At 60.1% G+C, this 54,948-nt stretch carries 60 protein-coding genes and 1 tRNA gene (2 of these 61 running past the window's edge); 51 read left to right on the top strand and 10 right to left on the bottom strand.

Annotated features, from left to right (window positions below):
- The 25 genes from P0N66_RS05015 to P0N66_RS04895 all read left to right on the top strand — a co-directional run.
- A protein-coding gene (locus P0N66_RS05015) for a sensor histidine kinase (RefSeq protein ID WP_275802901.1) crosses the window boundary here: on the top strand, positions 1–482 show its final stretch. It extends 1,285 nt beyond the left edge of the window; 482 of the gene's 1,767 nt are visible here — the last part of the coding sequence; its start codon lies beyond the left edge, outside the window; the stop codon is at positions 480–482.
- On the top strand, positions 463–840 hold the full coding sequence (locus tag P0N66_RS05010) for a response regulator (protein ID WP_275802900.1): 378 nt from the start codon (positions 463–465) through the stop codon (positions 838–840). Before P0N66_RS05015 ends, P0N66_RS05010 begins: the two co-directional genes overlap by 20 nt.
- Before the next feature lie 82 nt (positions 841–922).
- A complete protein-coding gene (locus P0N66_RS05005; protein WP_275802899.1) occupies positions 923–1,642 on the top strand; it encodes a histidine kinase dimerization/phospho-acceptor domain-containing protein in 720 nt (239 codons plus the stop codon).
- Positions 1,643–1,716: 74 nt separating this feature from the next.
- Complete coding sequence (locus tag P0N66_RS05000; protein WP_275802898.1) at positions 1,717–2,145, top strand: response regulator; 429 nt, start codon at positions 1,717–1,719, stop codon at positions 2,143–2,145.
- Positions 2,146–2,308: 163 nt separating this feature from the next.
- Complete coding sequence (locus P0N66_RS04995) at positions 2,309–3,616, top strand: sulfite exporter TauE/SafE family protein (protein WP_275802897.1); 1,308 nt, start codon at positions 2,309–2,311, stop codon at positions 3,614–3,616.
- 13 nt (positions 3,617–3,629) lie between these two features.
- Positions 3,630–4,316, top strand: coding sequence for a hypothetical protein (locus tag P0N66_RS04990; protein ID WP_275802896.1), 687 nt, complete (start codon positions 3,630–3,632; stop codon positions 4,314–4,316).
- A gap of 256 nt (positions 4,317–4,572) precedes the next feature.
- Positions 4,573–7,308, top strand: coding sequence for a PEP/pyruvate-binding domain-containing protein (locus P0N66_RS04985; RefSeq protein WP_275802895.1), 2,736 nt, complete (start codon positions 4,573–4,575; stop codon positions 7,306–7,308).
- Positions 7,301–7,684 (top strand): response regulator, encoded by a 384-nt coding sequence (locus P0N66_RS04980; RefSeq protein ID WP_275802894.1) that lies wholly within the window; start codon positions 7,301–7,303, stop codon positions 7,682–7,684. The genes P0N66_RS04985 and P0N66_RS04980 overlap by 8 nt, the downstream gene beginning before the upstream one ends.
- Before the next feature lie 476 nt (positions 7,685–8,160).
- Positions 8,161–8,706, top strand: coding sequence for a CBS domain-containing protein (locus P0N66_RS04975; protein ID WP_275802893.1), 546 nt, complete (start codon positions 8,161–8,163; stop codon positions 8,704–8,706).
- Between the two features lie 220 nt (positions 8,707–8,926).
- Entirely contained in the window at positions 8,927–10,456 is a 1,530-nt protein-coding gene (locus tag P0N66_RS04970; protein ID WP_275802892.1) for an SLC13 family permease, read from the top strand.
- A 120-nt stretch (positions 10,457–10,576) separates the two neighbouring features.
- Positions 10,577–10,960: an SgcJ/EcaC family oxidoreductase gene (locus tag P0N66_RS04965; protein WP_275802891.1), complete on the top strand. Its 384-nt coding sequence runs from the start codon at positions 10,577–10,579 to the stop codon at positions 10,958–10,960.
- Positions 10,961–10,968: 8 nt separating this feature from the next.
- Entirely contained in the window at positions 10,969–11,478 is a 510-nt protein-coding gene (locus tag P0N66_RS04960; protein WP_275802890.1) for a Na+/H+ antiporter subunit E, read from the top strand.
- 1 nt (position 11,479) lies between these two features.
- Positions 11,480–11,836, top strand: coding sequence for an MrpF/PhaF family protein (locus tag P0N66_RS04955; protein WP_275802889.1), 357 nt, complete (start codon positions 11,480–11,482; stop codon positions 11,834–11,836).
- A complete protein-coding gene (mnhG, locus tag P0N66_RS04950) occupies positions 11,829–12,206 on the top strand; it encodes a monovalent cation/H(+) antiporter subunit G (protein WP_275802888.1) in 378 nt (125 codons plus the stop codon). The genes P0N66_RS04955 and mnhG overlap by 8 nt, the downstream gene beginning before the upstream one ends.
- 64 nt (positions 12,207–12,270) lie before the next feature.
- Positions 12,271–12,534, top strand: coding sequence for a Na(+)/H(+) antiporter subunit B (locus P0N66_RS04945; protein ID WP_275802887.1), 264 nt, complete (start codon positions 12,271–12,273; stop codon positions 12,532–12,534).
- Positions 12,531–13,280 carry a hydrogen gas-evolving membrane-bound hydrogenase subunit E gene (gene mbhE / locus P0N66_RS04940; protein WP_275802886.1) on the top strand — a complete coding sequence of 250 codons (750 nt, stop codon included), beginning with the start codon at positions 12,531–12,533 and terminating at the stop codon, positions 13,278–13,280. The genes P0N66_RS04945 and mbhE overlap by 4 nt, the downstream gene beginning before the upstream one ends.
- Positions 13,281–13,284: 4 nt before the next feature.
- Positions 13,285–13,674 carry a cation:proton antiporter subunit C gene (locus P0N66_RS04935; protein WP_275802885.1) on the top strand — a complete coding sequence of 130 codons (390 nt, stop codon included), beginning with the start codon at positions 13,285–13,287 and terminating at the stop codon, positions 13,672–13,674.
- Positions 13,671–15,221: a complex I subunit 5 family protein gene (locus P0N66_RS04930; protein ID WP_275802884.1), complete on the top strand. Its 1,551-nt coding sequence runs from the start codon at positions 13,671–13,673 to the stop codon at positions 15,219–15,221. The genes P0N66_RS04935 and P0N66_RS04930 overlap by 4 nt, the downstream gene beginning before the upstream one ends.
- A 38-nt stretch (positions 15,222–15,259) precedes the next feature.
- Positions 15,260–16,744, top strand: a complete 1,485-nt coding sequence (locus P0N66_RS04925) for a monovalent cation/H+ antiporter subunit D family protein (RefSeq protein WP_275802883.1) — start codon at positions 15,260–15,262, stop codon at positions 16,742–16,744.
- Entirely contained in the window at positions 16,741–16,995 is a 255-nt protein-coding gene (locus P0N66_RS04920) for a hypothetical protein (protein WP_275802882.1), read from the top strand. Before P0N66_RS04925 ends, P0N66_RS04920 begins: the two co-directional genes overlap by 4 nt.
- Before the next feature lie 60 nt (positions 16,996–17,055).
- Positions 17,056–18,846 carry a Na(+)/H(+) antiporter subunit D gene (locus tag P0N66_RS04915; protein WP_275802881.1) on the top strand — a complete coding sequence of 597 codons (1,791 nt, stop codon included), beginning with the start codon at positions 17,056–17,058 and terminating at the stop codon, positions 18,844–18,846.
- 97 nt (positions 18,847–18,943) lie between these two features.
- Positions 18,944–19,957 carry an ABC transporter substrate-binding protein gene (locus P0N66_RS04910; RefSeq protein ID WP_275802880.1) on the top strand — a complete coding sequence of 338 codons (1,014 nt, stop codon included), beginning with the start codon at positions 18,944–18,946 and terminating at the stop codon, positions 19,955–19,957.
- Positions 19,957–20,823: an ABC transporter permease gene (locus tag P0N66_RS04905; RefSeq protein WP_275802879.1), complete on the top strand. Its 867-nt coding sequence runs from the start codon at positions 19,957–19,959 to the stop codon at positions 20,821–20,823. The genes P0N66_RS04910 and P0N66_RS04905 overlap by 1 nt, the downstream gene beginning before the upstream one ends.
- Positions 20,820–21,605 carry an ABC transporter ATP-binding protein gene (locus tag P0N66_RS04900; protein ID WP_275802878.1) on the top strand — a complete coding sequence of 262 codons (786 nt, stop codon included), beginning with the start codon at positions 20,820–20,822 and terminating at the stop codon, positions 21,603–21,605. The genes P0N66_RS04905 and P0N66_RS04900 overlap by 4 nt, the downstream gene beginning before the upstream one ends.
- A complete protein-coding gene (locus P0N66_RS04895; protein ID WP_275802877.1) occupies positions 21,602–23,239 on the top strand; it encodes an ABC-F family ATP-binding cassette domain-containing protein in 1,638 nt (545 codons plus the stop codon). The genes P0N66_RS04900 and P0N66_RS04895 overlap by 4 nt, the downstream gene beginning before the upstream one ends.
- Before the next feature lie 101 nt (positions 23,240–23,340).
- Here the strand turns inward: P0N66_RS04895 and htpG are convergent, their stop codons facing one another.
- A complete protein-coding gene (htpG, locus tag P0N66_RS04890; protein WP_275802876.1) occupies positions 23,341–25,251 on the bottom strand; it encodes a molecular chaperone HtpG in 1,911 nt (636 codons plus the stop codon).
- A gap of 182 nt (positions 25,252–25,433) precedes the next feature.
- Here htpG and P0N66_RS04885 point away from each other — a divergent pair, with 182 nt between their 5' ends.
- The gene (locus P0N66_RS04885) at positions 25,434–25,625 is read left to right on the top strand and encodes a ferredoxin (RefSeq protein ID WP_275802875.1); all 192 of its coding nucleotides are present in this window, start codon (positions 25,434–25,436) and stop codon (positions 25,623–25,625) included.
- 22 nt (positions 25,626–25,647) lie between these two features.
- On the opposite strand, the gene P0N66_RS04880 is transcribed toward P0N66_RS04885, so the two are convergent.
- On the bottom strand, positions 25,648–26,385 hold the full coding sequence (locus P0N66_RS04880) for an alpha/beta hydrolase (protein ID WP_275802874.1): 738 nt from the start codon (positions 26,383–26,385) through the stop codon (positions 25,648–25,650).
- 102 nt (positions 26,386–26,487) lie between these two features.
- Complete coding sequence (locus P0N66_RS04875; protein WP_275802873.1) at positions 26,488–26,898, bottom strand: hypothetical protein; 411 nt, start codon at positions 26,896–26,898, stop codon at positions 26,488–26,490.
- 257 nt (positions 26,899–27,155) lie between these two features.
- Here P0N66_RS04875 and P0N66_RS04870 point away from each other — a divergent pair, with 257 nt between their 5' ends.
- Complete coding sequence (locus P0N66_RS04870) at positions 27,156–28,187, top strand: lipid A deacylase LpxR family protein (RefSeq protein ID WP_275802872.1); 1,032 nt, start codon at positions 27,156–27,158, stop codon at positions 28,185–28,187.
- A gap of 8 nt (positions 28,188–28,195) precedes the next feature.
- On the opposite strand, the gene P0N66_RS04865 is transcribed toward P0N66_RS04870, so the two are convergent.
- A complete protein-coding gene (locus P0N66_RS04865; protein ID WP_275802871.1) occupies positions 28,196–30,133 on the bottom strand; it encodes a chemotaxis protein CheW in 1,938 nt (645 codons plus the stop codon).
- A 316-nt stretch (positions 30,134–30,449) separates the two neighbouring features.
- Here P0N66_RS04865 and P0N66_RS04860 point away from each other — a divergent pair, with 316 nt between their 5' ends.
- The 8 genes from P0N66_RS04860 (at position 30,450) to rimO (ending at position 36,748) form a co-directional block, all read left to right on the top strand.
- Positions 30,450–30,734 (top strand): hypothetical protein, encoded by a 285-nt coding sequence (locus P0N66_RS04860; protein ID WP_275802870.1) that lies wholly within the window; start codon positions 30,450–30,452, stop codon positions 30,732–30,734.
- Positions 30,735–31,017: 283 nt separating this feature from the next.
- Complete coding sequence (hemL, locus tag P0N66_RS04855; RefSeq protein WP_275802869.1) at positions 31,018–32,313, top strand: glutamate-1-semialdehyde 2,1-aminomutase; 1,296 nt, start codon at positions 31,018–31,020, stop codon at positions 32,311–32,313.
- A 164-nt stretch (positions 32,314–32,477) separates the two neighbouring features.
- Positions 32,478–32,702 carry an AtpZ/AtpI family protein gene (locus tag P0N66_RS04850; protein ID WP_275802868.1) on the top strand — a complete coding sequence of 75 codons (225 nt, stop codon included), beginning with the start codon at positions 32,478–32,480 and terminating at the stop codon, positions 32,700–32,702.
- Positions 32,703–32,725: 23 nt separating this feature from the next.
- Complete coding sequence (locus P0N66_RS04845) at positions 32,726–33,118, top strand: ATP synthase subunit I (protein WP_275802867.1); 393 nt, start codon at positions 32,726–32,728, stop codon at positions 33,116–33,118.
- A gap of 9 nt (positions 33,119–33,127) precedes the next feature.
- Positions 33,128–33,865 carry a F0F1 ATP synthase subunit A gene (gene atpB, locus P0N66_RS04840; protein WP_275802866.1) on the top strand — a complete coding sequence of 246 codons (738 nt, stop codon included), beginning with the start codon at positions 33,128–33,130 and terminating at the stop codon, positions 33,863–33,865.
- A gap of 231 nt (positions 33,866–34,096) precedes the next feature.
- Entirely contained in the window at positions 34,097–34,447 is a 351-nt protein-coding gene (gene atpE, locus P0N66_RS04835; protein WP_275802865.1) for an ATP synthase F0 subunit C, read from the top strand.
- 178 nt (positions 34,448–34,625) lie between these two features.
- Complete coding sequence (locus tag P0N66_RS04830) at positions 34,626–35,372, top strand: nucleoside phosphorylase (RefSeq protein ID WP_275802864.1); 747 nt, start codon at positions 34,626–34,628, stop codon at positions 35,370–35,372.
- 11 nt (positions 35,373–35,383) lie between these two features.
- A complete protein-coding gene (gene rimO / locus P0N66_RS04825; RefSeq protein ID WP_275802863.1) occupies positions 35,384–36,748 on the top strand; it encodes a 30S ribosomal protein S12 methylthiotransferase RimO in 1,365 nt (454 codons plus the stop codon).
- 131 nt (positions 36,749–36,879) lie between these two features.
- On the opposite strand, the gene P0N66_RS04820 is transcribed toward rimO, so the two are convergent.
- The 5 genes from P0N66_RS04820 to P0N66_RS04800 form a co-directional block, all read right to left on the bottom strand.
- The gene (locus tag P0N66_RS04820) at positions 36,880–37,155 is read right to left on the bottom strand and encodes an HU family DNA-binding protein (RefSeq protein WP_275802862.1); all 276 of its coding nucleotides are present in this window, start codon (positions 37,153–37,155) and stop codon (positions 36,880–36,882) included.
- A 241-nt stretch (positions 37,156–37,396) separates the two neighbouring features.
- Complete coding sequence (locus P0N66_RS04815; RefSeq protein ID WP_275802861.1) at positions 37,397–38,119, bottom strand: pseudouridine synthase; 723 nt, start codon at positions 38,117–38,119, stop codon at positions 37,397–37,399.
- Positions 38,120–38,124: 5 nt separating this feature from the next.
- Positions 38,125–38,559, bottom strand: a complete 435-nt coding sequence (locus P0N66_RS04810) for a hypothetical protein (RefSeq protein WP_275802860.1) — start codon at positions 38,557–38,559, stop codon at positions 38,125–38,127.
- A 95-nt stretch (positions 38,560–38,654) separates the two neighbouring features.
- Positions 38,655–40,430 carry a UbiD family decarboxylase gene (locus tag P0N66_RS04805; RefSeq protein ID WP_275802859.1) on the bottom strand — a complete coding sequence of 592 codons (1,776 nt, stop codon included), beginning with the start codon at positions 40,428–40,430 and terminating at the stop codon, positions 38,655–38,657.
- 119 nt (positions 40,431–40,549) lie between these two features.
- Positions 40,550–40,804 carry a hypothetical protein gene (locus tag P0N66_RS04800; protein ID WP_275802858.1) on the bottom strand — a complete coding sequence of 85 codons (255 nt, stop codon included), beginning with the start codon at positions 40,802–40,804 and terminating at the stop codon, positions 40,550–40,552.
- Between the two features lie 57 nt (positions 40,805–40,861).
- Between P0N66_RS04800 and P0N66_RS04795 the strand changes: the two genes are divergently transcribed.
- The 10 genes from P0N66_RS04795 (at position 40,862) to mnmE (ending at position 49,543) form a co-directional block, all read left to right on the top strand.
- Positions 40,862–41,605 (top strand): flagellar brake protein, encoded by a 744-nt coding sequence (locus P0N66_RS04795; protein ID WP_275802857.1) that lies wholly within the window; start codon positions 40,862–40,864, stop codon positions 41,603–41,605.
- Between the two features lie 27 nt (positions 41,606–41,632).
- Complete coding sequence (locus P0N66_RS04790) at positions 41,633–42,316, top strand: precorrin-2 dehydrogenase/sirohydrochlorin ferrochelatase family protein (protein ID WP_275802856.1); 684 nt, start codon at positions 41,633–41,635, stop codon at positions 42,314–42,316.
- 24 nt (positions 42,317–42,340) lie between these two features.
- Positions 42,341–43,156, top strand: coding sequence for a c-type cytochrome biogenesis protein CcsB (ccsB, locus tag P0N66_RS04785; RefSeq protein WP_275802855.1), 816 nt, complete (start codon positions 42,341–42,343; stop codon positions 43,154–43,156).
- Positions 43,146–44,441, top strand: a complete 1,296-nt coding sequence (gene hemA, locus P0N66_RS04780) for a glutamyl-tRNA reductase (protein WP_275802854.1) — start codon at positions 43,146–43,148, stop codon at positions 44,439–44,441. The genes ccsB and hemA overlap by 11 nt, the downstream gene beginning before the upstream one ends.
- A gap of 166 nt (positions 44,442–44,607) precedes the next feature.
- Positions 44,608–44,745 carry a 50S ribosomal protein L34 gene (gene rpmH, locus P0N66_RS04775; RefSeq protein WP_013164727.1) on the top strand — a complete coding sequence of 46 codons (138 nt, stop codon included), beginning with the start codon at positions 44,608–44,610 and terminating at the stop codon, positions 44,743–44,745.
- Between the two features lie 15 nt (positions 44,746–44,760).
- Positions 44,761–45,147 (top strand): ribonuclease P protein component, encoded by a 387-nt coding sequence (gene rnpA, locus P0N66_RS04770; protein WP_275802853.1) that lies wholly within the window; start codon positions 44,761–44,763, stop codon positions 45,145–45,147.
- A gap of 89 nt (positions 45,148–45,236) precedes the next feature.
- Positions 45,237–45,449: a membrane protein insertion efficiency factor YidD gene (gene yidD / locus P0N66_RS04765; RefSeq protein ID WP_338140543.1), complete on the top strand. Its 213-nt coding sequence runs from the start codon at positions 45,237–45,239 to the stop codon at positions 45,447–45,449.
- Between the two features lie 17 nt (positions 45,450–45,466).
- Complete coding sequence (gene yidC, locus P0N66_RS04760; RefSeq protein ID WP_275802851.1) at positions 45,467–47,149, top strand: membrane protein insertase YidC; 1,683 nt, start codon at positions 45,467–45,469, stop codon at positions 47,147–47,149.
- Positions 47,150–47,162: 13 nt separating this feature from the next.
- Positions 47,163–48,071, top strand: a complete 909-nt coding sequence (locus tag P0N66_RS04755; RefSeq protein WP_275802850.1) for a Jag family protein — start codon at positions 47,163–47,165, stop codon at positions 48,069–48,071.
- A gap of 38 nt (positions 48,072–48,109) precedes the next feature.
- Positions 48,110–49,543, top strand: coding sequence for a tRNA uridine-5-carboxymethylaminomethyl(34) synthesis GTPase MnmE (gene mnmE / locus P0N66_RS04750; protein ID WP_275802849.1), 1,434 nt, complete (start codon positions 48,110–48,112; stop codon positions 49,541–49,543).
- 5 nt (positions 49,544–49,548) lie between these two features.
- On the opposite strand, the gene rd is transcribed toward mnmE, so the two are convergent.
- The gene (gene rd, locus P0N66_RS04745; protein WP_275802848.1) at positions 49,549–49,710 is read right to left on the bottom strand and encodes a rubredoxin; all 162 of its coding nucleotides are present in this window, start codon (positions 49,708–49,710) and stop codon (positions 49,549–49,551) included.
- Between the two features lie 137 nt (positions 49,711–49,847).
- Between rd and hpt the strand changes: the two genes are divergently transcribed.
- The 6 genes from hpt to P0N66_RS04715 form a co-directional block, all read left to right on the top strand.
- Positions 49,848–50,363, top strand: a complete 516-nt coding sequence (hpt, locus tag P0N66_RS04740) for a hypoxanthine phosphoribosyltransferase (RefSeq protein WP_275802847.1) — start codon at positions 49,848–49,850, stop codon at positions 50,361–50,363.
- On the top strand, positions 50,360–51,748 hold the full coding sequence (gene bioA / locus P0N66_RS04735; protein ID WP_275802846.1) for an adenosylmethionine--8-amino-7-oxononanoate transaminase: 1,389 nt from the start codon (positions 50,360–50,362) through the stop codon (positions 51,746–51,748). The genes hpt and bioA overlap by 4 nt, the downstream gene beginning before the upstream one ends.
- A gap of 37 nt (positions 51,749–51,785) precedes the next feature.
- Positions 51,786–51,862, top strand: a tRNA-Arg gene (locus P0N66_RS04730).
- A 36-nt stretch (positions 51,863–51,898) separates the two neighbouring features.
- The gene (locus P0N66_RS04725; protein WP_275802845.1) at positions 51,899–53,038 is read left to right on the top strand and encodes an SPFH domain-containing protein; all 1,140 of its coding nucleotides are present in this window, start codon (positions 51,899–51,901) and stop codon (positions 53,036–53,038) included.
- 40 nt (positions 53,039–53,078) lie between these two features.
- On the top strand, positions 53,079–54,293 hold the full coding sequence (locus P0N66_RS04720; protein ID WP_275802844.1) for a hypothetical protein: 1,215 nt from the start codon (positions 53,079–53,081) through the stop codon (positions 54,291–54,293).
- A gap of 250 nt (positions 54,294–54,543) precedes the next feature.
- Positions 54,544–54,948, top strand: partial view of a diguanylate cyclase gene (locus P0N66_RS04715; protein WP_275802843.1) — the 5' portion only. The gene runs 2,124 nt beyond the window's last position; the window shows 405 of its 2,529 coding nt (coding positions 1–405); it begins with the start codon at positions 54,544–54,546; its stop codon lies beyond the right edge, outside the window.

Below are 54,948 nucleotides of genomic sequence, written 5' to 3'. Positions count from 1 at the left end.
CTGAGGTGGTGCGGGAGGTCCTGGAGTTTCACGGTAAAGAGGCGGCCCACCGCAATATCATCGTCGGGGTGGAAATTGACTCGGAACTGCCCGCCCTGAGCAGCGACCGCAACAAGCTGCAGCAGGTTTTTCTCAACCTGGTGGGCAATGCCTTTGCCGCCATGGAGGATGGGGGACATCTCTATATCACCGGCAGCCGCCCGGATCCCGAGCATCTGCTGATCACCGTCACCGATGACGGTTGCGGAATCGCCGAAGCGGATTTGAAGAAGGTTTTTGAACCATTTTTCTCCACCAAGAGCAAGGAGGAAGGCACCGGCCTGGGGCTGTTCGTCACATACGGCCTGGTGCGCGAGCTGCAGGGCCGGATCCGGGTGGAAAGCATGGCCGGCGCCGGCACCAGATTTTTCATCACCCTGCCTTTGCGGAGCAAAGAAAATGCCGAAACCGGCGAGGAACACCATGCGGATTTTACTGGTTGACGACGAGGAGGAACTGGTCTCGGCTCTGGCCGAAAGGTTGCAGCTGCGCGGGATAACCGCCGACTGGGCGACCTCCGGCCGGCAGGCCCTGGAACTGGCCCACCGGCAAACCTATGATGTGGCGGTGATCGACCTCAAAATGCCGGGCATCAGCGGTGTCGAATTGAAAAAGCAATTGGTGGCGGGCTTTCCCGGTTTGCGATTCATTTTCATGAGTGGACATGGTTCACTCAGCACTTTCGAAAGCGGTATCGGGGAAGCTGGACACGCGGACTATTTTCTGCTTAAACCGGTGGATATCAATCAATTGCTTGGCCGGATCAGTGAGTTGCTGGCAACCTCTCACCAGGGTCACTAATCTGCTGGTTTAACGAGCTGCAACGGTTACAGTTGTTGAACTGATTGCCGGAGAGCGGCTGGTGGCGCAACGGAGGAGAAAGATGGCGGCTGAACAGGCGGGCAGGAGCATGGCTGGTGTGCGTTTTTGCGGCGAGGTAAGCGCGGCCGTCAGCCATGAAATTAAAAACGTGCTGGCCATTATCAAGGAAACCGCCGGTCTGTTAGGCGACCACGCCGCCCGGGCGCTGGCCGAGGAGCAACAGTTGCCGCCCGAGCAGGTCCGGGAGGCGACCGGGGCCATCGACCGGCAGGTGCGGCGGGCCGATGGGATTGTTCGCCGTCTTAACCGCTTTGCCCATAGTGTGGACCGGGAGTCGGAGGGTGTGGAGTTGGGCGAGTCATGCCGACTGCTGGCTGAACTGGCCACTCGGCTGCTGGCCGGCCGGTCCGCCACCTTACAGGTTGTTGTGCCGGAGCAGGAGGTGACGGTGCAGGCCAGCCGTTTTCGCTTGCTGCATTTTTTATGGCGGGGGCTGGAATCGGTACTGGCGGCGACTGGCCCCGGCGCCCGTCTGCAACTGGTGGTGTCGGCTCGGTGCGAGACCGCTGGAACCGCCGATGCCCCCGGAACCCCCGGGATTCACGGAGCCGCTAAAACCGTCCCCGGCGGTCACCTGGAGTTGAGTTGGCAGGCGGGCGAGGTGGTCGGTTCGGGTGCCCCGGAATTTCCCGGCCCGGCGGAACTTGAGCTGCTGGCGCAACTTGCGGCGGAGTTTGAGTTGAACCCGGAAGAACAGCGTTTCGTGCTGCTGCTGCCGTGATTGCGCGGTGGCCGCAGCGGTGTATACCCAATCATGCCATAAGGATAACGAGCCCTTACTAAGGAGGACAGGTCATGGCAGAAAAAATTTTATTAATTGATGATGAGGCGGAGTTTGTGGAAACCCTGGCAGCCCGGATGCGCTCCCGGCAGATGGAGGTGAGTACCGCCACTTCCGCCGCTGAGGCCCTGCAGCGCGAGGATGTGGATTCTTACGACGCCATTGTCCTGGACCTGCAGATGCCGGGCATGGACGGGCTGGCGGCGTTGGAGGAAATTAAGAAGCGCAACCCCCAGCTCCAGGTGATTTTGCTCACCGGCAAGGCCACGGTGGAGAAGGGGGTGCAGGCGATGAAGATGGGGGCCATGGATCTGCTGGAAAAACCGGCGGATATCGAAGAGTTGACCAGGAAAATCAAGGAAGCCGGCGACCGGAAGATGGTGTTGGTCACGGCGGCCAGTGAAAAGCAGGTTAAGGAAATTATCGGCAGTAAAGCCTGGTAAAAGGGATTAGCACTAAAATTGGCACAGTACAGGTGCGGTTGGCGCTTTTTTTTAGCGACCAGAAAAAACTGACTGACCAATCAGTTTGATTTTTGCTGGTTGCTCCCGGCGCCAAGCCCGCAAGTTAAACGCAGTAACCATAATTCAAGGAGGGTTGTTAACCATGAGTGCATTCAAACAAGTCGGTCAGTTCATGATGGCCGGCGCCAGGGCCCATGCCCAGTGGGAAAAGTCAATGTCCGACCGGATTCTGGGTGATCGCCGGCGGCTGTTGCTTCTGGGTTTGCTGCTGCTGCCCATCATTCTGGGTGGTGTGGCCTGGGCCGATGAACTGATGGCCTCGTTGCCGGATATTCTCGGCGGCAAAATGGCCTATTCTCCGGCCTTTTACACCCCCACCATCTTCTTCGCCTCCATCGGCGTCGGCCTGGGGGCGGGGCTGATCACCGGCTGCATCGGCGCCGGTGGCGGTTTCATCATCGCTCCGGCCCTGATGAGCGCCGGGGTCAAGGGAATCATGGCGGTGGGCACCGACCTGTTCCACATCTTCGCCAAGGCGATCATGGGCAGTGTGCTCCATCGCAAGCTGGGCAACATCTCGGTGGCCCTGGCGGTGACCTTCCTCATCGGCGCCATCGGCGGCGCCACCGTGGGTGGGCTGATCAACCGGACCCTGTATGAACTTAATCCGGTACTCAGTGATGCCTTCATCACCACGGTGTACGTCTTCATGCTGGGCTTTTTGGGCCTCTACGCGCTGACCGACTTTCTGCAGTCGCGCAAGGCTGCCACCCTGGCCACCGCCGAGGGGCAGGCGCAAAAGGATACCGAAAGCATGACCGCCCTGAGCGAAAAAATTCAGCGGGTCAATATTCCGCCCATGATCACCTTCGATCAAGGGGTGGTACCCGGGGGGCGTAAGATTTCGGCCCTGTTTCTGGTCATCAGCGGCGTCGTGGTGGGTCTGGCCGCCGCCATCATGGGGGTGGGGGGCGGTTTTCTCACCTTCCCGATCTTTGTTTACATCCTGGGGGTGTCCTCTTCCACCACCGTGGGTACCGACATCTTCCAGATCATCTTCACCGCCGGTTACGCCGGCCTGGGGCAGTACGCCATTTACGGCTTCATCTTCTACACCCTGGCCATGGGCATGCTGCTGGGTTCCCTGATCGGCATCCAGATCGGCTCGGTAGTCACCAAGGTGGTGCCGGGTACCACTATTCGTGGCTTTTACGCGGTGGCAGTGCTCTCCGGTTTTGTTAACCGGGCCTTTGCCCTGCCCAGCAAGCTGGCAGCCTTGGGGTATCTCGATATCACCGCCCGGACCGGCTATATCCTGGAGCAGATCGGGATATATCTGTTTTTTGTCGTGATTACCATCTTTTCGGTTTGGGTTATCGGCACCTTTGTGGTCAACATCAAGGCCCTGAAAACCGGACCCTTGACCAACCATTCCAATCAGCAGGTTTAAGGAGGGAAGTAAAATGATTGCCAACAAAAAGGAATTCAGCCTGGGACTGGTGCTGTTTATCGGTTTCTGGGGTGTTTTCGTCGTTCTCATGTCGCCGGTCTTTGCCGGCACCAACCTGCTGGATTACATGGATAACCTGTACAATTCGATTTCCAAGAATTCAGCTTACTACATCCCCGGCGCCCAGGAGCGGGCGGGTGCCTACCAAGGCCGGGAGATCACCTTCGCCGTGGCCGCCAAGGATCAGAATCAGGCGTTGCGGACGGCCAAAAACTTTGAAATGCTCGGTGCCCGGGTGGAGCAGGAAGGCACCACCCTGCAGGTCACCGGCGATATGGGCCGGCTGCTGGTAGGCATCCTGGAGGATGCCGACCGGATGTACCACAACGACGGGGCCGCCATTGTCGCCAAATACGGCATCCATGAGCGCCTGGTGGTGTATGATTGGTGGAATGCCCTGAAGACCGGCCAGGATGACCTTAACCGGCAACACAAGTTCGCCGAGGCCAAGGTCTTTTACGATGCCATGACCCGCGGCGTGGAACCGGCCTATAACTACTACCAGATCGAGGCCGAACCCATCCGTAATAAGGCGGGGACGGTGGTGCTCTCCCTGGCCGGGTATGTCTTTTATACCCTGTGGTTCGGGTTTGCCATCCTCTTCATGTTCGAGGGATGGGGCATCAAACTCGAGCACTAACCTGGAAAACGCGCCGCAGCACCGCATCTTGGGGCGATCGGACCGGCTTGCGTACCTGGGGTACGCGGCGCCGGTCCGCTTGCCGCAACCTGCGGCACTGCGACGCGTTTTCCGCTTGTTGTGGGGGGTTTTTGTTTGCTGGTATTTTGTTGTAGAATTTAGATAAGAGATTTTTGTGGTCGGCCGGCCGAGAATGAGCGTCAACCCGACCATGTCGTTACCCTTACTACGGTTTATTTGCGATTGAAGGAAACCCATGAGCCTTTTTTGGCGCCTTAAGGAATGGCTGGGGTTGGAAGAGAGGCGACCGGTGCTGTCCGGGGAGGAGCTGAAGGTGGCTTTCCGTCGTCAGTATCGGAACTTTCGTTCTTTGCTGACGGCCAACAATAATGCCCTGGAGCTGATGGCTGAAATCGACCAGGCTCTGGCCGGCGGCCGGCCCTTCAGTATGGCCTTTGTCCGCGGGCACTGCACCGCCCTGGGGGCCAATGTGCTCAAGATGATCCATCTGCTGGAGTCCCTGGGGGGTGAGCACTACGGGCGGCTGCGGCCGCCGTTTCAGGGGATTACCGGCGAACTGGAAGAGATCATGACCCGAGAGCCCGAACTGGCCGGGCGTGATTTTATCCTGCCGCTGGCCCAACTGGACCGGCATCGGGCCGATGAGGCCGGGGAGAAAATGGCCAACCTGGGCGAGATCCGTAACCGCATCGGCCTGCCCACCCCCGAAGGCTTTGTTATTACCGCCGCTGCCACCCGCCACTTCTTTGCCGCCAGCAACCTGCAGGTGGAAATCAACCGCCGTCTAACCTCCCTTAATTCCGATCGCCTGGCTGATGTTTACGCGGCCAGCGCCGCCATCGAACGCCTGATTGTCGCGGCCCCTTTGCCCGCCGATCTGGAAGAGCAGATTCTGGAACACCATGCTCGCCTGGCCGGTGAGGAAAAACAAGAAATCCTGGTGGCCATGCGCTCTAGCGCCTTGGGTGAGGACAGCAGCCGCAGTTCCTTTGCCGGCATGTATCGCACCCGTTTGCAGGTTGATGCTGCTTCCCTGCTTACCGCCTACAAGGAGATCGTGGCCGGCAAGTATCGGCCCCAGGCCATGATTTACCGCCTGCAGCGCGGCTTCAGGCACCAGGATGTGATCATGTGTGTCGGCTGCCTGGCCATGGTGGACGGAGTGGTCAGCGGGGTGATGTATAGCCGGCCGCCGGCGGATTTGCGCGGCGACTGGGTGGAGATCACCGCCGCGCCGGGGCTGGCCGACCAGGTGGTCAGCGGTCGGGCGGCCTCCCGGCATTTCCGGGTGGCGCGGGGGGCGTCCCTGGAGGCGGCCCCGACGGACGCCGACAATGAACCCACCATCAAGGTGTTGCCCACCGCCGACAACGGATCGCTCGAAACCGACGGGAAGTTCAATTCACCCGATATAGGGGAAGCGCCGGTGGGCGAGTTGCTGACCTCGGCGCAACTGAGTGAAATGGCCGCCATTGCCCTCCGGCTGGAGGCGCACTTTGGCGCCCCCCAGGATATCGAATGGTCGCTGGGGCATGATGGCCGGGTTTACCTGCTGCAGTCTCGCCCTTTGGGGGGCGCGGGTTTGAGTGGCACCGGCGGCGAAACGGCGCCGGCGAACAGCCGGGGTGCGAAAGCCGGGGATGAATCCCGGCCGCCGGATCAGGCGGTAAATGAGGCCGCTGAGACCAACGATTGGCGGGCCGGGAGCACTACGCCGCCGACGTCCGATTTACTGCTGCGGGGTGGGAGCTGTGTAGTTTCCGGGGTGGCGGCAGGATCGGTGTTTGCGGTGCGGCGGGATGAGGATCTGTTGCAATTTCCCCGGCAAGCGGTGTTGCTGGTGGCTCATCCCCTGCCGGAATGGGCTGTGGTGCTGCCGCGAGCGGCGGCGATTATCAGTGAAACCGGAGAGAGCGCGGCCCACCTGGCCACCGTGGCGCGGGAGTTCGGGGTGCCGGCCATTTTCGGCCTGGCCGGAGCCATGGCCGAACTGGCCCCCGGCCAGGAGGTGACGGTGGATGCCACCGGATTGCGGGTCCATGCCGGCCGGCGGGAGGATTTGCTGTCCCGGGCGGTGCCGCCGCCCAAGTTGATGGTCGGCAGTCCGGTGCATCAGGTGCTGAGCCAGGTCGCCGCCCTGGTTACGCCGCTGAACCTGATTGATCCCGCCTCGCCCTTCTTTCGGCCCGAAAATTGCCGCACCCTCCATGATATCACCCGCTACTGCCACGAAAAGGCGGTGGCGGAGATGTTTGCCTTCGGCGATCGCCAGGGCTTTGCCACCGGAGCGGCCAAGCAACTGGTGGATCAGTCCCCCTTTACCTGGTGGGTGATTGACCTGGAGGACGGTTTTGCCCCGGCGCACGACCCTCAGGAATCCTTCATCCGCCTGGAGCATATCGTTTCCGCCCCCATGCTGGCCCTGTGGCGGGGCATGACCGCTTTCCCCTGGCAGGGACCGCCGCCGGTGAACCTGCGCGGCTTTGGTGCCATCCTCTTCCGTTCCACCATGAACCCGGATTTGGAACCGGCGGTGCGCTCCAACCTCAGTGCCCGGAGCTATTTTTTGATTTCCCGCAATTTCTGCAACATGAGTATCCGCCTGGGTTATCACTTCGCCCTGGTGGAAAGCCACATCTCCGATTTGCTCACCGAAAACTACGTCAGCTTCCAGTTCAAAGGCGGGGCCGCCGACGACCGTCGGCGCCTGCTGCGGCTGGAGCTGATCGGGGAGGTGCTGGGCCGTTACGATTTCCGGGTCTCCCGCAAGGAAGACGCCCTGACCGCCCGGCTGGAAAAGATGGAGGCGCCTTTTCTGCTGGAGCGCCTTAAGGTACTGGGTTATCTGCTGATCCACACCCGGCAGATCGACATGGTTATGGAGGATCCGGCCATGGTGGCCCATTACCGGCAAAAAATAAACCGTGACCTGGAGTCGCTGCTTACTCCGACGAAGGTGAAAAATGTTTGAACCGTTGCAATTGCTGGTCGTCGATGATGAACTGGATTTCCGCGAAACTTTAGCCCAGCGCCTGCGCTTCCGCGGTTTCGGCGTGCGCGCCGCCGCCGATTGCCATGAAGCGCTGGCGGCCATGGCCCGGCAGCCGGCCCAGGTGGTGATCCTGGATGTGATGCTGCCCGATGTTGACGGGCTTGACTGCTTGGCCCGAATAAAAAAACAGTGGCCGACCACCGGGGTGATCATGCTCAGCGGCCATGCCTCGATCACCGCCGGCATGCAGGGAATTGCCGCCGGGGCCAGTGAATATTGCCTGAAGCCGGTGGAACTTAGCGGACTGGTGGAAAAAATCCATATTGCCCATGCCGAAGCCGGGGTGCGAAGCTGAGTGGGCGCCCCCCATGAGTAAGTTTTCGGTTACGATTTTTTTAACAAAATTTTTAGTCACCTTTTAACCCTTCCCAAGGGTACCCTTTGTTGCAGGGCAACCACATGTTTTCTCATTCTTTAGCGGCGTCGCGCCGCTACCCTTAGGCCTCTCCTGCCGGCGTTAAAAAAACTGATCCCAGGAAAGATTATCGGAAAAAACCTCTTGACAGCCGTTTGCGGGGAGCATTAAGAACAGCCCCATACCGCCCGTCAGCTTCACCCGGTGAGCCATCGTCGTCGATGCTTATGGGTTGGTAGATTGCACTGGATGTTGTGTGTCATTTTTTTGGCGACCATCCTGAGTGTTGCCTGGAGGGGGCAACGCAGTCCATCGCAACATCACGCATCAGGCGCCTCATCACACCTTTCCGATGACGGCGTTTTTTATTGCTTATTATTCTACATTTTCATTTTCAACTGCTAAGGGGGGCTGTCATGGCCGCGGAGTCAGAGGGTAAGGAACAATTTCTGGTGAAAGGCTTGGCTATTCCGATGAAGCGCTTTCCCCATGTCCAGGAAGATCGAAGCCTGAGCCAGGCAGTGAAGGTGCTCAAGGAATTCACCTGCGGTGATTACGAGCGGATGCGCTATTCCGAGCTGCTGGTGATCAGCGCCGAGCACAAGCTGGTGGGTCGGGTCAGCATCCAGAGCATCCTGCGAGGGCTGGACTCCAACCTGGCCCAGGCGGTTCAAGTCTATCAGGGCACCCCCGGCGAATTTCCCAATTTGGCCATTCTTTGGGGAGATTCCTTTTTCAACGGTTGCAATGTTCGTTTCGGGCATAACATCAAGGAATTCATGAGCCCGCTGCCGCCGGCGGTGAAGGAAAACGAGTCGGCCTTGAAGGCGCTGTCCATCATGCTGACCCAGAATGAAACAGTGTTGCCGGTGATTTCCGAGGATGGGGTAACGGTAACCGGGGTGATTCGCCTGGAGGAAATTTTCAATGCCGTGGCCAAGCGCTGCGATATCGACGCGTAAACGCTCAGCAATACAGCATCTTGCGGCGATCGGCCCGGCTTGCGTACTAGTGTACGCGGCGCCGGTCCGCTTGCCGCAACCTGCGGCACTGCTGAACGTTTACGGCTTGATAACGCAGGTTTATAGGTTTGTTTAGTCTGATTTAAACGTTTGAGTTTTTTATATTATTAAGTTTTGGCTTGCCGGGGTGACCGTCGGCAAGGGAGAGGGTGTGAGTATCATGTCTGACACAGCGCAAAACACGCAAAACAGTGGTGCCGACGAAAAGGTTGGCCTGGCGGAGCAGCCCAGTCGCTTCAACCTGTTTCAGTTGTTCTTTATGTTCCTGGGGATCGGAATATTCCTCTTGGTTTATTTTTCTCCTCCCTGGCCCGCCGCCGTTGATCCCATGGGCAAGGAATTCGTGTTGTCGCCGCAAGGCAAAGCGGCCTTGGGACTCTTTCTGCTGGCCGGCATCTGGTGGGTTTTCGAGGTGCTGCCCATCGGGGTGACCGGGATCACCATCGGGGTGGTGCAGGCGCTGTTTTTCATTCGCCCGGCCAGTGACGCCTTCAAGGATTTCATGGATCCCTCGGTGCTCTTCATCTTCGGCTCCCTCATCATCGGCGCGGTTTTTACCAAGGTGGGGATCACCAAACGGATGGCCTACAAGATGCTGGATATTGTCGGTGAGCGCACCAGCATGATCTACCTGGGCTGTTTCGTGGTCACCGCGCTGCTTACCCATCTCATGGCCCACACCGCGGTGGCGGCCACCATGTACCCGCTGCTGCTCTCCATCTACGCCCTTTATGGTGAGGGTGATCGGCCCACCAAGTTCGGCAAGGGGCTGTTTATCGGCATGGCCTTTGTGGCCGGGGCCGGCAGTATCATCACCCTGCTGGGCGCGGCCCGGGGTATCGTGGCTTTGGGTTTTTTCTCCGAGATTGTAGGGCGCGAGATCAGCTTCTTTGAATTGACCCTTTATATGGCACCGGTGGGCTGGCTGATGGTCTTCCTGCTCTGGGGCTTTTTCATGATCTTCTTCAAGCCGGAGAAGGCGGTGATTCCGGGGCTGCGAGAAAAGGCCCGGGAGCTCAACGCCGCCATGGGGCCCCTGAGCCGGGATGAAAAACTGGCGGGGATCATTGTTCTGGGGGTTATCGCCTTCCTCTCGCTGCAATCATTTGTGCCTGCCTTGGAGCCTTTCAACAAGGCGGCGATCCTGCTGGTTTCCACCATCCTTTTCTTCGTTTTAAAGATTCTTGACCTCAACGATCTGGAAGCGGTGCCCTGGAACATCATTCTGCTCTTTGCCGGCGCCATGAGCATGGGCTTTTGTCTGTGGCAGACCGGAGCGGCGGAATGGCTGGCCATCAACTGGCTGAGCTTTTTCCAGAATGCCCCTTCCATTGTCTTTATTCTGGGTATCGCCTTCTTTGTCATGGTGATCAGCAACTTCATCATGAACGTGGCCGCCATCGCCATTTCGGTGCCGGTGGCCCTGGTGGTGGCGCCTTACCTTGGGGTGGCCCCCGAGGTCATTGTTTTTGCCGCCCTGGTAACCGCCGGCATGCCTTTCATGCTACTGGTGGGCGCGGCCCCCAACGCCATCGCCTACAACTCCAAACAGTTCACCAGCGGTGAGTTCTTTGCCTACGGCATCCCCGCTTCCATCCTGCTGATGGCGGTGGTGGGGCTGGCGGTGATTCTGATCTGGCCGCTGATGGGCATGCCCATTACCATCGCCCCGGAGGCGGTGGCTCCCTGATTTGCAGGTATCAGGCGGCAAGACGGTGGTTTCATCTTAGGATGAGTAGTAACGAATGACAAACGTAGGGGACGTTCATAATCGTATGAACGTCCCCCTAAAAAACCAAAGAGGTGCGCCATGAAACAGCAAGAGGAAATCGCCGCCCTGTTCGACGAGTGGAACCGGGCCCTTCAAAGCGGTGATCCCGACAAGGTCACCGAGCTTTATGCCCTCGACGGTATTCTGTTGCCCACCGTGTCGAATAAGGTGCGTCACAACCATGCCGAGATCCGGGATTATTTCGTCCACTTCCTGGCCAAGAACCCCAAGGGCGAGATCAACGAAAGCAATATCCGCATCTACAATGATATCGCCTTCAACTCCGGGATCTATACCTTCAACTTCACCCCTGCCGGGGAAGAGCCTTTTGCCGCCACCGCCCGCTTCACCTTCGCCTATCGCCGGCAGGGGGATCGCTGGCAGATCATTGAACATCATTCATCCCTGATGCCGGAGAAGTAGGCCGCATTATGTCTGCCATCATTACCTTCTGCGTGATGTTTGCTTTCTGGATTGTGATGTCCGGAAAGTTCGACCTTTTTCACCTGACCATGGGCTTGCTCTCCAGTGGCCTGGTCACCTGGTTGTCCCATGACCTGCTCTTTTCCGGGCATACCAAGAAGTTTGGCGGCCTGATGGTGGAAATCGGCCGTTTTCTGCGTTACGTGGTCTGGCTTTCCTGGCAGATCGTGATCGCCAATATCCATATTGCCGGGCTGGCCCTTTCGCCCCAGGCCCGGGAGATCATGGACCCGCACGTAGTCAGCTTCAAGACCGTGCTGAAAACCGACTTTGCCCGCTTTGTGCTGGCCAACTCCATCACCCTGACTCCGGGGACGGTGACCATCCGCATCCAGGATGACACTTTCTACGTCCACGCCATTACCGCCCAGTCGGCCGGTGACTTGGCCGGGGCCGGGGATGGACCCGGCGAGATGGAGCGTTGGGTGGCCTGGGTATTTGAGGGAGGCTCGCGCTGAGATGGAACAGTTTCTGATCAGCATCGGGGTGGCGCTGCTGCTGTTGATGCTCATGAGCCTCTTCCGGGTGGTGGCCGGTCCCACGGTGATCGACCGGATTCTGGGGGTCAATGTCATCGGCATCAAGACCGTGGTGCTGATCATCATTGTCGGCATCCTGGACGGCCGGGTGGAGATGTTCATCGATATTGCCCTGGCTTACGCCCTGCTTAACTTTATCACCACCATCGCCGCGGCCCGTTTTTACCAGCGCCAGAGCCAGCCCGCCGCAGCCGATGCCGAGGAGGCCAAGACCGCGCCTTCGGCCCCGCCCACGGCGGAAAATCCGCCGGCCGGCAAGGAGGGTTCCCATGCTTAATGCCGTGGTGATTTTTTTGATGGTCAGCGGTTTCATGCTCTTTTTTGCCACCACGGTCGGCCTGCTGCGATTTCCGGACTTTTACACCAGGGTCCACGCTGCGGGTAAGGGAGACACCCTTTCTACCGCCCTGCTGCTGGCCGGCCTGATTATTTATTACCTGCAGGACTTCAGTGGCGAGGCGCTGCTGACCGCAGTCAAGCTGTCGTTGATCGTATTTTTTGTTTTTTTGGCCAGCCCCACCGCCACCCACGCCATCATCGACGCGGGTTACGAGGCCAAGGTCCCTTACTGGACCAAGCGTAAGCCGTCGGCCGACGGCGAACCCTACCCCGGGCCGGAGCGGCGCCGGGAAGACCGGCAGATTTAAGTTTAAGTAAGGCGGCGCCCGGGGTTAAACCCGTGTGAGCGCCGCACTGGTAGAGGAACCTGTAATGACCTGGGATGCAAGCCTGCTCTGGCAGTTTGATCTGCTGATTTTGCTGATGATGGTGATTTGTGCCATCGCCGCCCTGTCGCTGAAGGATCTGGTCAGCTGCGCGGTGGTCACCGGCGCTTACAGCTTCTTGATCTGCCTGATGTGGACCGAGATGCTGGCGGTGGACGTGGCCTTTACCGAGGCGGCGGTGGGAGCGGGTATCAGTACGGTGCTCATCCTGGCCACCGCCCAGTATATCAAGCGGAGGAGCAAGGATTGAAGCGTCTTACCCTGGTCATCCTGGCGATCTGCGCCCTGATCATGCTGGCTGCTGCGGTGGATCTGCCCAACTGGGCCGATCCGTCCTCGCCGGCCAGCACCCATCTGTCGCCGGACTTTCTCGAACAGGGCTACGGCGAGACCGCCACCCCCAACATCGTCACCGTGGTGCTGGCCGACTACCGGAGTTACGACACCATGTTCGAGGCGGTGGTGGTCTTTGCCGCCGCCCTCATCGTGCTGGTGGTGCTGCGCCGTACCCCGCGCCAGCGGAGTAAGATGGTGCAGCATCGACCGGTCCGCGAGGGGCGGGACACGGTGCTCAGGGGGGCGGCCCAGTTGATCATCCCGGTGATGCAGATCTTCGCCCTCTACGTGGTGGGCCACGGGCACTACAGCCCCGGCGGCGGCTTCCAGGGCGGGGTTATTTTCGGGGCCAGCTTTATTCTGCTGGCGCTTTGCTACAACCTGCAATTCACCATCGACCGCTTTAAGGAGCAGGCGGTACTGTTCTGCGTGGCCGGTGGGGTTTTGCTCTACGCCGGGGTGGGGGCCATCTGCCTGGCCATGGGCTGGAATTTCCTGGGCTATGCCGGACTGGCCGGCATTCTCGGGGTCAGCGAGGTCATGGCCCGTTCCCACGGCATCCTGTTGGTGGAAGTGGGGGTTGGCATAACCGTCTTTTCGGTAATGATGTCCCTCTATTACGATCTGGCATCAGGCGGCGATCTTGATGAAGGCTTATAGGTAAATGGACGAAATATTTCATTTCATAATCGGCAAGTACAACTACTGGGCTTCCCTGGTGCTGCTCTTTATCGGCTTGTACGGGATGATTGCCAAGAACAACCTGATGAAGAAGATCATCGGCATGGTTATCTTTCAGACCGCCATCCTGCTCTTTTTTGTTTCCATCGGAGCCAAGCGGGGGGCTACGGTGCCCATCATCGAGTTCGGGCCGGACAAGCTGCCCCTGCTGGATGCCACTGCCTACGCCAACCCGTTGCCCCATGTCCTGATTCTCACCGCCATCGTGGTGGGGGTGGCGACCCTGGGTGTGGCCTTGGCCATTCTGCAGAAGATCCAGCGGGTACACGGTACCATTGAAGAGGATGAAATCCTGGAGGATCAGCGCCGATGATGATCGACCAGGCTCCGGCCCTTATCATTATAGTCCCTCTCTTTGTCTCTCTGGTGCTGACCCTGGCCGGTTCACTGGGGCCGCGGGTGGCCTATGGCCTGTTGCTCTGCGGCATGGCCGGCTCCCTGCTCTTTTCCCTGCTGGCTTTGGGGCAAGTGGTGACGGACAACCAGGCGATCCATTACCGCATGGGTGACTGGCCGCCGCCCATGGGCATCGAGCTGGTGATTGACCACCTAAGCGGGCTGGTGCTGGTGCTGGTCTCCGCCTGCGCCCTGCTCACCGCCATTTACTCGCTGCGTACCGCCGCCGAGGACAATCCCGACCGGCTGAATCATTACTATGCTCTGTTTGCCCTGCTGGTCACCGGCCTGCTGGGTATGACCGCCAGCGGCGACGTGTTCAACCTTTACGTCCTGCTGGAAATCTCCGCCCTTTCCAGCTACGGCCTGCTGGCCCGGGGGCGGGGACCGGCCTATTACGCAACTTTCAAGTATTTGATTGTCGGCACCATCGGGGCCTGTTTCTATCTCCTGGGGATCGGCTATCTCTACATCATGACCGGGTCGCTCAACATGCTGGACCTGGCCGAGATTATTAGCCGGCCGGAGTTGCAGGACTCGGTGAGCATCAAGATTGGCTTTTCCCTGATGATCCTGGGGGTCTGGATCAAGATGGCCCTGTTCCCCCTGCATGCCTGGCTGCCCAACGCTTACAGTAAGGCCGGCATTACCACCGCCTGCCTGATCGCCCCGCTGATGACCAAGGTCAGCGTCTATATCATGCTGCGGATTATGTTCACCGTTTTTTCTGTCGACTATATCTTCGACTCCATCGCCTGGAGCCAGGTGGTTATTTATCTTGCTTCGGCGGCGGCGGTAATCGGCATGATCACCGCCCTGGCCCAGCGTGATCTGCGGATGATGCTGACCTATATCGTGGTGGCCGAGATCGGCTACATGACCGGCGGGGCCTGGGTGGCCAACGCCGCCGGCTACACCGGCGCGGTTTACCATATCCTGGCCGACGGCCTGATGACCCTGTGCCTCTTTATGGCGGTGGGGGCGGTGATTTACCGCACCGGTCAAACTTCCCTGGCGGCCATGCAGGGGATATTCAAGCGGATGCCCATTACCGCCGTGGTGCTGGTGATCGGGGCGGCGTCGATTATCGGTATTCCGCCCACCTGCGGCTTTTTCTCCAAGTTCTACCTGATCCAGGGGGCGGCCCAGGCCGGCGCCTGGGTCTTTGTGGCGGCCCTGCTGATCGCCAGCCTGGTGGCGGCGGTGATGTTTTTCAAGATGCTGGAGATCGCCTTTTTCGGCGACCTGAAAGCTCTGGAGCAGGAACCCGGCGGCGGCCACGGCCACGGCAGCCATGACGGCCATGACGGCCATGGAGCCCTCCCGGCGGTGGCCCGCCAGGAGGCACCCTTGAGCATGTTGATTCCCATGGTCATTACCGCCGCCAGCCTGATCATTCTGGGGCTTTACACCAAGGAAGTGGTCAACTATTTCATCGGCTGGTCAATCCCGGCCGGTTTTTAACGGCGGTTTGCTGAACTGCGAGGTAACCACAGCTTAAGATGTTTTCACCCTCATTTTATCAAATAGCCCCGGTGATCGCCCTCTGCGCCTCGCTGGCCGCCGTGCCCCTGATCGCCATCAGCGGTAGCCGGCCCAACCTGCGTGAGTTCTGGACCTTCCTGGCCGCCGGCATTAAGTTTGCCATGGTCTTTGCCCTGGCCGGCTGGGTGCTGGCCGGCAATGTGGTGGAGGTGGAGCTGATCCGGGTGCTGCCCGAGCTTTCCATCGCCCTGCGGGTGGACAGCTTCGGCATGGTGTTTGCCTTGGTTTCCTCCTTTCTCTGGATTATTGCCGCCACCTACACCATCGGTTACATGCGGGGGCTCAACGAGCATGCCCAGACCCGCTTCATGGTCTGCTTCGCCCTGTCGCTGTGTGCCGCCATCGGGGTGGCCTTTTCCGCCAACCTGCTCACCATGTACATCTTCTACGAGATGCTTTCGCTCTCCACCTACCCGCTGGTGGCCCATCACCAGGACCGGGATGCCCTGGGCGGGGCCCGCAAGTACCTGGCCTTTCTGCTGGGCGGTTCGGTTGGCCTGGTGCTGCCGGCGATGATCGTTATTTTCGCCATTGCCGGCACCCTGGATTTTGCCGACGGCATCCATGCCGGGATCATCCCCGACGGCACCGGCACCACCCTGGTGGTGATTCTGTTCTTTGCCTGCCTCTTCGGCTTTGCCAAAAACGGGATCATGCCCATGCACGCCTGGTTGCCCGGCGCCATGGTGGCCCCCACCCCGGTTTCGGCCCTGCTGCACGCGGTGGCGGTGGTCAAGGTCGGGGTTTTCTGCACCACCCGGGTGATGCTCTATGTCTTCGGCATCGACCTGATGGACGAGTTGAGCCTGGGGGTAATCACTGCCTACATCGTCTCCTTTACCATCGTCACCGCCTCCATCATCGCCCTGACCAAGGACAACCTCAAGGCCCGGCTGGCTTACTCCACGGTGAGCCAGCTCAGCTACATCGTGCTGGGGGTGGCGCTGCTCTCGCCGATGGCGATACAGGGCGGGCTGATTCACATCGTCAACCACGCCTTTGCCAAGATCACCCTATTTTTCTGCGCCGGGGCCATCTACGTGGCCACCCACAAGAAAAATATCTCCGAGCTGGGCGGCCTGGGGCGGGTGATGCCCTTTACCTTCGGGGCCTTTGCCGTGGCTTCGCTCTCCATGATCGGGGCGCCGCCGGTGGGGGGCTTTGTCAGCAAATGGTACCTGCTGGTGGGGGCTCTCGATGCCGGCCAGATCGCCATTATCATGGTGCTGCTGGCCTCCACCATGCTCAATGTGGCCTATTTTGCGCCGGTGGTCTATCAAGCCTTTTTCGGTAAACCGCCGGCCGGTGAAGTGCTGCCGACGGGAGTCAGGGAGGCGCCGCTGATTATGGTGGCCCCCATTGTACTCGCCGCCGCTATTTCGCTCTTTATCGGGATATATCCCGAGTTGATGATGCAGTTTGTGAGAATGGTGATGCCATGATGCTGGTCCGAATGATCGATTATCTGCGGGAGCGGCCCCTGCTGGTGCGCCGTTTCTGCCTCCTGGTGGTGGCCGGGGTGCTGCTCTGGGACGCCCTGCTGCTGGATAAGAGCTACGCCCATATCGCCCTTGAGCATCTGCCCGGCTTCTGGTCGCTCTTTGGCCTGATCGGCTGTGTGCTACTGATTGTCGTGGCCAAGGGTCTGGGCGCCCTGGGGCTGCTGACCCGTGAAGATTACTACGACCGGTAAGACCTCCCGCATGAGCTGGATAGTTACTCTTAGATAATCTTTTTAGTTGAGGAGCCTGTTGTGACGGAATTTTGGTTTCATCCAGCGCTGGTGCTGATTATCGGGGCCCTGGTGCTGCCCATGGTGAAGGGGGTGGCGCGCAAGCCCTTTTTGCTGCTGGTGCCGGTACTGGCCTTTGCCGCCGTGCTGCAGATGGAGCAGGGGGTCTTCGGGGTCTTTCCCTTCCTCAACTGGGAGTTGACCTTCGGCCGGGTGGACCAGCTCAGCCTGGTCTTTGCCTACATCATGACCCTGATGTGCATCATCGGCACCCTTTACGGCCTGCATGTCGAAAACGATTACGAGCATATGTCGGCCTGGTTGTACGTGGCCGGTTCGCTGGGGGTTATTTTTGCCGGTGACCTGCTGGTGCTCTTCCTCTTCTGGGAGGTGATGGCCTTTTCCTCCACCTTCCTGGTCTGGTTCCGGGGCACCCCCGGCGCTCTGGCCGCCGGTTACCGCTACCTGCTGGTCCATACCGCCGGCGGTCTGGCCCTGCTGGCCGGTATCGTGCTGCATTACCAGGCCACCGGGGACCTGAGCTTTAATCAGTTCGACGTGGTCAACCCCACCCTGCCGGTCTGGCTGATCATGATCGGGGTGATCCTCAACGCCGCCGTGCCGCCGCTGCACGCCTGGCTGCCCGATGCCTACAGCCGGGCTACGGTCAGCGGCGCGGTGTTCATGTGCGCCTTTACCACCAAGACGGCGGTTTACGCCCTGTGCCGGGGGTTTGCCGGCATGGAGATTCTGATTGTGCTGGGGGTTATCATGACCCTCTATGGGGTTATCTACGCCCTGCTCAGCAATGACGTGCGGCGGCTGCTTTCCTACCATATCATCAGCCAGGTGGGCTTCATGGTGGCCGGGGTGGGGGTCGGTACGGCTTTGGCGCTCAACGGTGCCATCGCCCATGCCTTTGCCCATATCCTTTATAAGGCCCTGTTGTTCATGGGGGTCGGTTCGGTACTGTACATGACCGGCAAGAGCAAGGCCACCGAGCTGGGCGGGCTGTACAAAAAGATGCCCATGGCCCTGTTTTTTACGGTGATCGGCGGGCTGTCGATTTCCGGTTTTCCGCTGCTCAGTGGTTATGTCAGCAAAAGTATGGTGGTGGCCGGCTCCTTCGACGCCTCCCATTACTGGGCGGCCTACCTGATGCTGCTGGCCTCGGTGGGCACCTTTCTCTCGGTGGGCATCAAGATCCCTTACGTGGTCTGGTTCGGCGAGAACAAGTGTTCCGAGGAAACCTGGAACAAGGCTGCCGACCCGCCCCTGCACATGCAGCTGGCCATGGGCGTTGCCGCCTTCCTCTGTCTGCTGATTGGGGTTTATACCCCTTATCTGTACAACATGCTGCCCTATGAGGCGCCCTTCAACCCCTATACCGCTTACCATTTGGCGGAGGTGATCCAGATCCTGCTCTTCACCGGGGTCGGCTTCTACCTCTTTGTCAGTAAGATGGCCCCCAAGGCCAAGCTCAGCCTGGATATGGACTGGTTCTACCGGCTGGGCGGCCGGCTCTTTCTGCTGGCCATGCAGAAGGGGATGACCAAGATCAATAATTGGGGCCAGGCCACCCTGGCCGAAGAAGTGCCCCGCCGCCTCAACCGTTTCTTCATCGACGGCCCGGCCCGCCTCTGCTTGCTGGTGGTCAAACCCCTGTGGCAGTTGACCGGGGCCAAAATCGACGGCCCCGACGGCGCTGAACAGCGCTTCCTGGAAACCTTCAGCCGCTCCCTGTTTACCATCGCCTCCACCGCCATCTTCACTGTGGCGGTGCTGATGGCGCTCCTCTTTTGGGTCACCTGAAAACGGTGCATGGCAGCACCCCGCCGGCCCGGTAACTCTTTTAATTTTGGTTCGCGCCGGGTAGTATAGCCGGTCCACGGTTATCATGAGGATGCGGATGCGGCGGATCAATCGACGACAATTTACCCGGCTGGGCCTGGGGGCCATGGTGGTCGGCGGCCTGGGCCTGAGCTCGGGGCTGCTATTGACGGGCTGCGGTGAGCGGTCGGCCCGGGAGGCTGCCGGCCGGGTGCCCCTGAAGCTGGGCTACCTGCCCATCACCGACCACCTGCTGCTGATTGCCCACGCCCATTACGATTTTGTCCACCTGGCCATCGAGCCGGTGAAGTTCGGCTCCTGGCCGGAGGCCGCCGAGGCCTTGCGAGCCGGGGCCATCGATGCCGCCTTCCTGCTCACCCCCCTGGGCCTGACCCTGCGCGGCCAGGGCAGCCCGGTGCAAGCGGTGCTGCTTGGCCACCGCAACGGCAGCGTGCTCACCGTGGCCGCCGGCGACCGGGTGGCCGAGGTTGGTGACCTGGCCGGTAAGACCATCGCCATCCCCAGCCGTCTTTCCACCCACTACCTGTTGCTGCGTCGGCTGCTGGCCGAGCGCGGGCTGCCGCCAGAGAGCGTGCGTTATCTCGATATGGCGCCGCCGGAGATGGTCCAGGCCCTGGCCGGCGGCCGCATCGACGGCTTTATCGTGGCCGAACCCTTCGGCGGCCAGGCGGAGCTCCAGCAGGTGGGACGGGTGTTGATTTTGTCCAAGGATATCTGGCCGGATCACATCTGCTGCGTGCTCAATATGCGACAGGAGTTTATCGATAAAAACCCCGAAGCGGTGGCGGAACTGGCCGCCGGGCTCACCGCCACCGGCCGTTTCATCGAGGCCAACCGCCGCCGGGCGGCGGAGTTGTCGGTCCCTTACCTGGGCCAGCGGCCGGAGGTTATTGAACACGTGCTGACCCGTCCGCCGGACCGGGTTACCTACCATGATCTCATGCCCCGCCAGGCTGATTTTGCCGCCACCCAGGAGTTGATGCTGCGCTCCGGCCTGAGCCGGCGGGAAGTTGATATTGCTACCTACCTGGAACCGGCCTTTGCTCGAGCGGCGGTGGAGGCCAATCCTTGATGTCTGCCAAACCCCAAGCGCCGCCGGAAAAGCCGGCGCCGGCATCTGCCGCCGAGCGCACACCGGCCCGGTGCCTGAGCAAACCCAGCTCCCGGCGGCGCCGGGTCACCTGGGTTCCCTGCCTGCCCGGCGAGCGGCTGTTTTTTCCCCTGCTGGCCCTGGGCGCTTTTCTGCTGCTGTGGCAGGCGGCGGCGGCCTGGTACGGCAGCGACTACCTGCTGCCGGGGCCGGCGGCGGTGCTGCTGGCCCTGCTGGAGGTGGCCCGCAGCGGCATGCTGCTGGAGCATGTGGCGGTCAGTCTTTATCGCTTCGGCGTCGGTTACCTGCTGGCGGCCCTGGTGGCCCTGCCGCTGGGCCTGGTTTTCGGCTGGTATTCCCGCCTGCACCAGGCCTTCGACCCGCTGATCCAGGTGCTGCGGCCGATTTCGCCGGTGGCCTGGTTTCCCCTGGCCGTGCTGTGGTTCAAGATCGGTGATCTGCCGGCCATCTTCATTATCTTTATCGCCAGTTTTTTCCCCATGCTGCTGGCCACCATCGCCGCCGTGCGCGGCGTTGACCGGGTCTATATTCGGGTGGCCCGCAACTTCGGCAGCTCCGAGTGGGACCTGCTGCACAAGGTGGTGATCCCCGCCGCCTTTCCCTATATTACCGTGGGGCTGCACATTGCCCTGGGGGTGGGCTGGATTCATTTGGTGGCCGGTGAGATGCTGGGGGCCCAGTCGGGCCTGGGCTATTTTATCATCGACGCCCGCAACTTCCTGCGCACCGACCAGGTGATTGCCGGCATGCTGCTGGTGGGCTTGCTGGGTCTCAGCCTGGACCGGTTGATGAGCTGGACGGAAAGACGAGTAAGGAGCCGCTGGTGAAGGTGAAAATTGAAGCCAGCGGGGTGGGCAAGCGTTTCCGGCGGCGGCTGGGGGCCGAGGAGGTGGAGGCCATGGCCGGGCTGGAGCTCAACGTTTACCAGGGGGAGCTGCTCTGTCTGCTGGGGCCCAACGGCTGCGGCAAAACCACCCTGCTCAACCTGCTGGCCGGTTTCGATACCCCCACCGCCGGGAGTATCAGCCTGGATGGTTGCCCGGTGCGGATGCCCGGCCCCGAGGCGGTGATGATCCAGCAGGAGTACGGGCTCTTTCCCTGGCGCACGGTGCGCGGCAACGTGGAACTCGGCCTGGAACTGGCCCGGGTGCCGGCGGCCCGGCGGCGTCGGCTGGCCCTGGAGCTGATCGCCCTGGTGGGCCTCAACGAGGCGGTGGACCGCTACCCCCGGGAACTCTCCGGCGGTATGCAGCAGCGGGTGGCTCTGGCCCGCGCCCTGGCGGTGGAGCCCCAGGTGCTGTTCATGGACGAACCCTTCGGCGCCCTGGACGCCATGACCCGCCACAAGATGCAGGCGGAGTTGATCCGCCTGTGGCGGGAAAAGGAGATGACCATCATCTTCGTCACCCACGACTTCAACGAGGCCCTGCTGCTGGCCGACCGGGTGGCGGTGATGACCCCCCGCCCGGGCCGCATCAAGGAAATCATCACCATCAACCAGCCCCGCCCCCGCAACCTGCTCAGCCCCGAAGCCGCCCAAGCCCGCGAGGCCATCCACCGCGCTTTGGTAGAAGGCATTATGACATCAAACCCCAAGGAACCAGCATGATCAGCACTGCCAATATTACCCTTGCTTACGGCAAGCGGGTTATCTTTAAAGACGTCAATATCAAGTTCACTCCCGGCAACTGTTACGGGCTGATCGGGGCCAACGGGGCGGGCAAATCGACCTTTCTCAAAATTCTGGCCGGGGAGAAGGAGCCGGACAAGGGCGAGGTCATCGTCGGCCCCAGGGAGCGGATTGCGGTCCTACGCCAGGACCATTTCGCCTTCGATGAAGAAACGGTGTTCAACACTGTGGTCATGGGCCATGCCCGGCTCTTCGAGTTGATGAGTCGGCGGGAAACCCTTTACGCCCAGGCCGAAATGTCGGAAGCCGACGGCATCCTGGCCGGTGAGATTGAGGCCGAGTTTGCCGAAATGAACGGCTACGAGGTGGAAGCGGAGGTGGGGGTGCTGCTCAAGGGGCTGGGAATCCCCGAAGCGTTCCGGGACCGCAAGATGAAGGAACTGGAAGACGGCGACAAGGTCCGGGTCCTGCTGGCCCAGGCCCTGTTCGGCAACCCCGATGTCCTGCTGCTGGACGAGCCCACCAACCACCTGGACCTCAAGTCCGTCACCTGGCTCGAGGATTTCCTCTTCCGCTTCCAGAACACGGTGATCATCGTTTCCCATGACCGCCATTTTCTCAACCAGGTCTGTACCCACATCGCCGATATCGATTTCGGCGAAATCCGGACTTACGTGGGCAACTACGACTTCTGGTATCAGGCCAGCCAGCTCTTTCTCAAGCAGAAACAGGACGAAAACCGCAAGACCACCGCCAAGGCCAAGGAGCTGACCGAATTCATCCAGCGTTTTTCCTCCAACGCCTCCAAGGCCAAGCAGGCCACCTCCCGCAAAAAGCTGCTGGACAAGCTGACCATCGAGGACATGCCGACCTCCTCGCGCAAATACCCCTTCGTGCTCTTCAAGCCGGAGCGGCCCTGCGGCGATATCATTTTGGAGATCAAGGGGCTGGGCAAGGAGCTGGAAGGGGTGACGGTACTCAACGATTTCAGCCTGACCGTCCACAAGGGCGACAAGATCGCCTTCATCGGGGCCAACACCCTGACCAAGACCACCCTCTTTCAGATCCTGACCGGGGAATTAAGTCCGGATCGGGGCGAATTCCGCTGGGGGGTGACCATGTCCACCTCCTACTTCCCCAAGGACAACAACGCCTATTTCGCCAAGGACCTGACCCTGGTGGAGTGGCTGAGCCAGTACACCCCGCCTAATGAGGGGGAAAGTTTCGCCCGGGGTTTTCTGGGCAAGCTGCTGTTTTCCGGCGAGGAGGCCCTGAAAAAAACCAGCGTCCTCTCCGGCGGCGAGAAGGTCCGCTGCATGCTGGCCCGGATGATGCTCAGCGGGGCCAATGCCCTGATCCTGGACGAACCCACCAACCACCTGGATCTGGAATCCATCACCGCCCTCAACAACGGGCTGATCGCCTTCCCGGAAATAATCCTCTTCGCCTCCCACGACCATCATCTGGTGGCCACCACCGCCAACCGGATCATCGAAATCACCCCCAACGGCATCATCGATAAAAGAATGAACTTCGACGATTACCTGGCCGACGAAGCGATAAACGTTTTGCGGGCGGAACTGTGGCAGGGTGAGCCGGTACTGCGCCTGTAGCCGGGTCCGGGAACTTGTTGAGCGGGGTTGCTTGCAAAAAAAAGGCCCCTTGCACAGGATGGCTGGGCAAGGGGCCGCGTTTGGTTCGGTTTTTTAATACGCTATTTTACCAGGCGGGTTAAAATCTCGTAGTTGCGGTTGACCATGGTCCGGGGTTCGCTGAGCAGGCCGGCCTGGATCATGGCGTTATCGAAGATCTGCTCGGTGATTTGTTTGGCCAGGGGCTCGTCGCTTTGCCGCAGGCGGTTTAAGCCGCCAATTAAGCCGTGGCCGGGGTTGATCTCCAGGTTTTTACCGCCGAAGTCGGGCAGGTTCTGGCCCGAGGCCCGCATCACCCGCTCCATGCTGCTGGTCAGAAAGCCGTCGGGGTTGACCACCATGGCCGGGCTGTCGGTGAGCCGCTTGGACTCCTTGACCTCTTTTACCTTGTCGCCCAGCACCTCCTTGATCCAGGCCGTCAGTTCCTTGGCCTCTTCCGGGGCCAGGGTTTCCTTGCCTTCCTCCGCTTTTTCTTCCTCCTGCTGGCCGGCTTCCCCCAGGTCCAGGTCGTCGCGGTCGGCGGAGACCAGCTTGCGCTCCTCGAATTCGCCGATGTGATTCAAAGCGAAATCATCCATCGGGTCCATGGTGTAGAGCACCTCGATATCCCGGCGCTTGAAGGCCTCGAGATAGGGGCCGGTTTCCACCGCCTCGCGGCTGGGGCCGCTGATGTAATAAATATCCTTCTGCTCGGCGGCCATGCGGGAAACATAATCCGCCAGCGAGGTCAGCTTGCCCGGCTCGGTCCTGGACGACTCAAAGCGCAGCAGCCCGGCCAGTTCCTTACGGTAATTGAAATCGGAGATGGCCCCTTCTTTCAGAAACATGCCAAAGGAGTGCCAGAATTTTTCATAGGTCTCCGGCTCGTTTTTGGCCAGTTCGGCCAGGTGTTTGAGCACCCGCTTGGTGATCACCCGGTTGATCTTGGCCACCAAGGCGCTGTCCTGCAGGGCCTGGCGGGAGATATTGAGCGGCAGGTCCTCGCTGTCGATGACCCCTTTGACAAAGCGCAGCCACTCCGGCAGAATGTTCTTGCTGTGTTGCTCAATGAGCACCCGCTGGCAGTAGAGGTTGACCCCGGGGTCCAGCCGGCCGAAGCCCATCCGCTCGATATTTTCCCGGGGGAAAAAGAGCAGGGCCTTGACCGCCAGCGGCGCATCGGCGCTGAAGTGCAGCCGGGTCAGGGGTTCGTCGAAGGCGTTGGCGATATATTTGTAAAACTCCTGGTACTCCTCCTCCTTGATCTCGCTTTTGCCGCGGGTCCAGATGGCCTGGACGGTGTTCACCGCCTCCTCGGCCACCTTAATGGGGAAGGGGACGAAGCTGGAGTAACGGCGGATGATCTGCTTGATTCGCTCTTCATCGGCAAACTCCTTGGCGTCCTCCTTGAGGTCCAGGATGATCCGGGTGCCGCGCCGGATGCCGGGGCAGGGGCCGATGGTGTAGGTGCCAGTGCCGTCGGAGACCCATTCGTGGCCGGCGTCGTCGGGCCGAAAACTGCGGGACTGCACTCGGACCTTGTCGGCCACCATGAAGGCGGCGTAGAAGCCCACCCCGAACTGGCCGATGAGCTGGGTGTCCTGGCGCTGGTTTTCCGCCAGGTTGGCCAGGAAGGTGCGGGAACCGGAATGGGCGATGGTGCCCAGGTTGTGCTCCAGCTCGCCGCGGTCCATGCCGATGCCGGTATCGGTGATGGTCAGGGTATTATGGTCTTTGTCCACCTTGAGCTTGATCTCGAGCGGCAGGTGGTCGTCGAAGATCTTCTCGCCCTGGCTGGCCAGCTTCTGGTGGCGAAACTTTTCCAGGGCGTCGGCGGCGTTGCTGATCAGCTCGCGAAGAAAAATCTCCCGCTCGGTGTAGAGCGAGTGGATGACGATATCCAGCATCTTCTTGACTTCGGCCTGAAATTCCCGGGTTTCCCGGGGGGCGGAGCCGGGACTTGGGGTGGCGGGGTCGGTGCTCTCGGTACTCATGGTTTATCTCCTTGGCAATTTTGTTGCTTGGCTGCTTGGGGCGCCGTTGTTATACGAGCTTGCCCGGTGGTCGCGCGGGCTGTATGATCGGGGTGTTACGCTAATCATCATCCTCCGGTTGTCAAGATGTGACTCGGTATGGTCGGTGGTGGGGCCAGCTAAAAAACACGGGGAGAAAAGAAATGGGCAAAAAAGTGGAGTTGGATCAGGAGGAGTGTATCGGTTGTGAAAGCTGCGTGGAACTGTGCCCTGAGGTTTTCGGCTTTGACCGGGAGGCCGTCAAGGCCTACGTTTTGGAAGGTGCCGGTGGGGAAGTGGCCTGCGTTGAAGAAGCCGTGACGGCCTGTCCGGTAGCCTGCATCAGCGTTGACTAGTGGTGCGGTGCCCCGCGACCGCTTACTTCAGGTTGAACAGAGAGGTGCGGCGGCAGGGGGTGGCGGCGCCGGGGGCCGGTTCCACCACAGTGGCCCGTTTTTTTAGCGGCTTGGTGATAAAGGCGCCGGTCTGGAGAAAGGCTGCCGCCAGAGCGGCTACTTCTCGGTTGAAGAGCATCGGCAGATGGGCGGTATGCACCGTGAAGCGGGCGGTTGCCCCTTTGATGACGGTTTCTTCCAAGGCCACGGTGCCGTCGTGGGGTTTGGGCATGCCCTGGAAAAACAGGCCGATTCCCAGGCCTTGATCGCCGGCTATAACCCCCAGCGGCCGCTGGTGCTGCCAGCGGGGGACGGCGGTCAGCAGGAGGGGGGCTGCGGCGCCCAGCAGCACTTTACTCCAGGGTTGCCGGGCCAGGCGGCGGGCGATATGGCTGCCGGCAAAGGGGGTGCCCAGGGTCAGTACCCGACCTGGAGCCGGCAGGAGATGGCGGCCAAGGGTGAGCTCGATGATCCGGCCGCCCAGGCTGTGGCCCAGCAGATGTACCACAGGGTGGTGCGGGGCCAGTTGGCCGACGAAATCCGCCAGGGTGTCGGCATTGTATCCTGGCGGTCGGCGGAGGGAAGAGTAGGGGAAACGGTAGCAGACAAAGCCGCCGGCCCGCAGACGCCGGGCCAGCAGGCCCATCTCCAGGCCGGTCATCCAGATCCCGTGGACCAGTACCACGGCCGGCTGCAGGTCCTTGTCCGCATCAAGGCGCATGGTGGTTTTACCTCCCGGGAGATGCGCAAAAAAAAGACGGCGGAACCGCCTCCCTTTAAAGGAGGCGTTCCGCCGTCAGCAAACCATAACTGGCGGGGGAAATCAAGAGCGGGGACCGGCTCCCCGACCGCCGCGGCCGCCAATGCCCAGGGCTGGGCCGCCACAGGTGCCGAACCGGCCGCTACGGGCAATACCGGCCTCCCGGGCCTGGTCGTGCATCTGGCTGCGCAGGTCGAAGACTTCTTCGCTGAGGGCCTGGGCGCGGGACTCATCCCCGGCGTTGATGGCCGCCTGCAGTTGGGCCTGCTTGGTCTGCATGGTCCGGCGCAACTCCCGGGTTGCTTCGTAAAAAGCCTCCCGGGCCTGCAGGGTCTCTTCGTCAAGAGTGCCTTGGGCCGCCACCAGCCCGTAGCCTCCCGGGCCGTAACCAGCGCCCGGACGGGCGTCAGCCAGTTGGTAGCCGGTGAAGCCCAGGGCCACCACCATTGCCATGGCTAAAATGGTCTTTTTCATGATCGTTCTCCTTTTTTGTTGGTTAAGTGTTAGGGGTAAATCTTTATTTGCCGTTGCCCTTCTTTGTTTCAATAAGCGTGCCAAGTGCACAAAAGTATTTTCATCTCGCTGTTAATGCGAAACAGTTTTCTGGCATGGGGTGGCGTTGACAACTGGCGCCGGGATTTACTTTGCTTTTTTGGGTATTTTTTACTCAGAAGCAACCTGGCCAGTGGATATTTATTAACCGGATAAATGGCGCCCAACCAGGATTTTTGATGGCAAAACAACATAAACAATTACAGGCGGCTTTGCTGCTCGCCGTTGTTGCTCTTTTGCTGGCGTTTTGGGGAGGGCGACTGGCTCATGCGGAAAACTCCGGTATTTTTACCGTGGTGATGGAAAACGACGTGCTGCACAACGCCGATCGCCACTTTACCCATGGCAGTCGTTTTTCTTATTATTCCGAAAAAAGCAGAGATGACTGGGTCAGCCGAACCGCCGAGTTGATGCCGTGGTTCTCCCTTGATACCGACCAGGAATTATGGCGTTCCAGTATTGCCATCGGGCAGAATATTTATACTCCGTCTGATATTAGCGTCAGCCATCTGCAGACGGATGAGCGCCCCTATGCCGGTTATCTTTATTTGGGGTTGGGGGCGGTGCGGGTGGTTTCCGGGGAGGAACCGGGTACCGGCATGGTCGGTTCCTTTGAACTCCAGTTGGGGGTGGTCGGACCATGGGCTCGAGCCCGGGACGTGCAGACCTGGTGGCATTCCGAAGTCATCTCCGCTGACCGGCCCGAAGGGTGGGACCATCAGCTGCGCAATGAATTCACCGTTAATCTGTATTGGGACCGGCAATGGCGTTATTCACTGGCGGAGTCTGGTCGGGCGGGTGTGGATCTTGTTCCTCACGCCGGCCTGGCCTTGGGGACTGTGGCCACCCACCTGGCCGGAGGCCTGACCTGGCGCCTGGGTAAAGGTTTGGGTAATGATAACGGGCCGCCCCGAATCCGCCCCAGCCTGCCGGGGGCCGGTTATTTTGTCAAAACCTCAAAGGTGCAGGGATATTTCTTTGCCGGTGGTGAGATACGGCTGGTGGGGCGTAACATATTTCTGGATGGCAATACCTTTCGCAGCAGTCACCGGGTTTCCCGCAAAACGGTGGTCTTTGACCTGCAGTACGGCCTGGTCATCTCTTACCGTAAGGTCAAGTTCGCCCTGACCAATATCGCACGGGGGCGGGAGTTTGAGGGCCAGCCATCGCCCGATTTTTTCACCGCCTTCAGTTTTTCCTACCAGCATTAGCCACCCGGTTAAAACATCTCCTCGACGGCGCCCAGTTCCACCACTTCCTGGGTGTGCATCAGGCGGTCGATATCCAGCAGGATGGTCACCCCTTCCTTGAGCTTGGCCATGCCCAGGATCATGTTCTGATCCACTCCGGTGCCGAAGGAGGGGGCGTCTTCCACCTGGTCGTCTTTGACGTTGACCACCTCGGAGACTGAATCGACAATGATGCCGGTCAGGGTGGAGCCGCGTACCCCGGAGATCTCCACGATGATGATGCAGGTCCGTTCGTTGTAGGCAGCCGATTCCATGCCGAATTTAAGGCGCAGATCCATCACCGGGATCACCCGGTCGCGCAGGTTGATAACTCCCTTGAAAAAGGACGGCATGTGGGGCAATTCGTGAATTTCCATCAGGCCGATGATCTCTTTGACATCCAGGATGCCGATACCGTACCGTTCACTGCCCAGGCTGAAGACCAGGTATTTGCCTTCGCGGCTGGTGAGCTGCTGTTTTTCTTTAAACTCTTCCAGTTTCAGGGCCCCGCTGCGCTGGCCGCCTTCCCGGGCGGCGGAGCGGTCGGCATCACTGCCGCAAGCCTTGGCGGCAAAGCGGGTATCGATGAAGGTATTGAGGTCGATGGTCCGACCGATTTCCATTTTGTTGACCATGTAATCCTGGATGGTCTCCAGATCTTCCTTAACCGGGTAGAGATCGTCGTATACGATGCCGGCGGGGTCGGAGAGCACATTTTTGAGCAGGGCCGGTTCCAGGCCGATGCTTTTTTCCGGGTCGAGAAAGTGGACCGCGATCTGGGCCGACTGGTCGATATCCTGTTTGATGGAGCGGCCGGCCTTGACCACCAGATCGGTGAATTCCTGGACTGCTTCCGGGTATTGGTCGATTATCTCATCCCGGAAGACCACCACGCAGCAGGGGTGCTGCTCCCAGATCTCGCTGGAGAGAAACTGCTTTTCGGCAATGCCGGCGGCAATGGCCCGGCTGCCGATGGGTTCGGCCACCAGGAAGCCGCTGGCTTCGGGGTTGTCCTTCAAAAACTGGGGCATGGCCACCGGCGGGGCCACGTCAAACAGCACGTTCACCGCCTCTTTGCCGGCCACGCCGGGTTTGAGCCCCATCTGGGTGAAGTACATATGGGCCAGCATGTTGTGGATGGACATCTTGTGCGGGATGTAAAAGGTCTTGTGTTTGAAAAACTGCTGGTAAGGCTTGATGTACTTGCCCTGGCGGTTGCGCACACAGATGCTGCCGTTGCGGTGGGCAAAGAGCACCAGCTTGAGCGGCACATCGTAGCTGAACAGATCCATGGCTGCCGGGGCCAGAATAAAGGCGCCGTCCACCTCGGAGCTTTCCAGGGCCCCCTGGACCGGGTTCCAGCTGCCCATGCACTTGGTCTCCAGGGTAAAGTGGACCGGCGTTTCCCGGCCGGTGTCGATCCAGTGCTTGAGCACCCCCAGGGCCAGATGATCGGTGATCTGGATATGGGCCAGCTTGAGATGCACCTTGCCTTCGCTGGATACTTTGGGGCCTTCGTCCACCTTGGGCGCCTCCTCCTGCTCCAGGCCGAAGGCCTTCTCGATGGCGCTCTGTAACTCGGCGGGGGTGAAGGGTTTGGCCACCACCCCGTTGGCACCGCCCTCAATGGCCTTGGCCACGTATTCCTTGTCGCCATGGCCGGTGGCCATCAAAAAGGGAATATCATTGAATTTCTCCTGGCCGCGCAGCCATTGCACCAGTTCCAGGCCGTCCATGTTGGGCATGGACCAGTCGCTGATTACCAGGCCGACCTCTTCCCCGGCTTCCAGCTTGGCCACGGCGTCCTGGCCGTCCACCGCTTCCACAATATTATTGAAGCCGACCTGGCCCAGGATTTTGGCCTCCATTTTGCGCATGGTGCCGGCGTCTTCAACGAGCAGGATCTTAATGCTGGTGTCGATGGCCATGGTTGCTCCTTTCGTCAGGCTGGTGGGTGGTTGGCGTCCGTCAGTTTCGATGGCGTAAACGTTAACCTTGGTGTTTTACAGGTTTCGTGCAGCACTTTAATGATTAATAACCGGGCGCTGCAAGGTTATACTATAGACTAAGCCGCAGCAGCCGGCAAGAGCTTGTAAAGAGCCCGGGAAATAGCCAGGCTGGTCGAGAAGGCCACAATTTTCGGGTGCACAGGCGGCGGTAGTCCTGCTATAGTGCCGACAGCGTTGTCGTGCCCGTCGTTGGGTGGCGGGGGCGCCAGTTTGCATTGCAAAGGGGGGACAGGTTATGCGTCGAGAAATGCCCGAGACGACCATTCCGCAGGTGGTGGCCAGAATGCCCAGGTGGTTGATACTGCCGTTGCGGATTATCATCTTCACCGGTTTTCTGGTGGCCGCGCTTTTTATCTTCACCACGCCTTCCCTTAACCTGATACAGGTGTTGCTGATCGCCGTCCAGGTGGTTTTTTCTCTGGCTGTTCTGGCCGAATGCGGTCGCAGCGCCGATCATTACCGCACCATGGATGCCGCCGCCGAGGCGGCCAGGAAACGGGAGGAAGAGGGCATGTTTTGACAGCGGCTCCTTGCCGTGTTAGTTTTCGTCAGTTTTTGTCCGGCCCGGACACCGGCGGGACTGTTTTTCTGGTCGCCGCCGGTTGGGGCGGTGACCCTCAAACAACTGTAACAGTCCAGCAGCACCCCCGAAAGCGGCGATCAGGTCGACTTGAGTACCCGATGCACGCTACGCCGACTTGGCTCACCGCAACTTGGGGCACGGCCGTTCAGTTACGTGCCAGAATGAGTGGGATAGTTACAAGCAACTTTACAAAAGAGAAGATCGGTAAAAAGGAGAAAAAATGAAGACCCAGCGCTCTCAGGAACTGTTCGCCAAGGCTTGTCAGCATATTCCCGGCGGGGTTAACAGCCCGGTGCGGGCCTGTAAATCGGTGGGCTGTGAGCCGATTTTCATTGAGCGGGCCGCCGGTGCCAAGGTTTACGACGCCGACGGCAACGAATATGTGGATTTTGTCTGTTCCTGGGGGCCGATGATCCTGGGGCACAACCACCCGGTGGTGGTGGCGGCCATTAAGGAAACTTTGGACAGCGGCACCAGCTTCGGGGCGCCCACCTCAAAGGAGATCGAACTGGCCGAACTGGTCGCCTCGGCCCTGCCGGCGGTGGAGAAAGTGCGCTTTGTCAGTTCCGGCACCGAAGCCACCATGAGTGCCGTGCGCCTGGCCCGTGGTTACACCGGGCGCAGCAAGGTGATAAAGTTTGACGGCTGCTACCATGGCCATGCCGACAGTTTTCTGATCAAGGCCGGCAGCGGTGTGGTTACCCTGGGGATTCCCGGCAGCCCGGGAGTGCCCGAGGATATTGTCAAAAACACCATCTCCATTCCATATAACGATCCTGAGATTATGGAAAAAACCCTGCGGGATGATAAGCTGGATATCGCCTGCGTCATCGTCGAGCCGGTGGCCGGCAACATGGGTGTAGTGCCGCCGACCCCCGGTTTTCTCGAAACCCTGCGTAAGCTTACCACCGAACTGGGGATTGTCTTGATTTTCGACGAGGTAATCACCGGGTTCCGGCTTTCCCTGGGCGGAGCCCAGGAGTTTTACGGGGTCAGGCCCGACCTGACCTGCCTGGGCAAGATCATCGGTGGCGGTTTGCCGGTGGGAGCCTATGGCGGCAAAAAAGATATCATGGACCACATTGCCCCGGACGGCCCGGTATATCAGGCTGGCACCCTGTCGGGCAATCCCCTGGCCATGGCCGCCGGCGCCGCCACCCTGCGGGAGCTCGGTCGTCCCGGCTTTTATCAGCAGTTGGAGACCAAGGCCGCCGGTTTTGCCGCCGGCCTGTCCGACCTGGCCGACAAATACCTGCCGGGCCAGACCACCCTCAACCGGGTGGGTTCCATGATGACCACCTTCTTCACCCCGGGTCCGGTGACCGACCATGCTTCCGCCATCCGGGCCGACACCGAACGTTATGCCGCCCATTATCGCAACATGCGCGGTCAGGGCATCTGGCTGGCCCCGGCTCAGTTTGAGGCGGCCTTCATTTCGGCCGCCCAGAGTGAAGCCGACCTGGCCCTGGCGCTGGAAAAAACCGAGTGGTCATTCAAGCAACTGGCCGGGGCCTGATACCTTGCGGGGGGCGGCTCGGGAAAGGGCGGCGCCCCAGCTTTTTGCCTCGTTGCTAAAAAAGCCGTTGACTTTAGCTGGCGGCCTTGCTAGATACGAAGCACTTTACGTTTTTATGAGGGGTGATTCATTATCGTCCATGGTGCGTCACTAAGGTTGGGTAAATGGCTGGCGAACGACAGGAAGTATGGAAGTTGCTGACCATTTTCGGGACCATCGGGCTGACCATGGTCTTTTCGATCTTCATCGGTCTGGGGATCGGCTATTTTCTCGACCACAAGGTTTTTGAAGGGCGTACAGCCCCCTGGCTGACCCTGATCTTTCTGGCCTTCGGTATTGCGGCCGCCTTCAAAAATCTTTATGTGCTAAGCCAGAGAAAGGATTTATGACCACGGCGACGCAGGCGGAACTGATGACAGGCGGAACGGAAGGCGCCGATATTCCCATCCGGCGGGTTGAGCTGCTGAGCTACCTGGTGTTGCTGGGCATGGCTCTGACCGGATGGCTGCTGGTTTCGCCGCTGGCCGGGATTTCTGTGTTGATCGGCGGCTTTGTGGTGATTTTGAGTTTTCAATGGCTCAAAAGAGACGCCGTCCGGCTGTCCTTGAACCCTACCAAACAGGCCAAGATTCGGTTCATGCTCAAATGTTTGGGGCGGCTCGTTGTGCTGGGGCTGCTCTTTTACTATCTGGTTCGCTATCAACAGCTTCATATCCCGGGCTTTCTGGTGGGGTTGGCCACGGTCCAGGTCGGTATCGTACTGGCAACCATCAGTAAGGTGAAAAGACTTTTGAAGGAGGCGTAGCAGGCAGCCATGGAACATCCAATTCTGTTTCTCAACCTGATTCTGGAAAATATTCTGGGGCTGCCGGTGCCCCACGACATGCCCGAGCCCGGCAATTTCTGGGACATGACCCAGTTGCTGGCGCCCCATGTTACTTACACTGTGCTGGTCATGCTGTTCCTCATTGTTCTGCCTCGCCTCACCATGGGCGGCAAGCTGGAGATGATTCCCGGCCATGGTCAGAACTTCTGGGAAGTGGTGGTCGGCGGGATCGAAGATTTCATGGCCGAGCACATGGGCCGCGAAGGCGCCCGGATGATGTTCCCCATGCTGGCCACCTTCGGGCTGTTTATCCTGATCAGCAACCTCATCGGCCTGATCCCCGGCATGTTCTCGCCCACTGCCAACCTCAATATTACCCTGGCCATGACCCTGATCGTTTTTGTCACCACCCATATTCTGGGGGTTAAGTATCACGGGGCGGCCTACGTCAAACACTTTTTCGGGCCCATGCCGGCGCTGATTCCCCTGATGCTGCCCATCGAGTTGATCAGCCACTTTGCCCGTATTCTTTCACTTTCCATTCGTCTGTTCGGTAATATCATGGCCAAAGAAACCCTGCTGGCCATCCTCTTTATCCTGGCCGGCGCCTACTTCGCGCCGCTGCCAATCATGGTGTTGGGCGTGCTGGTTTCTTTTGTGCAGGCGGCGGTTTTCGTGCTGCTCAGTGTGCTGTACTTCGCCATGGCCATGGAAGAGGCCCACTAAACGCAAATGTCGATCAGCACCGCATCTTGCGGCGATCGCCCACCCGGGTGTTTACGTACCGGTGTGCGCGGCACCGGGCTGCTTGTCACAATCTGCGCCGCTGCCGAATGTTTGCGGATAACAAGCCTGAGGTTTGCATCTGATTTTGATAAGGGTATTGGATCCCGAAAACGGTTTTTTTGAAGAAGGCCAATCTTCACTACACAACATCATTTTTAAGGAGGAAAAGGTATGAAAAAGTTTGCAGTAGGTGCATTTACCGGCCTGATGGTCATGGGGATGGCTTCTGTAGCCATGGCCGCCGGCCACGAAGGTGGCGGTGTTAATCAGATGGCCATTGCCGTAGTCTGTGTGGCGGCCGCCCTTTCCGTTGGTCTGGCGGCGCTGGGTTGTGGTATTGGTATCGGTGTGGTCAGCGGTAACGCCTGTGCCGGCATTGCCCGGAACCCTGAAATTTCCGGTAAGATTACCGTGACCATGATCCTCGGTATTGCGTTCGCCGAGTCGCTGACCATTTTCGGTCTGGTTATCTCCCTGATTCTGCTTTACGCTCATCCCTACGGCGCTCTGCTGGGCATGTAAGGACGAGTTGCGGTTTCGTTCGTCTTCCTTTCCGAGAAGACGGACAACCTTGAAAGACGGCAGGACCTTCCCTTCGGGAGTGGTTCTGCCGTCTTTTTTTGTGCAAGCGTGGTTAACTGAAGCGTGTTAATTTAGGCACTTTAAACTTACCATTGATGAACACCTGAAGATGCTGGCCATGATGATGAGCGTAAAGCCGCAGTCCGGTGGAGTGGTGATTGAACCCTGCCGGGGTCCGGGGGAGCCGGAACTTGCCGGCTCCGGACTGCTGCTGATCAATCCCGCCGAGGTTCGGTTGGCCGACGCAACGGTCAGGAAAGCCGGCTGGCAGCGACATGTTTTTTTCCCTGGCACCCTTTATACGGCCCCGGCCGGGCCGGGGTGGCTGGCCGGACCAGCCGTCGGCGCCCCGGTGGCGGTGATGGCCCTGGAGAAGCTGGTCGCTCTGGGAGCCTCCACGGTTATTACTTTGGGCTGGTGCGGTGCCCTGGCTCCCGGTGTCGAAGTGGGTGATATTGTCTTGCCCACTACTGCCTTGAGCGAGGAAGGTACCTCGGCCCATTATCCTTTGACTGGTGGGCCGGCGGCAGCCGACGACGATTTGAATCGCAAGCTGGTCGGCCACTTAACCGAGGCCGACTTTACCGTGCACGCCGGGCCGGTTTGGACCACCGATGCTCCATATCGAGAAACCTGGGGAAAGGTTACTGATTATCGGGGCCGGGGAATACTGGCCGTGGAGATGGAGTTTGCCGCTCTGGCCACGGTGGCGGCCTTTCGGGGGGTGCCGCTGGCTTCGGTTCTGCTGGTTTCGGACCTGGTACGGGAAGAGCAGGCCTGGGCGCCGGCCTTCCGCCACCGCGATTTTCGCCGTCAGGCCCGGCGGCTGTTGGCTTTACTGCAGGATTTTATAACCCTTACATGAGTTCTTTAGCAATGAAAACCATTCATTTGACCAGCCTGGGATGTCCTAAAAACCTGGTGGATTCCGAGCTGATGCTGGGCCAGCTGGTGGCCGCCGGGCTACAGCCGGTAACTGAACCCGGCGAGGCTGATGTGCTGCTGGTAAACACCTGCGGCTTTATTCAATCGGCGGTGGAAGAGGGGATTGATACTATCCTGGGGCTGATTGAGCAGAAAAAATCCCCTGCCGTGCGGGTGGTGGTCTGCGGCTGCATGGTGCAGCGCTATGGCAGCAGCCTGGTGGGCGAGCTGCCCGAGGTGGACCTGTTTCTGGGGACCGAAGAGGTGGCCACCATTGCCCCCCGTCTGCAGGCCCTGGAGCATCAGCCCAGCGGCACCGGGGCGGCGGATTGGGTGCGCTACCTTCCGCAAGCTGGAACGCAGCGTTTTCTGCCCGACGCCAAACTGCCTCGCCAGTTGACCACCCCGCCCCACCGCGTTTACCTGAAAGTCACCGAAGGTTGCGGCAACCATTGTTCTTACTGCATGATCCCCGCCATTCGCGGCCCCCTGCGCAGCCGCCGGCCGGCGGATATTCTGCACGAGGCCCGGGCCCTGGCCGCTGCCGGGGTCAAGGAGCTGACCCTGGTGGCCCAGGATCTCACTGCCTACGGCCTGGATCTCGGTCCCGGCGGCCCCCGGCTGCCTTTGCTGCTCAAAGAATTGCACCGGGAGGTCCCCCAGGTGCCATGGATCCGCTTGCTTTATCTCTATCCTACCCGGGTCAGCGACGAGCTGCTGGAACTGGTGGCGGCGCACCCCCGCATTCTGCCTTATTTCGACATGCCTTTTCAGCATGTCTCCGATCCGGTGCTCAAAGCCATGAACCGCCCCTATGGCGAGCAACTGGTCCGCGAACTGGTGGCCAGGGTGCGCCGGCTGGTGCCGCGGGCGGTGATCCGCAGTACTTTCATGGTCGGTTTTCCCGGTGAACGGGAAGAGGATGTGGACCGCCTGGCGTCCTTTCTCAACGATTGCCGGCTGGAGCAGGTGGGGATGTTTATCTACTGCAACGAAGAGGGCAGTGCGGCCGCCACCCTGCCGGGGCAGGTGTCGGAGGAACTCAAAGAGCAGCGGTTTCAGCGCCTGATGGCGCTGCAATCGGATATTTCCCTGGCGGTCAATCAGGCCCGGGTGGGACAGGTGGAAGAGGTGCTGGTGGAAGGGGTGAGCGGTGAAACCGAGTTACTGCTTGAGGGCCGGGGGTGGTTTCAGGCTCCGGAAATCGATGGCTGCGTGTACATTAACGAGGGTAACTGCCGGGCCGGGGACTTGGTTCGGGTGCTGATCAGTGAGGCCCATCCATACGATCTGGTAGGCGGTATTGTCAGCGAGTAACTATCCAGCTCATTCTGGCACGTAACTGAACGGACGTGCCCCAGGTTGCGGTAAGCCAAGTCGGCGTAGCGTGCATCCGGTACTCAAGCCGACCTGATCACCGCAAGATGGAGTGCTGCCGGACAGTTACGTCAGCGATTGAGTTTTTCCCTCAACTCCTTGCCAACCTTGAAAAAGGGCATTTTTTTGGGGGGAACACTGATTTTTTCTCCGGTTTTGGGGTTGCGGCCGTGATATGAGTCGTAATCCTTGACCACAAAGCTGCCAAAACCGCGGATTTCAATGTTTTCACCGCGGGCCATGGCCGCCGTCATTGCTTCCAGGATGGTCCCGGTCACGGCACCGGCTTCGCGGACCGGAAGCTCGGTATTCTGCGCCAAAGCTGCGATCAGTTCCGACTTGTTCATGGTTTCCTTCCTCCGTAACCTTTCACCAGGCCCCAAGACCTGCTCTTTCAGCGAGCCGTAAGCGCTCAGCAGTACGGCACCTTTGGTCTTGTGGCCAGGACCCCCGACAACGGCCGCTCAACCTTCGAGGCCAAGAGATAATATCAAGTTATGTAATACATCTATCTTTTTCGATGTGCTAATGCAAAAGATATTTGTTGGCGGTCCGATTTTTTGCGATTCTCCGGCAACGGCGGTCCATTTATTTGGCCGCCGGCCGGAAGAGCATTTTGAGGTCTTCGGGGCCCAGCCGACGATACTGGCCGCTGGCCAAAGAGCCCAGCCGCAGGCCACCGTAAGCCACTCTTTTGAGGTGCAGGACCGGATGACTGATGGCGGCAAACATCTTGCGAACCTGCCGTTTACGCCCTTCGTGGATGATGACCTCCAGGGTGGTGGTCTCCTGGTTGCGGCGCAGTTCCCGAATCCTGGCCGGCCAGGTGCGATGTCCTTCCAGCACGATCCCCCGGCGCAGTTGCTGCAAAGCGTCCCGGTCGGGGTGGCCTTTGACGGTGGCGAGGTAAGTGCGGTTGATCTGGCGGCTGGGGTGGAGGATGTTGTGGGCCAGTTCGCCGTCGTTGGTCAGCAGCAGGGCCCCTTCGGTGTCCAGGTCAAGGCGCCCCACCGGAAAGAGGCGCAACCCGGGTTCATTGAGCAGCGAGGTGACGATGGGCCGGCCTTGGGGGTCGGCCATGGTGGTAACGTAACCGGCCGGTTTATTGAGCAGGACGGTGAGTTTTTGGTTTGGCGGGGTCACCGACCGGCCGTCGAAGGTTACCCGCTGGCGCTCGGGGTCGATGGTTTGCCCCATCTTTTCCACCGGTTGGCCGTCCACCTTCACCCGGCCCTGGGCGATATACTCTTCCGCCTTGCGCCGGGAGGCCACCCCCGCCCGGGCTAGAAATTTCTGTAGCCGCTCAGTCATTTAGTTTAATGATAGTCTCCTCGGCGGTACTTGGCGGTTTCCAGGAAGGAAACGGTGGCCACTTCTTCCAGAATCTTAGCCAGAGGCTCCTGTTCCGGCAGTTCGCTTTTCAGGTCCAGCATGGCGGCTACTTTGGTTTCCAGGACACTGACGTAGGGTTCCAACTCATCGGCCCGCAAGGCTGGGTTGTCCAGGGCGCGGCTGAAGGCATCCAGGGTGGCGATGGCGTTTTCGGAAAGCTCCAGGCTCTCCAGGCGCAACCGGGACGGTACCGGCCCGGTTGCTGTGGCGGTTTGGTTGATGTCGCCGGTGGGGGTTGTGCTGTCGGCCCCCCGCAGGTGGCTTTGCAGGACGGCGGCAAAGTCGGTGCCGCCGGCCGGGCCGGAAGTTTGTTGCCGACCGGGGATTGACTGCTGTTGCAGGATATCGCTGATTTTCATCGGGTTTGCCTCGGAATGCTGATTCAAACGTCAACGCGGTTAGTTGTCACTATACCTCATCGGTTGCTGGTGCGTCAAACATGAGCAAAACCTGCTTAATATCCCGGCAGGATTTTGGGCATTTTGCCGTCCACCAGCGCTTTGGTGGCCGGATCCACTTCCAGTATCGGCGGGTACCAGGGTTTCATCCGGCAGTCGAAGACCACCGGCGGGGTGAGGCCCTGGTGGAAACGGCGCACGGTTTCGCACCCGGCGGCGTGGATGTCGGCGGCCGGCTCAAAGCGGGTGAAAAAGGTCCAGATGAATTCCTGCAGGTTGACCGTGGCGGACGCCAGGTCATCGACCAGCACCACCACCGGCCAGTCCGCCACCCCGGCATGGGCGGCCAGGCGGCCGGGCAGCTCCCGGTCCTGCTCGTAACCATGCCCTTGGACTACCAGGGTGCCGGGCAGCATCGCCTTGGCCCGGTCGCAACCTTGGGGGAGGGAGCCCTGGAACTCTTCGGGTAGCACCCGTCGGGCTTCTTTGCCCAGCCCCAGCAACATGGCCTTGGAGCCGAAGTTGACCGAGGGACCGGTGTAGTCCAGGGTGTCCTGGGAGACATTGGCAAAGACGAAAAGATCGGTGCGCCAGTCCACCCGTTCCAGGATGTGGCGCCACAGGGCGGGGAAATCGGCCACGTCCAGATCACCGTCGGTGACGATGAGGAATTTGGTCAGCGACAGCTGCCCCTCGCCCAGGATCCGCAAGCCGGAGGCAAAGGCCTCGCGGGGGTAACGGTCGGTGACCCGGGCTGCGGCCAGGCAGTGAAAACCAGCCTCGCCGAAGGTTTTGAGCTGGCGCACGCCGCTCATCACCAGGGGAAAGAGCGGCGAGAGCAGATCCTGGAGAAAATCGCCGATGAAAAAATCCTCCTGCTTGGGCCGACCCACCACGGTGGCGGGGTAGATGGCATCCCGGCGATGATAGAGCCGCTGGGCTTGGAAAATCGGGTAGTCGTGGGTCAGGGAGTTGTAGCCGTAATGGTCGCCAAAAGGGCCTTCAGGGCGCCGCACATGGGGCGGCACCACGCCCTTGACGGCAAACTCGGCATTGGCCACCAGGGGGTGGCCGCCCTCGGGGTCGGCGGTGATGGGCAGTTTTTTGCCCAGCAGCAGGGAGGCCAACAGCAGTTCGGGAATATTTTCCGGCAGCGGGGCGATGGCTGCCAGCATCAGGGCCGGCGGGCCGCCGATATAAAGGGTCATGGGCAGCGCCTCATGGCGCTTTTCCGCCTCGTGGTAGTGGTAGCCGCCGCCTTTATGGATCTGCCAGTGAATGCCGGTGGTGGTGTCGTCGAAACGCTGAATCCGGTACATCCCCAGGTTGTGGCCTCGGCCCAGGGGATCTTCAGTGTAAACCAGGGGCAGGGTAACGAAGGCGCCGCCGTCGCTGTGCCAGGAGGTCAGCAGGGGCAGATCGTTGAGCCTGGGCGGGGTCTGCCGGTTGGCTAAAATCGGGGCGCGGCTGGTTCTTTTCAGGCCGATACCGGCGGCCTGGTGCAACAGGCCGCGTTTCTGCCACAGCTTGCCCAGGGTCGGAGGGAGCATGGTTTCCACGGTATGCACCAGGTCCTGGACAAACTTTACCGGCCGGCGGCCAAAGGCCAGTTCCATGCGCCGGGCAGTGCCAAAGAGGTTGGTAACCACCGGGAAGCCGCTGCCTTTGACGTTGGTGAAAAACAGCGCCGGGCCGCCGGCGACGATCACCCGACGGTGGATTTCGGCGATTTCCAGGTAGGGGTCAACCTCTTCCTCGATGGTGATAATTTCCTTCTCCCGGCGGAGTATTTCGATAAACTGTCGCAGGTCATGGATAACAGGTTCACGCATGGTCTTTTTTCTCCTGGTCTGGTCGGTCGCCGGGGTGGGAGTTGCATCTTGCGTCGGCCGGCAAAAGTGGGTAGTGTGGTAACCTTGGTTGCCGCCGCACTGGCTTATCCGGGTTGGGCTTAATCCGCTTGTGGCTGGTCGTCTTGGGTGAACAACCGGTGATACTCGGCATCGTTAAGATGTTTTTGCATCATCGCGGTTAAAAAATCAAGGACGGCGGCGATTTCCTCATCGCTGAGTCGGGGGATCAGGACGGCCAGCAGTTCGGGTCGGGAAAAGCGCTGGATCATAGCGGCCAATGAGGCCTCGTCGGTTGGTCGGTCCATCCCGAAGCAGATTTGTTCAAGGGGGAGGGTGAGGCGAGGGCTGTTCATCGGGGTATCTCCTAAAGCCTTCCGGGGCTCGGTACAGGCAAAGAAAATTTTAAATTTATGATGGCCAAAGCAAACACATCTGCGGAGGACAAGGCGTTGCTCAGCGGTTGGGTCGATTTCGGGGACGGGGTTCATGCTACCCGATCTCCGCAAATTATCCAACAGGCACTCGACGCCATCATCCGTCAGCATATCTTTTGTATTGTGGTGGCCAAGGGCTACGAATCCGGCAAGGTGGTACTGCTGGAGCATGACGACCATCGTATCGTGCTGGATCGCCCCACCGACTGGCCGGCGGAGATGTCCCCCCAGCCGCTACGGGTCATTTTCAAGGACCGCGGTCAGCTGTGGAACAAGTTTGTTGTCGATCTGCTTGAGGTGACCGAAGACAGCCTGATCACCTCCATGCCCACCAAGTATGTGCGGCTGCAACGCCGTGATAATTACCGGGTGGAGGTCCCGCGGGGCAGCACGGTGCTGTTTCGGCATCGTGGCGACCTGAAGGAATTCGGCATTGAAAATATCAGCGCCAACGGCGGGCTGTTTGTCAGCCCCAGCCGTAGAATTAACCTCCCGGTGGGAGATATGCTCACCGATATCGTCATGCATTTCCCCGCGGACGACAAGCAGGGGGTGGAGGTTCGAATCGGGGAAGGCCGGGTGGTGCGGAGTTGTGACAATGACCGGCGAGAACTCTGTTTCGGGGTGCAGTTTCTGATCAAAAACCGGGAAGAGAAGGACCTGATGCAGTACGTCCGCCAGCGGGAGCGAGAGATGCTGCGCAAAGGGATGGCGGATTAGGTGGCGAGGATTGGCGAGGGTTAATTGATGGGTTTTTTTCCGGTTTGTTTGCAGCTTGAGCAGCGGCCCTGTATCGTGGTGGGCGGTGGAGAGGTGGCTCGGCGTAAAGTGGAGGGGCTGTTGGCCTGTGGCGCGGCGGTAAAGGTGGTCAGCCCGCAATTGCAGGGCGACCTGGCCCGACGTCAGGCGGCCGGCGAGATTGACTGGCTGGCCCGGGAATACCGGGAAGGTGACCTGGCCGGCGCTTTTCTGGTGATTGCCGCCACTGACGACCAGGATGTGCAGGCCCGGGTGCACGCTGAGGCCGAGCGGGACAACCTGCTGCTGAACGTGGCCGATGTGCCCAAGTGGTGCAACTTGATCCTGCCGGCGGTGGTCAGACGAGGCGAGATGACCATTGCCATCTCCACCGGCGGGGCCAGTCCGGCACTGGCGGGTAAGCTGCGGCGGGAGCTGGAGGAATGTTTTGGTTTTGAATACGAGGCGCTGCTGTGCCTGCTGGCCGCCTTGCGGCCTTTGGTGCTGGCCCGGGGCGGTGACCACCGGGAAAACAAAAAACTGTTCAAGGCTCTGGTGGCGCCGGACCTGGCAGCCTGGATCCGGGAGGGGCGCTGGGAGCAATTAGGGGAACATGTGCGGGTTACGCTGGGCGGTGATGACTTGCTGGCCTGCGTGGAGGAGTTGCAGCGCCGTTATGCCGGATCGGATTAACTTACTTTTATGAGGGTATAAAATATGGATATCCTTTTTCAGGCGGTTTTTGCCCTGTACCTGGGGGCCACCATCACCGCCTTGGTCTGTTTTTTCAACCTTAATCAGCGCCTGCGTCTTATGGCCCGGGGCCTGCTGGGGACGGCGGCGGTGCTGCACACCGCTTATCTGCTGATCCGCTACTTTGCCGCCGGGCATACCCCGGTGGCCAGCAGCCATGAGGCGGTCTCCTTTTTTGCCTGGTCTCTGACCATGGCCTACCTGGCCTTTCGCTGGCGTTACCGGGTGAAGAATTTTGCTGCCTTTGTCTTGCCTCTGATTGCCCTGCTGATGCTGGTTGCCCTCTTTTCTCCCGCCCGTCTGGTGGACCTGCCGCCGGCCATGCAGAGTTGGTGGCTGCCGGTGCATGGCATGATCGCCCTGATGGCTAACGCCTTCCTGGCCCTGGCTTTTTGCGGCGGCATTATGTACCTGCTGCAGGAGCGGGAGATCAAGCGTAAACGGATGGGGTTTTTCTCCGAACGCCTGCCCTCGCTGGAAGCTCTGGATAACCTCAACCAGCACTGCCTGAGCATTGGCTTCCCATTGCTGACCCTGGGGATCATCACCGGTTCGCTGTGGGCTCGCCAGGCTTGGGGCACCTACTGGCAATGGGACCCCAAAGAGGTCTGGTCTTTGATTACCTGGCTGATCTACGCTGCCATGATCCACCAGCGCTTCACCGTCGGCTGGCGGCGGCGGCGGGCGGCGATCATGGCCATTGTCGGCTTTGCCGCAGTGTTGTTCACCCTGTGGGGGGTTAATTTGTTTTTGGGAGGGGTTCATACCTATGCTGGCTGAGAAAATTTCCTGCCTGGGGGTGAATCATCAGACCGCGCCGGTGGAGATCCGTGAAAAGATGGCCTTTTCCGGCGACTGCCTCAACCCCTTGGTGCAGATTAAAGAGATTCCCGGCTGTGACGAATGCTGCTTTCTGTCCACCTGCAACCGGGTGGAGGTACTGCTGGTGGCCGAACCGGAAGCGGCCACCATTGCCTCCGTACGGGAGTTTCTCTTTGCCGGCAGTGGGCTGAGCGCTGCCGAGGCGGAGAAATACTCATACCTGCGAACCGGCGAGGCGGCAATCAATCACGTCTTTCGGGTGGCTTCCAGCCTGGATTCCATGGTCTTAGGGGAACCCCAGATCCTGGGGCAACTCAAGGATGCCTATCGGCTGGCCATGGAGCACCAGGCCACCGGGCCGATTCTTCATCGCCTGCTGAGTAAGTCCTTTTCAGTGGCCAAACGTATTCGTACCGAAACCAGCATCGGCAGCAGCGCGGTTTCCATCAGTTACGCGGCGGTGCAACTGGCCCGCAAGATTCTGGGTGATCTCACCGGTAAGACGGTGCTGCTGGCTGGGGCCGGCGAGATGGCTGAATTGGCCGCCGAACATCTGCTGGCCCAGGGGATAGGCAAAGTAGTGGTGGCCAACCGCACCCTGGAGCGGGCGGTGTCGCTGGCCCGGCGGTTCAACGGCGAGGCTGCGGCTTTAACCGAGCTGGTGCCCCGGCTGGCCGAGGCCGACATCCTGATCAGTTCCACCGGCTCGCCGGATATGATCCTGCGCCGGGATGACATGGCGCCACTGATGCGGCAGCGCTATAACCGGCCCGTTTTCCTGATCGATATCGCCGTGCCCCGCGACCTGGACCCGGGGCTGAACGATCTGGATAATATTTATCTTTACGATATTGACGATCTGCAGCAGGTGGTGGAGGTTAACAAGGGCGAGCGGCGGCGTGAGGCTGATCGGGCCGAACGGATCGTCGCGGAGGAGACCATTAAGTTTCTTCAGTGGCTGGAGAATATGGAGTTGGCTCCCACCATCACCGAACTGCGTTGCCGGGCCGATGAGTTGCGCCAGGCGGAGTTGGGTCGCACCCTGGCGGCCATGCCGGGGCTTACCCCGGAGCAGCATAAGGCGGTGGTGAAAATGAGTAGTGCTTTGGTCAAAAAGCTGTTGCACCATCCCATGCTGTTTCTGAAAAGCGCTGAAAAGCCGGAAGATAAAAGACGTAACCTGCTGGTTTTGAGAAAGGTATTCGGCTTGGATAACGGTGATAACGGCCCGACCGGGCGTTGAGCGGCGGGGCAAGACTTTTTCCGGCGTTGACAAACCGCTGCCGGTCGGATAAGTTCTCCCGTTTATCGCATTTTTGAGATCATGTCCGCGCTGGTTTTCCGCTCGGGGGCTGTAACCTCCCGACCGGAACCGGCATTTTTAATGATTGCCTGAAGGAAGATTAGTCATGAGCAAGAGAACTTACCAACCCAGCAACACCAAGCGGCACCGGACCCATGGCTTTCGGGTACGGATGAGCACCAAAAACGGCCGGGCGGTGATCAACCGTCGGCGGGCCAAGGGTCGCAAACGGCTGGCGGTATAAGGCCGGCGGCGGCCGATGTCGGTTATGGCATCCTGCACTCTGCCCAAGTCCGCCCTGATCAGAAAACCCGGCGAGTACCGGCGGATTTACGCCCAGGGCCGGCGGGTACGCGGAGACAGTTTCGCCCTGGTATACCGGATGGCGACCAGCACCGTCGGCGCCCGGCTGGGGATCAGTGTCTCCGGGGTCAAATCGGCGGTGCGGCGCAACCGGATTAAGCGGATCATCCGGGAGTTGTTCCGGTTGAACCGACCGGAGCTGCATCCTTCCCTGGAGTTGGTGTTCACTGTGCGCCGGGATTTTAAGCCGGGTTCACCTGCGGCGGTGGCGGCAGCTTTGCGACGGCCGATAACGGGGCGGCAGGAGCTGGCCGGTTTGAGTCGGGCGCCGGGGGTCGGATGATGAAGGTCCATCTTCCCCTTGATACCCCTCCCGACCGCCCCCCGGCGTTAAAGTCCCGCTCCGGGTACCGTTGGTACGCCTTTCAGTCCCTGCCGCGCCGTGGCTGCCTGTTGCTGGTGCGTTTTTACCAGTTGGCCATCTCTCCGCTTTTTCCCCCCAGTTGCCGCTTCGTACCAAGCTGTTCCCAGTACGCCCTGGAGGCTATCACTCTGTACGGGGTGTGGCGCGGCGGCTTCATGGCGGTGAAAAGAATCCTGCGCTGCCATCCCTTCAGCACCGGTGGTTTTGATCCGGTCAAGTAATAAGGAACTCCTCGGTTATGGATAATTATCGTGCTCTGATCGCCATTGTGTTGTCCATGGCGGTGCTGTTGATTTACCAGTTTCTCTTCATGCCTGCTCCCGCGCCGGTGCCTGAACAGCCGACGGAAACCGAGCGGCTGGCTGCTGAGCCGTCCACGGGTGCCGCCCCCGTTTCACCGGCTGAGCTTGTTGCTCCGGGAGCGATGGAGCCGGGGCAGCAACCGGTGGATGTGGCCACTTTGCTTGGTCCCGGCGATCGGGCCCGGGAAATTCGAGTGGAAACCGACCTCTACACGGCGGTGATTTCCGAAGCCGGCGGGACATTGCGGAGTTTCCTGGTCAATGAATTTCGGGAAAGCGTTGCTCCCGGCTCACCGCCCAAGGACTTGGTGCGGGTGGAGCCCGAAGATGGGCTGCCGCTGCTGTTTTCATGGGGAGTGGAGCCCGGCCGGGCGGAAATGTTGCACTTTACCGCCGACCAGGATCGCCTGGTGGTGGGCCAGGGGCAGGAACGCACTCTGACCATGCGGGCCCAGTCGCCGCTGGGGTTGGAGTTCATTCGCACCTACACCTTCCGGGATGGCGATTACCTGATCGACGTGGCGGTGGAGGTGATTAACCGGGGCGAGGTGCCGCTGCAGGGGGCGCCATATTTGACCCTGGCAAATCGGCCTTTCGTGGAAAAGGGCGATCCTCTGGAGCATTTTCTCTTTACCGGTCCGGCGGCCCTGGTGGACAACGAGGTGCAGCAGGTCAAGGTTAAGGACCTGGCCGATGAACGGGCCGGGCGCAGTTTCACCGGCCGGGTGCGTTGGGCCGGCTATCATGATTCCTATTTTCTCACCAGCATTATTCCCCTGGAGGTCGCGCAGGCCACGGCCCACTTTTCTTCCCGCCGGGATGACCTGGTTACCACGGTGCTGGCCTCGGCGGCGGATATCATCCCCGCCGGCGGAGCGCACCGTTATAATTACCAGGTCTACTTCGGGCCCAAGAAGCTCACCCTGCTCAATGAATTGGGGCATGAGCTGGCCCGTTCGGTCAACTTCGGCTGGTTCGATTTCCTGGCTCGGCCGACCTTTTATCTGCTCAATTTTCTATACGGCCTGGTGGGCAACTACGGGGTGGCTATTATTCTGGTGACCATCATCATCAAGGCTGCTTTCTGGCCCCTGACCCATAAGGGGCTGAAGTCCATGAAGGTGATGCAGAAGATTCAGCCCAAAATGACCAAACTGCGGGAGAAGTACAAGGACGACAAGCAGCGTCAGCAGCAGGAGATGCTCAAGCTGTACCAGACCTACAAGGTCAACCCCCTGGGTGGTTGCCTGCCCATGCTGCTGCAGATTCCGGTCTTTTTTGCCCTGTACAAGGTGCTGCTGCAGTCCATCGAACTGCGCCATGCGCCTTTCATGCTCTGGATCAACGACCTTTCCGCCCCAGACCGGCTCTATATTGGCTTTGACATACCTTGGTTGGGCGGCATTCCGGTACTGACCCTGTTTATGGCCCTGAGCATGTTCGTGCAGCAGAAGATGACTCCCATTTCCGATCCCATGCAGGCGAGGATTATGCTTTTTCTGCCGGTGGTCTTCTTTTTCCTGTTTCTCAACTTTGCCTCGGGGCTGGTCCTTTACTGGTTCATCAACAACGTGTTGACCATCGCCCAGCAATACATGATTTATCGCCAGAAAGATTAGGGGGTAGCTCGTGATGAGTACTTTGATGGAATATAAAGGGGCCGATGTTGAGCAGGCCGTTGCCGGAGCTTGCAGCGCCCTGGGAGTGCCCCGGGAAGCCCTGGAGATTCAGGTGATCAACACCGGATCGGCGGGTATTTTCGGCATCGGGCGCCGCCAGGCGGTGATTCGGGTCGGCTTGCGGCAGGAGCCCGGAGCGGTTGAGGAAGAGAACGGGGCCGCCCCGGCTGCTGGCCGGGAAGAAGCCGCGTCCGAAGCTGCCGATGAATTGCGGCAAGAAAATGCCGGGACGGCCTCTGGCCGGCCAGGAAAAGGCAAACCGGCTGCGGCGAAAGGGCCGGCCAGTGCCAAAGCAGAGCAGAAATCGAAAAGGGCGGGGCGAGCTGCCGTCGACCAGCCGTGGGCCGCCAGGGACCCGATGGAACCCTTGAGTACCGGGGAGTTGGAGGCGGTGCAGAACACCATCTCCCGGCTTTTGGAGCTGAGTGTTGGTCCCGCCCGGGTTCGGCTGCAGCAGGATCAAAACAGCGGTAAACTGCTGGCTGATCTGGAGGTTGAAGACGGCGTCGGCCGCGATCGGCTGGTCGGTCCCCAAGGCCAGACCCTGGAAGCCCTGCAGTACCTGTTGCGCAAGATGGTGAGCAAGCAACTGGGCAAAAGGGTGGCGCTGGAACTGGATGCCGCCGGCTTCCGGGCTGAGCGCCGGGCGCTGCTGGAAGACCGGGCCCGCGAGTTGGCTGCAGAAGCGAAGAGCAGCGGCAAAACCAGGACCATGGCGGCCATGGGGCCGGCCGAAAGGCGCATTGTGCATCTGGCCCTGCAGGGCGACAGTGAAGTGCGCAGCCGCAGTGTGGGGGAAGGGATTTTCAAAAAAATTATAATACATCCTCCCGGCAAAGCTCGCCGCCGACGAAAACGTTAAGCTGTATATTTTATTGCCGGGGATGCCCGGCTTTTTTTATGGATTCATTTGCCGAATTTGATCAGGCTACCATTGCCGCCATTGCCACACCACCCGGGGCGGGGGGGATCGGGATTATCCGGATTAGCGGTTCCCGGGCTCTGGAGGTGCTGTCGCAGTTGTTTCGGCCCGCCCGGGGGGAGGCCGGGGTCTTTCGCAGCCATCAACTGCGTTACGGCTGGATTGTCGAGCCGGGGGCGGAACGGCCGCTGGATGAGGTGATGGCGGTTTATATGGTCGCGCCGGCCACCTATACCCGTGAGGACGTGGTGGAAATCCATGGTCATGGCGGCTATGTGGTGTTGCGTGAGGTGCTTGCTCTGGTCCTGGTCCAGGAGGGAGTGCGGGCCGCCGAGCCGGGTGAGTTTACCAAGCGAGCCTTCCTCAACGGCCGCATCGACCTGACCCGGGCCGAAGCGGTGCTGGATGTGCTCAACGCCGGCAGCCGTGAGGGGCTGAACCTGGCCGTCAGCCAGTTGCGGGGTGGATTGCAACAGCAGCTTGAGCCGGTGCGCCGGGCCCTGTTGGAGGTGCTGGCGGTGGCGGAGGTGGCCATTGATTTTCCCGACGAAGATGCCGAGATTATCGACCCTGCCGCTTTGCAGCGCCGGCTGGAATTTGAAGTGCGCAAGCCTTTGCACGAACTGGTGGAACGGGCCGGCCGGGGCCGGATTTACCGGGAGGGGGCGGCGGTGGCTATCCTGGGACGCCCCAACGTGGGCAAGTCCAGTCTGCTCAACGCCCTGCTGCAGGATGAACGGGCCATTGTAACGGACATTCCCGGCACCACTCGGGATACCATTGAAGAAGGTCTCAATATCCACGGCATGCCGCTGCGTCTCATCGACACCGCCGGGATCCGGGAGACCACGGAAGAGGTTGAGGGTATCGGTATTGAGCGCTCCCGCCGCCGGGTGGCAGAGGCCGATCTGGTACTGCTGCTGGTGGAGGCCGGTCGTGAGCCGACCGCCGAAGATCTGGCCCTGTACGACAGTGTGCGGGAGAAAAAGGTACTGGTGGTGGTCAACAAGCTGGATCTGCTGACCGCAAAGGTTACTACCGGAACGGAGCCTGCGGCAGCGGCACTGGCTCCTTGGCGCGATCGCTTTCTCGGCCGGGAGTTGGTGGGGGTTTCGGCCCGCACCAGGGCCGGCCTGGTCCAGCTGGAGGATCAGATCTTTCGTTTGATCAGTGGTGGGGAACCCCGGGATCCGGGCTACGCCTGCGTGCCCAATACCCGCCACGAGGCCGCCCTGGCCCGGGCCCTGCCGGCGGTGGTGCGCTTGCAGCAAGGGTTGGCCGCCGGCCTGGCGCCGGAACTGCTGGCGGTGGAACTCCAGAGTTGCCTCGGTCACCTCGGTGAAATCATCGGTGAGGTCAGCAGCGAAGAGCTGCTGGACACCATCTTTTCACGTTTCTGTATCGGCAAATAAGCGATTCAGTCGGCTGGAGAAAACTGGCTCTTGTCGGCCCCGCAGATCGGGCAGCTCCAGCTTTCCGGCAGATCAGCAAAGGCGGTGCCCGGCTCAATGCCATTTTCACGATCACCGACTTCCGGGTCGTAAATATAACCACAAACGTTGCATTCATACTTTTGCATGACTTCACCCCCGTATATTATAGGCTTTGTCCATGATGCGTCAGGGTGAGGGGTAGCGTCAAGGAAAATCGCCGATTGGCGGTAATGGTAAAACAGTGGAGAGTGGGACCATGGTTTTGGCGGCACCGGGAGAAACGTTGTTCAGCGCAGAACAGATTGCCCTGCGGGTTGCGGAGTTGGGGCGGCAAATCTCAGCCGATTACCATGGCCGGGAATTGTTGGTGGTGGGGGTCTTAAACGGGGCCTTTATCTTTACCGCCGATCTGGTGCGGGCTCTGGCGATACCGGTGACGGTGGATTTCATCCGGGCCGCCAGCTACGGTCAGGCCTCATCTTCCTGTGGCACGGTGCGCCTGAGCAAAGATGTTGAGTTGCCATTGGCCGGCCTCCATGTGTTACTGGTGGAAGATATTGTTGACAGCGGCCACACCCTGACCAGGTTAAAAAAACATTTTACGGCCGGCGGGGTTGCTTCCCTGCGGGTCTGTGCCCTGATCGACAAAAAAGAGCGCCGGGAGGCCGAGGTGGTGGTGGATTATCCAGGTTTTACGGTGGAGTACGGCTTTCTGGTCGGCTATGGTCTCGATTACGCCGAACAGTACCGTCAGTACCCGGCCATTCACCGGCTTGCCGAGGAGCATGTGAAGTCATGAATGACGATGCGTTGATGGCGCAGGACCGGGAGTATATCTGGCATCCTTTTACCCAGATGCATGATTACGCCCAACGGGATCTGCTGCTGGTTGACCGGGCGCAGGGGATCAAGCTGTATGACCGGCAGGGGCGGGAGTATTTTGATACCATCTCTTCCTGGTGGTGCATCGTCCATGGCCATAGCCATCCCACCATGCAGCGTTACGTCCGGGAGCAGCTTGAAAAGCTGGACCAGGTGCTGCTGGCGGGGATCAGTCACGAACCGGCGATCCGGCTGGCGGCGAAGCTGGTGGAGTTGACGCCGCCAGGGCTTGATAAGGTTTTTTATTCCGACAACGGTTCCACCGCCTGCGAGGTGGCGGTGAAGATGTCGCTGCAGTACTGGCAACAGAGCGGGCATCCGGAAAGGCAGGGGCTACTGGCCCTGGAGCGGGGTTATCATGGCGATACCATCGGCACCATGAGCCTGGGCGGGGTACCGGAATTTCACCAGGCCTTTGCCCACCTGATGTTCCCTTCCCATCGGCTGACGCCGCCCACCTGTTACCGCTGTCCGGCCGGGATGCCGGCACCGTTGCCCCCGGCTGTCGACGGCCGGGAACAGTTGCGCTGCGACTGTGAATGCCTGCAGCCGCTGGCCGAACTACTGGCCCGGGAAGGCGAACGGTTGGCGGCGTTCATTCTGGAGCCCCGGCTGATGGCGGCCGGTGGCATGATCATCTACCCGGCCCAGTGGTTGCGCCGAGCCGCCGAGCTGACCAGAAGCTACGGCGTGCACCTGATCTTTGATGAAGTGGCCACCGGCTTTGGCCGCACCGGCACCATGTTCGCCCTGGAATCCGCCGGAGTGACCCCGGATTTTCTCTGTCTATCCAAGGGGCTGACCGGCGGCATGTTGCCCATGGCGGTGACCATGACCAGCGATGAGATTTACCGCGCCTTTTATGGTGAATACCACGAAAACCGGACCTTTTTCCACGGCCACACCTTCTCCGGCAATCCGCTGGCGGCGGCGGCGGCCCTGGGTTCCCTGGCGGTCTTCGAGGAGGAGCAGACCATCGCCGGCCTGTCCCCCAAGATGGCCCACCTGGATCGCTGCCTGGCGCGCTTTAAAGAGTTGCCCTGGGTTGGCGACCTGCGCCGCCTGGGGATGATCGCCGCCCTGGAGCTGGTGGCGGACCGGGCCGGCAAGCAGCCCTTCCCAGCGGTCCAAAGGGTGGGTTGGCCCATCTACCTGGCCGGCCTGGAGCAGGGTCTGCTGCTTCGTCCGCTGGGCAACATTGTCTATCTCTGGCTGCCGCTGAGCACCACCGAGGAGGAAATCACCACCATCACCGAAAAAATGTGGCAAGTATTAAGCAACCCGGCCAATATAGCGCAATGAAAACAGGCCGGGTCTGGCTTTTAAGTAAGTTCCAGAGGCGCCCGTAGCTCAGCTGGATAGAGCACCGGCCTTCGAAGCCGGGTGTCGCAGGTTCGAATCCTGCCGGGCGCACCAAGTTGGGATGCTTTTTCTTAAAACCGGGAGGCGGGGATGAGCGGCGATAATGTGGTTTTCCTGGAGGTTATTGAATGGTTCGACCATGATGGGGTTGAGCTGGCCCATCGCATTCCCGAGCGGGGTTCGGGTGAGATCAAGTTCGGGGCCCAGCTTATTGTCCGGGAGACCCAGGCGGCAACCTTTTTTTACAAGGGCAAGGCCTGCGATACCTTCGGGCCCGGCCGTCACACTCTGACCACCGCCAACATCCCCATCCTGACCAAGATTCTGGCCGCCCCCTGGGCCATGACCAGCCCCCTGCGCACCGAGATTTACTTTACCAACCTCAAAATCTTTCCCAACCTGAAATGGGGGACCCGCGATCCGGTGGCTTTCCGGGACAGTGAATTGGGTCTGGTCCGGCTACGGGCCCATGGGGTTTTCAATCTCCAGATCGTCCAGCCCGCGCTTTTTGTCAACACCCTGGTCGGCACCATGCAGCGCTACAGCAGCGCCGAGATCGAAGAGTATCTCAAACGGGTGATCGTCTCCCGCTTCAACGACCACCTGGGCAGCGAACTGGATACCCTGTTCAACCTGCCCGGCCGATATGAAGAACTATCCACCGGCCTGCAGGAGCGGTTGCGGGAGGATTTTTCCCACCTGGGCCTGGCCTTGAACCGGCTTTACATTACCTCGATCACCCCGCCGCCGGAGGTCCAGAAGACCATCGACGACAAGAGCCGGTTGGGAGTGATCACCGACCTTGACCGGCTGGTGAAGCTTAAAGCGGCCCAGGCCATGGAGAAAGCCGCCGAATCACAGGGGGCCGCCGGCAACGGCCTGGGCATGGGCATGGGCCTGATGCTGCCCTCCATGTTTGCCTCGGCTCTTCATCCCCAGCCGGAGGGGTCCCCGGCTGGGGCAGCAGCCGCCGGTCAGGGGCGGGCTACCTGTGCGGAATGCCGGGGAGAGATCCCCGTTGAGGCCCGGTTCTGTCCCCATTGCGGGCATCAGCAGGTGGTGCTGCAGCAGTGCCAGCACTGCGGCAAAAATCTGACCCCCAACGCCCGGTTCTGCCCCAAATGTGGCCAGCCCAGCGACACCGTGCCGCCGACCCCGGTTTGTGGTCGCTGCCAGGCGGAAAATCTGCCCGGCTCAATGTTTTGTAATCAGTGCGGTGAGCGCCTGTAAACGGAGGCGCCCGGCCGTCCAACCGGTGGGGCTTTAGTCCATGAAGCTGGTCCTGGAATGCCGCCAGTGCGGCGGCCCCATTGAGCTGGCGGAAACCGATCACCTGGTTACCTGCGCCTATTGCAACGTCAGCACCTTTCTGGTCGGCAGCGACTACTTCCGCCTCACTCTGCCGGTTCGACCGCAATTCAGCGAGGTGCTCCAGGTCCCCTATCTGCATTTCCGGGGCTGTTTTTATTCCTGCACCCCAGGCGGGGTGAGCGCCCGGATCGGCAACCACTCCCTGCCGGGGGTGGAGCTGCCTTTTTTGCCGCCCAATCTCAGTGTGCGCACCCAGGTGATGCCGATGCGCTTTGCCGTGCCTGCCGACGCCAATTTTCTGACCAATCATCTGACCACCGCCGGGATTATTGAACGGATAGGCCGCAAAATTGCCCCGGTCGGTGGTAATGTATACCATCAGGCTCTGATCGGGGAAAGCGTCCAACTGGTTTACCTGCCCATTGCCCGGCGGGGCCAGCAATTTTTCGATGCCGTGGCCGGTACGCCGCTTTTGGGGCCGGCCGTCGAAGAGGACACTCTGGGAGCGCTGCAGGAAACAGAGCCGGCCTGGCAGCTACACCAGCTGGCCACCATCTGCCCCGGCTGCGGCTGGAACCTGGAGGGGCCGCGGGACAGCAATGTCCTTTATTGCCGTAATTGCCTCAGCGCCTGGTGGTTCCGGGATGGGCGCCTGGTACCGCTGCCCTTCGGGATGGTCCGCTCGCGGAGTCAAAACGTGCTCTATCTGCCGTTCTGGCAGCTTGAAGTGGGGGGCAGTCCACTGCCTCTGGCCAGTTTTGCTGACCTGATCCGGCTGACCAACCAGCCGCGGGTGATCCAGACGGACTGGGAGCATTGGCCCTTGCGTTTCTGGGTCCCGGCTTTTAAGATCAGGCCCGATTTGTACCTTAAACTGGCGGCCCGCCTTACCCTGGCGCAGCCGGCCTTCGACCAGCGTGAAGAACTGCCGGTCGGGGAGCTGCCGGCGGTTACCCTCCCCCAGGGTGAGGCGATCCAAAGCCTGGTGCCCATTTTAGCCTACCTTACCATCAACCGTCGCGAAGTTTTCCCCCGCCTGCCGGAACTGGCTTTTGCCATCCGTGATATCCGCCTTTTCCTGCTGCCGTTTTTGACCACCGGTTACGAACTGCAACAGGAGCAGACCGGGGTTCTGGTCAATCGGCAGGCTCTGGGATTTGGTCGGGCGCTGTGAAGGCCCTGTAAAGAGGTGATTGGGCGGGCCGGCGTGGTTGGGGGTGTTGCTGTAGCACCGTATGGTGCTGGCTAGACCTGTTTTGTCAACTTTATTTTACAGTTGACAAAAAGTAGTTCAGGTTCTATAGGGGGAAATGGGTGTTTTTCGTTCGCCCGTAATGTGAATATTTATTAATAAATTTTATTTTTGTCAGATGTGGGGCTTTTAACTCATTGGGTTACCGTTGTCCGCGGAGAACAGGTGGGGAATGAAACATCAGACCATAGTTTTCCGGATCGGCCTCAGTTTTGCCTTGATCGCCCTGATCCTGGTTTCAATCCTGTCGCTGAAATCATACCATAACGCCCGGGATCTGCTTAGTGAGCAGGAGGTGATCATTACCCGGATCAGCATCGACCCCATCTATCGCAGAACCACCGTAATTTACCAGTTGATGGAGGCGACCATTGGTCAGATTTTGCTAAACCGGGAACTGATTGCCGCCTTTGCCGCCGCCGACCGGGAGGCGCTGGCGGCATTGGTGGAGCCGGCCATGCCGATGCTGACGGAGTTGGGGATCAATGTCTATCATTTTCATCTTTCCGACCACACCACCCTTTACCGTGGCCACCGGCCGGAGGTGCATGGCGACAGCCTGGAGGCCCAACGGACC

The sequence above is a fragment of the Desulfurivibrio dismutans genome (assembly GCF_029210385.1).
GTDB lineage: Bacteria > Desulfobacterota > Desulfobulbia > Desulfobulbales > Desulfurivibrionaceae > Desulfurivibrio > Desulfurivibrio dismutans.
Note: the sequence above shows the minus strand (reverse complement) of the source record. Positions and strands in the feature narration are given on the sequence as shown.

Excerpts from the sequence above, each read along its gene's own strand:
- P0N66_RS04805 (WP_275802859.1), bottom strand. The coding sequence starts at position 40,430 with ATGCGTGAACCTGTTATCCATGACCTGCGACAGTTTATCGAAATACTC.
- atpE (WP_275802865.1), top strand. The coding sequence starts at position 34,097 with ATGAAAAAGTTTGCAGTAGGTGCATTTACCGGCCTGATGGTCATGGGG.
- P0N66_RS05000 (WP_275802898.1), top strand. The coding sequence starts at position 1,717 with ATGGCAGAAAAAATTTTATTAATTGATGATGAGGCGGAGTTTGTGGAA.
- P0N66_RS04875 (WP_275802873.1), bottom strand. The coding sequence starts at position 26,898 with ATGAAAAAGACCATTTTAGCCATGGCAATGGTGGTGGCCCTGGGCTTC.
- P0N66_RS04850 (WP_275802868.1), top strand. The coding sequence starts at position 32,478 with ATGGCTGGCGAACGACAGGAAGTATGGAAGTTGCTGACCATTTTCGGG.
- P0N66_RS04720 (WP_275802844.1), top strand. The coding sequence starts at position 53,079 with ATGAAGCTGGTCCTGGAATGCCGCCAGTGCGGCGGCCCCATTGAGCTG.
- P0N66_RS04795 (WP_275802857.1), top strand. The coding sequence starts at position 40,862 with ATGATGGCCAAAGCAAACACATCTGCGGAGGACAAGGCGTTGCTCAGC.
- P0N66_RS04800 (WP_275802858.1), bottom strand. The coding sequence starts at position 40,804 with ATGAACAGCCCTCGCCTCACCCTCCCCCTTGAACAAATCTGCTTCGGG.
- P0N66_RS04755 (WP_275802850.1), top strand. The coding sequence starts at position 47,163 with ATGAGTACTTTGATGGAATATAAAGGGGCCGATGTTGAGCAGGCCGTT.
- P0N66_RS04985 (WP_275802895.1), top strand. The coding sequence starts at position 4,573 with ATGAGCCTTTTTTGGCGCCTTAAGGAATGGCTGGGGTTGGAAGAGAGG.
- P0N66_RS04930 (WP_275802884.1), top strand. The coding sequence starts at position 13,671 with ATGATGATCGACCAGGCTCCGGCCCTTATCATTATAGTCCCTCTCTTT.
- rd (WP_275802848.1), bottom strand. The coding sequence starts at position 49,710 with ATGCAAAAGTATGAATGCAACGTTTGTGGTTATATTTACGACCCGGAA.
- P0N66_RS04830 (WP_275802864.1), top strand. The coding sequence starts at position 34,626 with ATGATGATGAGCGTAAAGCCGCAGTCCGGTGGAGTGGTGATTGAACCC.
- yidC (WP_275802851.1), top strand. The coding sequence starts at position 45,467 with ATGGATAATTATCGTGCTCTGATCGCCATTGTGTTGTCCATGGCGGTG.
- mnhG (WP_275802888.1), top strand. The coding sequence starts at position 11,829 with ATGCTTAATGCCGTGGTGATTTTTTTGATGGTCAGCGGTTTCATGCTC.
- P0N66_RS04945 (WP_275802887.1), top strand. The coding sequence starts at position 12,271 with ATGACCTGGGATGCAAGCCTGCTCTGGCAGTTTGATCTGCTGATTTTG.
- P0N66_RS04845 (WP_275802867.1), top strand. The coding sequence starts at position 32,726 with ATGACAGGCGGAACGGAAGGCGCCGATATTCCCATCCGGCGGGTTGAG.
- rpmH (WP_013164727.1), top strand. The coding sequence starts at position 44,608 with ATGAGCAAGAGAACTTACCAACCCAGCAACACCAAGCGGCACCGGACC.
- P0N66_RS04990 (WP_275802896.1), top strand. The coding sequence starts at position 3,630 with ATGATTGCCAACAAAAAGGAATTCAGCCTGGGACTGGTGCTGTTTATC.
- P0N66_RS04970 (WP_275802892.1), top strand. The coding sequence starts at position 8,927 with ATGTCTGACACAGCGCAAAACACGCAAAACAGTGGTGCCGACGAAAAG.
- htpG (WP_275802876.1), bottom strand. The coding sequence starts at position 25,251 with ATGAGTACCGAGAGCACCGACCCCGCCACCCCAAGTCCCGGCTCCGCC.
- P0N66_RS04960 (WP_275802890.1), top strand. The coding sequence starts at position 10,969 with ATGTCTGCCATCATTACCTTCTGCGTGATGTTTGCTTTCTGGATTGTG.
- hemA (WP_275802854.1), top strand. The coding sequence starts at position 43,146 with ATGCTGGCTGAGAAAATTTCCTGCCTGGGGGTGAATCATCAGACCGCG.
- bioA (WP_275802846.1), top strand. The coding sequence starts at position 50,360 with ATGAATGACGATGCGTTGATGGCGCAGGACCGGGAGTATATCTGGCAT.
- P0N66_RS04920 (WP_275802882.1), top strand. The coding sequence starts at position 16,741 with ATGATGCTGGTCCGAATGATCGATTATCTGCGGGAGCGGCCCCTGCTG.
- P0N66_RS04935 (WP_275802885.1), top strand. The coding sequence starts at position 13,285 with ATGGACGAAATATTTCATTTCATAATCGGCAAGTACAACTACTGGGCT.
- P0N66_RS04870 (WP_275802872.1), top strand. The coding sequence starts at position 27,156 with ATGGCAAAACAACATAAACAATTACAGGCGGCTTTGCTGCTCGCCGTT.
- P0N66_RS04955 (WP_275802889.1), top strand. The coding sequence starts at position 11,480 with ATGGAACAGTTTCTGATCAGCATCGGGGTGGCGCTGCTGCTGTTGATG.
- P0N66_RS05005 (WP_275802899.1), top strand. The coding sequence starts at position 923 with ATGGCGGCTGAACAGGCGGGCAGGAGCATGGCTGGTGTGCGTTTTTGC.
- P0N66_RS04980 (WP_275802894.1), top strand. The coding sequence starts at position 7,301 with ATGTTTGAACCGTTGCAATTGCTGGTCGTCGATGATGAACTGGATTTC.
- P0N66_RS04860 (WP_275802870.1), top strand. The coding sequence starts at position 30,450 with ATGCGTCGAGAAATGCCCGAGACGACCATTCCGCAGGTGGTGGCCAGA.
- P0N66_RS04965 (WP_275802891.1), top strand. The coding sequence starts at position 10,577 with ATGAAACAGCAAGAGGAAATCGCCGCCCTGTTCGACGAGTGGAACCGG.
- P0N66_RS04910 (WP_275802880.1), top strand. The coding sequence starts at position 18,944 with ATGCGGCGGATCAATCGACGACAATTTACCCGGCTGGGCCTGGGGGCC.
- P0N66_RS04810 (WP_275802860.1), bottom strand. The coding sequence starts at position 38,559 with ATGAAAATCAGCGATATCCTGCAACAGCAGTCAATCCCCGGTCGGCAA.
- P0N66_RS04790 (WP_275802856.1), top strand. The coding sequence starts at position 41,633 with ATGGGTTTTTTTCCGGTTTGTTTGCAGCTTGAGCAGCGGCCCTGTATC.
- P0N66_RS04865 (WP_275802871.1), bottom strand. The coding sequence starts at position 30,133 with ATGGCCATCGACACCAGCATTAAGATCCTGCTCGTTGAAGACGCCGGC.
- P0N66_RS04895 (WP_275802877.1), top strand. The coding sequence starts at position 21,602 with ATGATCAGCACTGCCAATATTACCCTTGCTTACGGCAAGCGGGTTATC.
- P0N66_RS04995 (WP_275802897.1), top strand. The coding sequence starts at position 2,309 with ATGAGTGCATTCAAACAAGTCGGTCAGTTCATGATGGCCGGCGCCAGG.
- P0N66_RS04925 (WP_275802883.1), top strand. The coding sequence starts at position 15,260 with ATGTTTTCACCCTCATTTTATCAAATAGCCCCGGTGATCGCCCTCTGC.
- ccsB (WP_275802855.1), top strand. The coding sequence starts at position 42,341 with ATGGATATCCTTTTTCAGGCGGTTTTTGCCCTGTACCTGGGGGCCACC.
- hemL (WP_275802869.1), top strand. The coding sequence starts at position 31,018 with ATGAAGACCCAGCGCTCTCAGGAACTGTTCGCCAAGGCTTGTCAGCAT.
- P0N66_RS04815 (WP_275802861.1), bottom strand. The coding sequence starts at position 38,119 with ATGACTGAGCGGCTACAGAAATTTCTAGCCCGGGCGGGGGTGGCCTCC.
- P0N66_RS04885 (WP_275802875.1), top strand. The coding sequence starts at position 25,434 with ATGGGCAAAAAAGTGGAGTTGGATCAGGAGGAGTGTATCGGTTGTGAA.
- P0N66_RS04820 (WP_275802862.1), bottom strand. The coding sequence starts at position 37,155 with ATGAACAAGTCGGAACTGATCGCAGCTTTGGCGCAGAATACCGAGCTT.
- rnpA (WP_275802853.1), top strand. The coding sequence starts at position 44,761 with ATGTCGGTTATGGCATCCTGCACTCTGCCCAAGTCCGCCCTGATCAGA.
- rimO (WP_275802863.1), top strand. The coding sequence starts at position 35,384 with ATGAAAACCATTCATTTGACCAGCCTGGGATGTCCTAAAAACCTGGTG.
- P0N66_RS04725 (WP_275802845.1), top strand. The coding sequence starts at position 51,899 with ATGAGCGGCGATAATGTGGTTTTCCTGGAGGTTATTGAATGGTTCGAC.
- atpB (WP_275802866.1), top strand. The coding sequence starts at position 33,128 with ATGGAACATCCAATTCTGTTTCTCAACCTGATTCTGGAAAATATTCTG.
- P0N66_RS05010 (WP_275802900.1), top strand. The coding sequence starts at position 463 with ATGCGGATTTTACTGGTTGACGACGAGGAGGAACTGGTCTCGGCTCTG.
- P0N66_RS04905 (WP_275802879.1), top strand. The coding sequence starts at position 19,957 with ATGTCTGCCAAACCCCAAGCGCCGCCGGAAAAGCCGGCGCCGGCATCT.
- mnmE (WP_275802849.1), top strand. The coding sequence starts at position 48,110 with ATGGATTCATTTGCCGAATTTGATCAGGCTACCATTGCCGCCATTGCC.
- P0N66_RS04880 (WP_275802874.1), bottom strand. The coding sequence starts at position 26,385 with ATGCGCCTTGATGCGGACAAGGACCTGCAGCCGGCCGTGGTACTGGTC.
- P0N66_RS04975 (WP_275802893.1), top strand. The coding sequence starts at position 8,161 with ATGGCCGCGGAGTCAGAGGGTAAGGAACAATTTCTGGTGAAAGGCTTG.